This window comes from Acidovorax sp., from assembly GCF_047607405.1.
Lineage (GTDB): Bacteria > Pseudomonadota > Gammaproteobacteria > Burkholderiales > Burkholderiaceae_C > Acidovorax.
The window spans coordinates 1-40,422 of sequence record NZ_JASGDA010000090.1 but is presented as its reverse complement, the minus strand read 5'-3'; the positions used below and the strand labels follow the sequence as shown (position 1 = coordinate 40,422).

The window sequence follows — 40,422 nt, the reverse complement described above, 5'->3', positions numbered from 1 at the left end:
GCTGTGGAACCCCCCGCGCCCCGCCCGGCTGCCGCCCCGCGCCGCGCGCCCGCCGATGGCGTGACCGTGCAGGCTGGCGACACGGCAGGCCGCCTCGCCAACGCCTACCGCCCTGCGGGCGTGTCGCTCGACCAGATGCTGGTGGCCATGATGCGCGCCAACCCGGACGCCTTCATCGGCGGCAACGTCAACCGCCTCAAGGCCGGTGCCGTGCTGCAGATGCCCAGCGAGAGCGCCGCGCAGGCCACGCCCGCGCCCGAGGCCCGCCAGATCCTGGCGGCACAAGCGCGCGACTTCAACGACTTCCGCCGCAAGCTCGCGGGCGCCGCGCCCAGCACCCCCGTGGCCGCTGCCGAACGGTCGGCGTCCGGAGCGGTGCAGGCCCGCGTCGATGACAAGAGGCCCTCCACCGCAGCGCCCGACAAGCTCACCCTGTCCAAAGGCTCCGTCACCGGCCAGAAAGCGGCCGAGGACCAGGTTGCCAAGGACAAGCAGGCTGGCGAGGCCGCCACGCGCATGGCCGAGCTGTCCAAGAACATCACTGACCTGAACAAGCTCAGTGCAGCCTCGGCTGCGGCGGGCAGTTCGGCACCTGCGGCAGCAGCATCCGCCGCGAGCGCCCCGACCGGCGTTGCCGTGGAAGCACCCGCCGTCGCCGCCATGCCCACTGCGCCGCAAGCGCCTGCCTCGGCGGTCTCCGCCACCGCAGATGCGCCCGCACCCGCCGAAGCAGCTTCGGCACCCGCATCGGCGCCTGCCTCGGCACCCGTCCGCGCGCCCGCGCCGCCGCCAGCTCCCGTCAAGGAACCGGGCTTCCTGGATGGCCTGATGGACGACCCCGTGCTGCCCCTGGCCGGTGGCGGCCTGCTGGCCTTGCTGCTCGGCTACGGCGCCTACCGCGTGGTGCAGCGCCGCCGCCAGGGCGCTGGCGTGGACAGCTCCTTCCTCGAAAGCCGCATCCAGCCCGACTCGTTCTTCGGCGCCAGCGGCGGCCAGCGCATCGACACGGCCAACAGCGAGATGACCACGGGCTCGTCCATGGCCTACTCGCCCAGCCAGCTCGATGCCGGCGGCGACGTGGACCCGGTGGCCGAGGCCGACGTGTACCTGGCCTATGGCCGTGACCTGCAGGCCGAGGAAATCCTCAAGGAAGCCGTGCGCCACAACCCCGCGCGCGTATCCGTACACGTGAAGCTGGCCGAGATCTACGCCAAGCGCCAGGACCGCAAGTCCTTCGAGGCTGTGGCGGGCGACGTGTTCAGGCTCACGCAGGGTGAAGGCCCGGACTGGAACCGCATCGCCGACCTGGGCCGCGACCTGGATCCCGAAAACCGCCTGTACCAGCCCGGCGGTCGCCCCGGCATGGGCGAGGACGAATCGCCCTCGCTGCCCCCGGGCGGCTTCCCCAGCACCTTTGCAGGCGCTGCCGCAGCCGGTGCAGCTGCCGCCACGGCGGCAATGCCGCCCGATCTCGATCTGGACCTCGACCTGGATCTGCCGGACGATGCCCTGACCGAAGCGCCCGCAGCGCCTGGCGGCTTCGCGCTTGCAGCAGCGGCGGCTGCTGACAGCACGCACACGCACAGCAGCGACTTGAACGAAAACCAAGCGCTGCGCCCTTCGCTGGATTTGCCCGACCTGCCTGAGCCCGCCGTACACCGCCCTGCGCCACCCCCGCCCGCTGCCAGCCTGGAATTCCCCAGCGCGAGCGATCTCAGCATGGCCCCCTCCGGTCCCATGCCGATCAGCGCCAACACCCCGGAACCCGGCCCGCTCGAATTCGACCTGGGCGACCTTTCGCTGGACCTCAACGCGCCTTCCAAGCCCATGGCCGCTCCAGTGGCCGTGGCTGAGGTGCCCGCCCCCGCTGCCACCGGCGATGACGGCGCCTCCGCAGCCCAGGACGACCCTCTGGCCACCAAGCTGGCTCTGGCCGAGGAGTTCAACGCCATCGGCGATACGGATGGTGCGCGCACGCTGATCGAAGAAGTGGTGGCCGAGTCCAGCGGCGCGCTCAAGACCCGCGCCCAGCGCATGCTGGCCGAACTGGGCTGATGCGGCGCACCCTGCAGGCAGCCATTTCCACCCCGCCCCAGGCCACCCCATGACGCGGGTGGCGCTGGGTGTCAGCTACAGCGGCCAGGGCTACAACGGCTGGCAGAGCCAGCCCTCGGGCAATACCATTCAAGACAAGCTCGAAGCGGCCCTGAGCCGCTTTGCTGCGCAGCCCGTCCATACGCTGTGCGCGGGCCGCACCGATGCGGGCGTGCATGGGCTGATGCAGGTGGTTCACTTCGACACGCCGCTGAACCGCACGCCTTCGTCCTGGGTGCGCGGCACCAACACCTTCCTGCCGACCGACATTGCCGTGCAATGGGCGCGGCCCGTGCCGGACGGTTTTCATGCCCGCGCCAGCGCCGTGGCCCGGCGGTACGCCTACGTGCTGCTTCAGTCGCCCGTGCGGCCCAGCGTCGATGCCGGGCGCGTGGGCTGGGTGTTCCAGCCGCTGGATCATGGCGCCATGCAGCAGGCGGCAGACCACTTGCTGGGCGAGCACGACTTCACCTCGTTCCGCGCCTCGGCCTGCCAGGCGCATACACCCGTCAAGACCCTGCACCGCATCACCATCACCCGGCGCGGCGCGGATGCCGTTGCGCAGGCGCCCTGCTACTGGCGCTTCGAGTTCGAGGCCAATGCCTTTTTGCACCACATGATCCGCAACATCATGGGCTGCCTGATCGCCGTGGGCCAGGGCAGCCGCCCGCCCGCGTGGATGGCGCAGGTGCTCGCGGCCAGGTCGCGCGATGCAGCAGCGCCCACGTTCTCGCCGGACGGTCTGTACTTTCTGGGCCCGGTGTATGACGCGGCCTGGGGCCTGCCCGACCGCACGCCTGCCTATGATTGGCTTCCATGAACCATGCCGTCCGCACCCGCATCAAGATTTGCGGGCTGACCCGTGAAGAAGACGTAGATGCCGCAGTCGCCGCCGGGGCCGACGCCATCGGCTTCGTGCTCTACGCCAAAAGCCCCCGCGCCGTGACGCCCGAGCGGGCGGCGCAACTGGCCCGGCGGCTGCCGCCGTTCGTCACGCCCGTGCTGCTGTTCGTGAATCCAACCGCTACCGAAGTTATAGCTGCTTGTGCTTTACTGGCGGGCGCTACAGTGCAATTTCATGGTGAAGAATCTCCACAGGACTGCCTGGCCGCCACGGGCCATGGCGCGCGCCCCTACCTGCGGGCTGCGCGCATTCCCCTGGGCGACGGTGCCGCGCAGTTCGACCTCGTAAAATACGCCCACGATTACTCTCACGCCCAGGCCATCCTGCTCGACGCGCACGTCGAAGGCTATGGCGGCGGCGGCAAGGCATTCAATTGGTCACTCCTTCCACCAAGCGTAGCCTCTCACCTCGTTTTGTCTGGTGGACTCACGCCTGCAAACGTGACCGATGGCATTTTGCAAGTCCGCCCGCGAGGTCTTTCGCTGGCGGTTGACGTGAGTTCCGGCGTCGAGGCCGACGGCCCTGATGGAAAACCCATCAAGGGCATCAAGGACGCCGCAAAGATCCAACGCTTCGTCGCCGCCGTGCGCGCGGCCGATGCATTACTTGCAAAGAACCCCACCCATGACTTCCTATCAGCAACCTGATGCCTCGGGCCACTTCGGCCCCTATGGCGGCAGCTTCGTCAGCGAGACGCTGACCCACGCCATCAACGAACTGCGCGACGCCTATGCGCGCTACCAGCACGACCCAGAGTTCCTGGCCGAGTTCGAGTACGAACTGGCGCACTTCGTGGGTCGCCCCTCGCCCGTCTATCACGCGGCGCGCACCAGCCGCGAGTTGGGTGGCGCGCAGATCTACCTGAAGCGCGAAGACCTCAACCACACCGGCGCGCACAAGATCAACAACGTGATCGGCCAGGCCATGCTGGCGCGCCGCATGCGCAAGCCCCGCGTCATTGCCGAGACGGGCGCGGGCCAGCACGGCGTGGCAACGGCCACCATCTGCGCGCGCTACGGGCTGGAATGCGTGGTCTATATGGGCAGCGAGGACGTGAAGCGCCAGAGCCCCAACGTCTATCGCATGAAGCTGCTGGGCGCCACCGTGGTGCCCGTCGAATCCGGCAGCAAGACGCTGAAAGACGCACTCAACGAGGCCATGCGCGACTGGGTGGCGAACGTGGACAACACCTTCTACATCATCGGCACCGTGGCGGGCCCGCACCCCTACCCCATGATGGTGCGCGACTTCCAGAGCGTGATCGGCAAGGAGGCCATCGCGCAGATGCCCGCCATTCTGGCCGCGCAGAACATCGCGGCCCAGCAGCCCGATGCCGTGATCGCCTGCGTGGGCGGCGGCAGCAACGCCATGGGCATCTTCCACCCCTACATCCCCTTCGCGAAGACGCGCCTGATCGGCGTGGAAGCCGCAGGCGAGGGGCTGGACAGCGGCAAGCACTCCGCCAGCCTGCAGCGCGGCAGCAGCGGCGTGCTGCACGGCAACCGCACCTTCATCCTGCAGGACGAAAACGGCCAGATCACCGAAACGCACAGCATCAGCGCGGGGCTGGACTACCCCGGCGTCGGCCCCGAGCACGCCTGGCTGCAAGACATTGGCCGCGCCGAATACGTGGGCATCACTGACAAGGAAGCGCTGGCCGCCTTCCACCACCTCTGCCGCACCGAGGGCATCATCCCCGCGCTCGAATCCAGCCACGCCTTTGCGCACGCACTCAAGCTCGCGCCCACGATGCGGCCCGACCAGGCGATCCTGGTCAACCTGTCGGGCCGGGGCGACAAGGACATTGGCACCGTGGCCGACCTGTCAGGCGAAGACTTTTACGACCGGCCTTCCATGCGCGGCCTGACCGTGAAGGGCGCAGCAGAAGGGGCCAAGCCATGAGCCGCATCGCCACCACCTTTGAACAACTCAAGGCCCAGGGCCGCAAGGCGCTGATCCCCTACGTCACCGCAGGCTTTCCGTTCGCCGACATCACGCCCGCGCTGATGCACGGCATGGTGGACGCCGGGGCCGACGTGATCGAGCTGGGCGTGCCGTTTTCCGACCCCATGGCCGACGGCCCCGTGATCCAGAAGGCGGGCGAGAAAGCCCTGGCCCTGGGCATCGGCATGGCCGAGGTGCTGGGCCACGTGCGCGACTTCCGCCAGCGCAACACCACCACGCCCGTGGTGCTGATGGGCTACGCCAACCCCGTGGAGCGCTACGACCAGATCCACGGCGCGGATGCCTTCGTGCGCGATGCGGCAGCCGCTGGCGTCGATGGCGTGCTCATCGTGGACTACCCGCCCGAGGAATGCGAGCAGTTCGCCGCCAACCTGCGCGCCAACGGCATGGACCTGATCTTCCTGCTGGCCCCCACCAGCACGGATGAGCGCATGGCCCAGGTGGCGCGCATCGCCAGCGGCTACGTCTATTACGTGTCGCTCAAGGGCGTGACCGGCTCCGGCGCGCTCGACACCAGCGCGGTCGAGCAAATGCTCCCCCGCATCCGCCAGCACGTCCACATCCCCGTGGGCGTGGGCTTTGGCATCCGCGACGCGGCCACGGCCCAGGCCATCGGCAAGGTGGCCGACGCCGTGGTCATCGGCAGCCGCATCATCCAGTTGATCGAAGACCAGGAGCACGCCAAGGTCGTGCCCGTCACCATCGACTTCCTGCGCGGCATCCGCAAGGCGCTGGACACGCAGCCCGCCGCATAATTCGGCAATTCCGAAGGAGAAAGCACACCATGTCCTGGCTCGAAAAACTGCTGCCCGCCAAAATCCAGCAAACCGACCCCACCGAGCGCCGCCAGGTGCCCGAGGGCCTGTGGATCAAGTGCCCGAGCTGCGAAACCGTGCTCTACAAGACCGACCTGGAGCACAACCAGAACGTCTGCCCCCACTGCAGCCACCACCACCGCATCGGTGCGCGCGCGCGGCTCAACGCCTTTCTGGACGCCGAAGGCCGCTACGAGATCGGCCAGGAAGTGCTGCCGGTCGATGCCCTCAAGTTCAAGGACAGCCGCAAGTACCCCGAGCGCCTGAAAGAAGCGCTGGAAGCCACCGGCGAGACCGATGCCCTCATCGTCATGGGCGGCGCGGTCAAGAGCATCAACGTGGTGGCCGCCTGCTTCGAGTTCGACTTCATGGGCGGCAGCATGGGCAGCGTGGTGGGCGAGCGCTTCGTGCGCGGCGTCGAGACGGCGATCGAGCAAAAGGTGCCGTTCATCTGCTTCACCGCCACCGGCGGCGCGCGCATGCAAGAGGGCCTGCTGTCGCTGATGCAGATGGCCAAGACCAACGCCGCCCTCACCCGCCTGGCGAAGAAGGGCCTGCCCTACGTCAGCGTGCTGACCGACCCCACCATGGGCGGCGTGAGCGCGGGCTTCGCCTTCGTGGGCGACATCGTGATCGCCGAGCCCAAGGCCCTGATCGGCTTCGCGGGCCCGCGCGTGATCGAATCCACCGTGCGCGTCACGCTGCCCGAGGGCTTCCAGCGCGCCGAGTTCCTGCAGACCAAGGGCGCCGTGGACTTGATCTGCGACCGGCGCGAACTGCGCGACACCGTGGCCAGCAGCCTGGCGATGCTGCAGCGGCTGCCTGCCGATGCGGTGATGTAACTCACTTTTTGATAGCTGCTAGCGCTTACCCCATAAGCGCTAGCGGCCAATTTGACTGATATTTTCAGATCAGCGCATCACACCCGCCTGCAGGTGCCCCAGCACGATCATCGCCACCTGCAGCAGCACCAACACCACCAGCGGCGACAGGTCGATGCCGCCCATCAGCGGAATGACGCGGCGAAACGGCCGCAGTAACGGTTCGCACAGCCGCGCGACCACGCTCGACAACGGCGACCGCGCCTGCACCCACGACAGGACGGCATGGACGATCAGCAGCCCCATCAGCCCCGACACGGCCACCCGTGCCAGCCCGAACAGGGCCAGCCACGGCAGCCAGGCCCAGGCGGCGCCCGCGCCCAGCAGCAATAGCAGCAACACGTACTGCACCAGCTGCAGCAGCACGGCGGCGGCAAGGCTCGATGCGTCCCAGCGCCCCGTGGGCGGAATCACCCGGCGCAGCGGCATCACCAGCCAGTCCGTCAGCGCGAAGACCAGGCCGCCGACCGGGTTGGCGAACGGGATGCGCTGCCACTGCATGTACAGCCGCAAAAGGCATGCCCCCGCGAGCAGGCCACCGACGACATCGAGCAGGAAAGAGGCGATCTGGAAAAACATGGCTGGGCAAAAAGCAGGCTGCGTCGTGGGATGATAGCGAGCCAAGGGATTACCCCATTCATGACGCAGCCCCTCACCCTGTCATCGCTCCCCCTGTTTCCCCTGAACTCCGTGCTGTTCCCGGGCGGCGTGCTGGCGCTGCGCGTGTTCGAGGTGCGCTACCTCGACATGGTGCGCAAATGCCGGCAGGCGGGCGCGCCGTTCGGCGTGGTGTCCCTGATCCAAGGCAGCGAAGTGCGCCAGGCCGGCGCCCCCGAGGAGCAGTTCAGCGACGTGGGCACGCTGGCCGTCATCGAACAGATGGAGACGCCCCAGCCCGGGCTGGTCACGCTGCGGTGCTGCGGCAGCCAGCGCTTTCGCATCACACGGCACAGCCACCTGCCGCATGGCCTTTGGATTGCCGACGTGGATCACATCAGCCCCGACCTGCCCGTGCCCGTGCCCCAGGATCTCCAGCAAGCTGCCAACGCGCTCGCCCAGGTGCTGCACACGCTGCAGCAGCGCGACCCGGATGCCGCCAGCGCCATCGCGCCCACGGCCGCGCAACTGAACGACTGCGGCTGGGTTGCCAACCGCTGGTGCGAATTGCTGCCCGTGCCCCTGGGGCTCAAGCAGCAGCTGATGGAGCTGGACAACCCGCTGCTGCGCCTGGAACTGGTGGGCGACGTGCTGGAAAAAACCGGGATCGCGCCAGCACCATGAGCCGCCGCCCAGCCATTGCCCGCATTCCATGTTGAGCCGCATCCTGGGCTGGTCGCGCGCCGCCAAGCGCCTGGTCGTGGTCGCCATGGACGTGTGCCTGGGCCTGGCCGCCATGTGGCTGGCCTTCACGCTGCGGCTGGACACGCCCCACGTGCCCGAAGGCCGCCAGTGGCTGGCCTACGCGCTGGCACCCGCGCTCGCATTCCCCATTTTCGCCAAGCTGGGGCTGTACCGCGCCATCTTCCGCTACACGGGCATCACGGCGCTGATCACCACCGGCAAGGCGGTCGCCCTCTACGGGGCGCTGCTGTTGGGCTGCCTGCTGGCCGCGCAGTGGGAAGGCGTGCCGCGCAGCGTGGGCATCTTGCAGCCCCTGCTGTTCATGCTGCTGGTGGGTGCCAGCCGCGCTTTGGGCTGGCTGGCGCTGGCGGGCCTGGGCAGCAGCAATGGCCAGGCACCGCACCGCCTGCTGATCTACGGCGCAGGCACTGCGGGCGCGCAGACGGCGGCGGGCCTGGGCAACATGCGCCAGTACCTGCTCAAGGGCTTTATCGACGACGACGCGGCCAAGGTGGGGCGCAGCATCAACGGCGTGCGCGTACACGCGCCGCAGGCGCTGCCGGACGTGGTGCGGCGCCTTGCCATCACCGACGTGCTGCTGGCCCTGCCCAGCACCACGCGCCAGCGCCGCCGCGAGATCATCGAGAGCCTGCGCGGCCTGCCCGTGCGCATCCGCACGCTGCCGGGGCTGTCGGACCTCGCCAGCGGGCGCGTGACGGTGACGGACTTCCAGAACGTCGAGATCGAAGACCTGCTGGGCCGCGAGCCCGTCGCCCCCGACCCGGGCCTGCTGGGCCGCAACCTGGCGGGTACCGTGGTCATGGTGACGGGCGCGGGCGGCAGCATCGGCAGCGAGCTGTGCCGCCAGATCGTGGGCGAGCGGCCCCGGCGCCTGCTGCTGGTGGACCACAGCGAATACGCGCTCTACACCATCCACCACGAGCTGCAGGCGCTGGATACCTCGTGCGAGCTGGTGCCGCTGCTCGCCAGCGTGACGCACGAGGCGCGCATGGCCGACATCTGCCGCCAGCACCGGCCCGCGTCCATCTACCACGCCGCCGCCTACAAGCACGTGCCCATGGTCGAAGCCAACGCGGGCGAAGGCATCCTGAACAACGTCTTCGGCACGCTCGCCCTGGTGCGCGTGGCGCTGGACTGCGGCGCCCGCCATTTCGTGCTGGTCTCCACCGACAAGGCCGTGCGCCCTACCAACGTCATGGGCGCGAGCAAGCGCGTGGCAGAGATGGTGCTGCAGGCCATCGCCGCGTCGCCCACCGCCCCGTTCGGCGGCGGCGCAAGCCCCTGGCAATGCCCGCTGCGCCTGTCCATGGTGCGCTTCGGCAACGTGCTGGGCTCCAGCGGCAGCGTGATCCCGCTGTTCCGCCAGCAGATCGCGGCGGGCGGGCCGGTCACCGTCACGCACCCCGCCGTCACGCGCTACTTCATGACCATTGCCGAGGCCGCCCAGTTGGTGCTGCAGGCCGGGGCCATGGCCGAAGGCGGCGATTTGTTTTTGCTGGACATGGGCGAGCCGGTACGCATCCTGGAACTGGCCCAGCGCATGGTGGCGCTGTCGGGCCTGTCGGTGCGCGACGAACATCACCCCGAAGGCGACATCGCCATCGTCTTCACCGGCCTGCGCCCCGGCGAAAAGCTCTACGAGGAGCTGCTGATCGGCGACAACCCCTTGCCCACAGCCCACCCACGCATCCTGCGCGCGCGCGAGGAATACCGCCCCTGGGCAGAGCTGCAAGCATCGCTCCGGGCCCTTCGGCAAGCTGCCCAAGACGGCGACCATGCCGCCATGGCACACCTGCTGCGCCAACTGGTGCCCGGCTACCGGCCCGAGGCCGCCGCCGCGCCATGAAGCCCGGGCTGCTGCGCGCCACGCTGACGCTGCTGACCGGCAGCGTGGCGGCCCACGCCATTCCGCTGCTGCTGGGGCCAGCCCTCACGCGCCTGTACAGCCCGGGCGACTTCGGGCAGTTCGCGCTGCTGTGGGCGGTGTCCGCCAACATCGCCGTGGTGGGCTGCGCGCGCTATGAATTCGCCCTGCCGCTGGAAGCCGAGGAACCCCGCGCCGCGCTGCTGATGGCCCTGTGCGCGCGCGTGCTGCTCGCCGTGACCGTGGCCTCGGCGGCAGCGGCCCTGGTGCTGCACATGGGGCACGGCTGGCCGCTGGCCTTGACGCTGCCGCTGGCCGTGCTGGGCACCGCCGCCACGCAATGGCTGACGCTGTGGGCCACGCGGTCGCAGCACTTCGCGCGCCTGTCCCTGGCGCGGCTGGTGCAGCAAGGCGGCGGCGCGCTGCTGCAACTGCTGCTGGGGTTCATCAAGGCTGGGCCGCTGGGCCTGGTGCTGGGCGCTACCGCCGCCAGCCTGGGCGCGGCATGGCTGCTGGCCCGGCCCGCACCGCATGGCGGCTGGGCGGGGCTGTGGCAGCAACCGATGGCGGGGCTGCGCGGCATGGCCCGGCGGCACCGCGACTTTCCGCTGCTCAACACTCCGCACGCCTTTCTGGGCGCGCTGCAAGACACACTCACGCTCATCGTTATTGCAGCGTGGACGGGCGACACCTCCGCCGGGTTCTGGGCGCTGGGGCTGCGCTACCTGAAGGCCCCGGCCACCCTGGTCGGCGGCGCGTTGTCGCAAGCGCTGTATCCGCGCCTTCTGCAAGCCCCAACACCCACAGAAGCCCGCGCGCTGGTGCGCCGCGCCATGCTGGCGCTGGCCGCGCTCGCGGGCCCACTGGCCGCCGTGCTGCTGCTGTGGGGGCCGGGCATCTTCACGCTGGCCTTTGGCGCGCAGTGGGCCGATGCGGGGGCGCTGGCGCGCACCATCGCGCCCTACATCGCGCTGCATTTCATCGCCTCGCCCCTGGCCGTCGTCACCATGGCCTGGGGCGCGCAAGCCTGGGCGCTGCGCCTGGCGCTGGCCGGGCAATGCCTGTTCTTCGCGGGCCTGCTGGCGGGGCTTCATGGGGGCGGGCTGACGGGCGCGGGCTGGGGCGTATCGGCCAGCATGGCGGCGTACTTCGCCTACTATTTCTGGGCCTTGGCGAACTGGAAGGACATGCCCCATGAGAGCCGTGCTTAACCGTTGGCGCCGCCGCCTCTGGCACGCGCTGTTCTACCGCATGGTGTTTGGCGAATGTGACCGCCAGGGCCGCCCGCTGCCGCACACCCGCATAGCGCCCAGCACCTGCATCGAGGGCGAGGCGGGGCTGGACCTGGCCGACCACGTGTTCATCGGGCAGTTCAACTTCATCGACGCCACGGCGGGGCTGCACATTGGCGAGGGCGTGCAGATCACCAACTTTGTCAGCATCGTCACGCACAGCTCGCACCGCTCCATCCGCCTGCTGGGCCGCAGCTATGCGGGCCACGAAGGCCCCAAGCCCGGCTACGTCAGTGGCCCGGTCAGCATCGGCCCCTACAGCTTCATCGGCCCGCACAGCTTGATCGAGGCAGGCACCCGCATTGGCAAGGGCGTGGTGGTGTGCGCCCATGCACAGGTGCGCGGCGAGGTGCCGGACTTCGCCATCATGGCCGGCGTACACGCGCGCCAGATTGGCGACGTGCGCGAGAAGGATGCGCGCCTGCTCGCCCAGCACCCCGAGCTGCGCCCGCACTACGAGGCATGGGCCAACGCCGCATGACGACCGCAAAGCACCTGTGCCTGCTGGGCGACGCCACCAGCCCCCACGTGCAGCGCTGGGCGCGGGAGATGCGCCAGCGCGGCTGGCGCGTGTCGCTGGTCACCGCCCGGCCCGCGCCCGTGGACGGCGTGGACGTGCGGGCCTTGCGGCCCGTGCGCCGCTCCCTGGATTGGCTGCTGCGCGTGCGCGAGGCCCGCCGCCACGTGGCCAACCTGTCGCCCGACATCGTGCATGCCCACTACGTCACGTCCTATGGCTACCTGGCGGCGCGCTGCGGCCAGCGCCCCCTGGTGATGACCGCCTGGGGCAGCGACCTGCTGGTCACGCCACACCGAAGCCCTGCACTGCGCTGGCTGACGGGGTACACGCTGCGCCGTGCCGACCTCATCACCGGCGACTCCGCCAGCCTGGTGGATGCCGCCCAAAGCTACCGCCCCGCCTGCCCGGTCGAGGAAATCCATTGGGGCGTGGACCTGCAGCGCTTCCAGCCCACGCCCTGGAGCCAGAAACCCGGCCTGCAACTCGTCAGCCTGCGCGCCTGGGAGCCCAACTACCACATCGACACCATCGTCGAAGCCTTCGCGCTGCTGCGCGCAAGGCTGCCTGCCGATGCGCCCCTGCGCCTGCACTTGCTGGGCGGCGGCAGCCTGGAACCCGCCCTGCGCGCCCAGGTGCAGCGCAGCGGCCTGCAGGGCTGCGTGCTGCTGCATGGCCGCCTGGACGACGCAGGCATGGCCCGCGTGCTGGGCGAGAGCCGCGTCTCCATCTCGGTGCCCGGCAGCGACGCCACGTCCGTCGCCGTGCTGGAGAGCATGGCCTGCGGCCTGCCCGTGGTCGCCACGCGCCTGCAAGCCAATGCGCATTGGCTGGATGCGCAATGGCTCGTAGAACCCCGCAATGCCGGGGCGCTGGCCGACCAACTGCAAAAGCTGCTCACCAACGACGCCCTGGCGCAAGCCACAGGCGAACGCAACGCCGCCCGTATCGCCCGCGACGGCGACCGCGCCGTGCAGATGGACCGCATGCACGCGCTCTACCAAAGCCTGCTGAACCGATGACAACCCCACTCCTCAGCGTCATCGTGCCCTGCCGCAACGAGCGCGGCCACATCGACGCCTTTTGCGAATCGGTGCTGCAACAGCAACTGCCCGAAGGCTGGCGCATGGAAGTGCTGATTGCCGACGGCGAAAGCGACGACGGCACGCGCGAGCTGCTGGCGCTGCGCTGCGCTGCCGACCCGCGCTTTGTGCTGGTACACAACCCGGGGCGCATCGTCTCCACCGGGCTGAATGCTTGCATCGCACGGGCGCAGGGCAGCGTGATTGCGCGGCTGGACGTACACAGCCGCTTTGCGCCGGACTACCTGGCGCAGTGCATCGCGGCGCTGGAACGCACAGGCGCGGACAACGTGGGCGGCCCCTGGGTGGCGCAGGGCCACGGCCCCACGGGGCGGGCGATTGCGGCGGCGTTTCAGTGCCGCTGGGTGGTGGGCGGCGCGCGCTCGCGGGACACGGATTACGAAGGTGATGTGGACACCGTCTATCTGGGCTGCTGGCGGCGTGCCGTGTTCGACCAGCACGGCCTGTTCGACGAAAGCCTGGTGCGCAACCAGGACGATGAGCACAACCTGCGCCTGCGCCTGGGCGGCGGGCGCATCTGGCAGAGCCGCCTGATCCGCTCTACCTACCAGCCCCGCGATTCGCTCAGGCACCTGTTCCACCAGCAGCGGCAGTACGGCTACTGGCGGCCCTTCGTGGTGCGCAAGCATGGGCAGCCGGGTTCGGTGCGCCAATTGATTCCTATGATTTTCATAGCTGCTTGTGCTTTACTGGCGGGCGCTACACCCGTTTTTCATGCTCCATTTTTTGTACTGATGGCAGCCTATGCGCTGTACCTGCTGGGGGCCAGCGCGGCAGCCGCGAAGGCGGCGCGCGACTGGCGGCTGCTGCCACGCCTGCCTGCGGTGATCGCGGCCTTTCACCTGGGCTACGGCCTGGGCACCTGGCGCGGCCTGTGGGACATGGCCCGTGCGCGCAAGCCCTCGTCCGACGTGGTGCGGATCACCCGATGAGCGCGCACGAACCCAACGCCGTGAAGGCCCGCTACGCCCGCCGTGATGCGGCGGCGGACGCAGCCCGCTACAGCCTGTACACCAACGCCGCCGCCCTGCAGGCACAGCAGGAGCGCCTGCGCGCCATGGCCGCCCTGTGGCGCGGCCACGGATGGCAGGGCCTGGCGGGCAGGAACATGCTCGAAGTGGGCTGCGGCAGCGGCGGCAACCTGCAGGACCTGGTGCGCCTGGGGGCCACGCCGCAGTGCCTGACAGGCATCGAGCTGCTGCCCGACCGCGCCGACGCCGCGCGCGCATCAACGCCCGGCGGCGTGCGCATCCTGCAAGGCGACGCCGCCACCGCGCCCGTGCCGCCCGCCAGCCAGCAGGCGGTGCTGGCATTCACGCTGTTCAGCTCGCTGCTGGATGAAGACTTCCGCCGGCAGTTGGCGCAAACCCTGTGGCAGTGGGTGGCACCGGGCGGCGGCGTGCTCATCTACGATTTCGTGGTACACAACCCCCGCAACCCCGACGTACAGGGCCGCCCGCTGGGCGAGCTGCGCACGCTGTTCCCCGAGGCGCGCATGCACTCGCGGCGGCTGACGCTCGCGCCGCCCATTGCGCGCAGGCTGCCCGCTGCGCTGATCGGCCCGGCGTCCAACCTCTTGTATTTCTTACGCACCCACCGCCTGACCTGGGCCGTCAAACCATCATGAAGATCACCGTCATCGGCACCGGCTACGTGGGCCTCGTCACCGGGGCCTGCCTTTCGGAAATGGGCAACCACGTCGTCTGCGTGGACAAGGACGCCGCCCGCATCGCCGCGCTGCGCCAGGGGCGCATACCGATCCACGAACCGGGCCTGTCCGACATCGTGGCCCGCAACGCCCAGGCGGGGCGGCTCGCGTTCACCACCGACATGGCGCAGGCCGTGGCGCATGGGCTGGTGCAGATAATTGCTGTCGGCACCCCGGCGGGCGAGGACGGCGCCGCCGACGTGCGCCACGTGCTGGACGCCGCGCAGGCCATCGCGCAGCACATGGCGGACTACAAGCTCATCGTGACCAAGAGCACGGTGCCCGTGGGCACGGCGGACAGGGTGCGCGCGGCGGTGGACGCAGTGCTGGCCGGGCGCAACGTTCAGGTGCCCTACGCCATCGCATCCAACCCCGAGTTCCTGAAAGAAGGCTGCGCCGTGCAGGACTTCATGCGGCCCGACCGCGTGATCGTCGGCACCGACGACCCCGACGCCGCGCACCGCCTGCACACGCTGTACGCGCCCTTCATGCGCAACCGCGACCGCCTCGTCACCATGGACATCCGCAGCGCCGAATTCACCAAGTACGCCGCCAACGCCATGCTGGCAACGCGCATCAGCTTCATGAACGAGCTGGCGCTGCTGGCCGAAACCCTGGGGGCCGACATCGAACAGGTGCGCACCGGCATGGGCGGCGACCCGCGCATCGGCACGCACTTCCTGTACGCTGGCGCGGGCTACGGCGGCTCGTGCTTTCCCAAGGACGTGAGCGCCCTGGTGCGCACCGCCGCCGACTGCGGCCACGACCTGCAATTGCTCAAAAGCGTGCAGGCCGTCAACGAGCGGCAAAAGGGCGTGCTGGCGCGCAAGGTCGTGCAGCGCTTTGGCCCCGACCTGCGCGGCCTGCGGTTCGCGCTGTGGGGCCTGGCCTTCAAGCCCGGCACGGACGACATGCGCGAAGCGCCCAGCCTCAGCGTCATCGACCAACTGCTCCAGCGCGGCGCGGAGATTTGCGCCTACGACCCCGTCGCCATGCCGCAGGCGCGCATCGCTTTGGGCGAGCAGCCTGGGCTGACGTACGCGGACAGCGCCCATGGCGCGCTGGACGGCGCTGCGGCCCTGGTCATCGTGACGGAGTGGAAGGAGTTCCGCAGCCCCGATTTCAGCCGCCTGGCCGCCGCCATGCGCCCGCCCGTCATCTTTGACGGGCGCAACCTGTTCGAGCCTGCCGACATGCAGGCGTTGGGGGTGGAATACCACCCCATCGGAAGACCTGGAAGACCGGGAAGACCATGACCTTTCTGCCCTTTGCCCGCCCCGACATTGGCGAGGCCGAAATCGCCGCCGTCACCCAGGCCCTGCGCTCGGGCTGGGTCACCACCGGCCCGCAAACCCGCGCGTTCGAGCAGGCATTCAGCACCTACCTGGGCGGCGGGCTGGAGAGCATTGCCGTCAACTCCGCCACGGCGGGCCTGCACCTGGCGCTGGAGGCCCTGGGCATCGGCCCCGGCGACGAGGTGATCGCCCCCACGCTGACCTTCACCGCTACGGTGGAAGTGGTGCGCTACCTGGGCGCCGACCCGGTGCTGGTGGACGTGGACCCGGTCACGCTCAACATAGCCCCCGACAGAATCCGCGCCGCCATCACGCCCCGCACAAAAGCCATCATGCCCGTCCACTACGGCGGGCTGGCCTGCGACATAGACGCCATCCTGTCCATCGCCCGCGAGCACGGCCTGAAAGTGGTGGAAGACGCCGCCCACGCCCTGCCCACCACCTGGCGCGGCACGCTGGTGGGCCGCTTGCCGTCCGACGTGACGGTGTTCAGCTTCTACGCCAACAAGACCATCACCACCGGCGAGGGCGGCATGGCCGTCACGCGCGACCCAGCGTTGGCCCAGCGCATGCGCACCATGCGGCTGCACGGCATGAACCGCGACGCCTTCGACCGCTTCACGTCCAAGACGCCCGCGTGGTACTACGAGGTCATCGCCCCCGGCTTCAAGTACAACATGACGGACGTGGCCGCCGCCATGGGCATCGAGCAACTGGCCCGCCTGCCCGGCTTCGTGCAGCGCCGCCAGCAGCTCGCGGCGCGCTACCACGCGGAACTGGCCGCCCTGCCCCTCACACTGCCCGCCGCCGCGCCCGAGGGCGACACGCACGCCTGGCACCTGTACGTCATCCGCCTGCGCGACGAGGCCCGCGCCACGCGGGATGAGCTCATCCAGGCGCTGTCCGACCGGGGCATAGGCACCAGCGTCCACTACGTGCCGCTGCACCGCCACCCCTACTGGCGCGACCGCTACGGCCTCACCCCCGAGATGTTCCCGCACGCGGACGCGGCCTACCAGCGCATGGTGAGCATTCCGCTATTCACGGCGATGAGCGACGACGACCAGGGCCGCGTGATCGCCGCGCTGCACGAGGTGCTGGGTTGATGGCCCAACGGCTTTTTGACCTTGCTTTCTCCGCCCTGGCGCTGCTGCTGCTCGCGCCCGTGCTGCTGGCCGTGGCGCTGTGGGTGGCGTGCGACTCGCCCGGCCCGGTGCTATTCCGCCAGCAGCGCGTGGGCCGCCACGGCAAGCCGTTTTGCATCTACAAATTCCGCACCATGCGCGCTGCGCCAGGCGGCCCCGCCATCACCGTGGGCGACGACGCCCGCATCACCCGCGCGGGCCGCTGGCTGCGGCGCACCAAGGCCGACGAGCTGCCGCAGTTCTTCAACGTGCTGCGCGGCGACATGAGCGTGGTCGGCCCCCGGCCCGAGGTGCCGCGCTACGTGGCCCTGTACCCCGAAGCCCTGCGCGACGTGGTGCTGAGCGTGCGCCCCGGCATCACCGACCCGGCCTCGCTGGCCTTTCGCCATGAAAGCGCCATCCTGGGCCAAAGCCGCGACCCCGAGCAGACCTACGTGCAGGACATCCTGCCCGCCAAGCTGCGCCACTCGGCCGACTACGTGCGCACGCGCAGCCTGCGGGGCGACCTGATCATCATCGCCCGCACGATGGCCACGCTCATAAAATAGTGGGCTTGGCCGAACCGGCCCCTTCCCTGCTTTCCTGTTGCCCACGGCACCGCCCATGTCAGACCACCAATCCATCCCCGCCCCCCAAGACGACAACCAGCTCATCGCCGAGCGCCGCGACAAACTGCGCGCCCTGCGCGAAGCGCAGGCCCAGGGCGGCGGCGTTGCCTTCCCCAACAACTTCAAGCCCACGCACCACGCCGCTGCGCTGCACCAGGCGCATGCCGACACCACCCCCGAGGCGCTGGAAGCCCAGCCCGTCGAGGTCAGCGTGGCGGGCCGCATGATGCTCAAGCGCGTCATGGGCAAGGCCAGCTTCGCCACCCTTCAGGATGGCTCGCTGGGCGACGTGGGCGGTCGCATCCAGCTCTACGTCACGCGCGACGCGCTGGGCGACGATCTGTACGCCGCCTTCAAGCACTGGGACCTGGGCGACATCCTGGGCGCCACGGGCACGCTGATGAAGACCAAGACCGGCGAGCTGACCGTCAAGGTGGCCAGCCTGCGCCTGCTCACCAAGAGCCTGCGCCCCATGCCCGACAAGTTCCACGGCGTGGCCGACCAGGAAGTGAAGTACCGCCAGCGCTATGTCGATCTGATGACCGACGAGGCCGCGCGCCGCCGCTTCGTGGCGCGCAGCAAGGCCGTGAGCGGCATCCGCGCCTTCATGGTGGAGCACGGCTTTCTGGAAGTGGAGACGCCCATGCTCCACCCCATTCCCGGCGGGGCGAACGCCAAGCCCTTCGTCACCCACCACAACGCGCTGGAGCAGGAGATGTTCCTGCGCATCGCGCCCGAGCTGTACTTGAAGCGCCTGGTGGTCGGCGGCTTCGAGCGCGTGTTCGAGATCAACCGCAACTTCCGCAACGAAGGCATCTCGGTGCGCCACAACCCCGAGTTCACCATGATGGAGTTCTACGCGGCCTACTGGAACTACCGCGACCTGATGGACTTCACCGAGGCCCTGGTGCGCGACGCCGCGCAAAAGGCCGTGGGCACGCTGCAGCTCACCTACGGCGGCCGCGCGGTGGACCTGTCCCAGCCCTTCCAGCGCCTGACCATCCGCGAGGCGATCTTTGCGCACACCGAGGCGGGCGCGCATGTCGATGACGCGGCCTGGCTCATCAGCGCCCTGAAGAAGCTGGGCATGACCGAGGAGAAAGACCGCCTGTCCCAGCGCAGCCTGGCCAGCCTGCAGGTGCTGTACTTTGAAGAAACGGTGGAAGACAAGCTCTGGCAGCCCACCTTCATCATGGAGCACCCGACCGAAATCAGCCCCCTGGCGCGCGCCAACGACGCCCGCCCCGAGGTGACCGAGCGCTTCGAGCTGTACATCACGGGCCGCGAATTCGGCAACGGTTTCAGCGAGCTGAACGACGCCGAGGACCAGGCCGCCCGCTTCCAGGCCCAGGTGGCGGCCAAGGACAGCGGCGACGACGAGGCCATGTTCTTCGACCACGACTTCGTGCGCGCGCTGGAATACGGCATGCCTCCCACCGGCGGCTGCGGCATCGGCATCGACCGGCTGATGATGCTGCTGACCGACAGCCCCAGCATCCGCGACGTGATCCTGTTCCCGGCGCTGCGCCGCGAGGGCTGATGCGCGGCCTGCAAAGCCACCTGCCCGACTGGGCGCGCGACTGGCTCGACGTGATCGTGCCCCTGGCGCAGATCGCGCTCATCGTGCTGGCGGCGCTGCTGCTGCAGCGCATGGTGCTGCGCCTGATCCGCCGCGCCAGCAGCCACTACCAGTTTCCGCAGGAGCTGCTGCTGCCCATCAACGCGGTGGTGCGCTGGCTCATCGTGGGCAGTGCGGGCCTGTTGGTGCTGGAGCGCCTGGGCGTGTCCGCCACCGTGCTCTGGACGGCTTTCACCAGCTTCGCCACCGTGGGCGCGGTGGCGTTCTTCGCGGCGTGGAGCGTGCTGTCCAACCTGTTCTGCGCGTTCCTGATCTTCACCGTGGGGCCGTTCCGCGTGGGCGACCACATCGAGCTGCTGGACACGGCGGAAAAGCCCGGCGCCCTGGGCCGCGTGCTCGACATCAACCTGCTCTACACCACGCTCGAAGACACCACCGCGCCCGAGCCCGGCACGCTGCTGCAGATACCCAACGCGCTGATCTTCCAGCGCGTGGTGCGGCGCTGGCGGGCGGGGGTGCCGGTGCCGGAGGCCAAGCTGCATCCCAGGCCGGTTGCGCAGCCCGCCGCCACCGAGCCAACGCCTGCGCCCAAGGCGCCGAGCTTTCCCTGAACCTCTCTCAATCCCCCAGGCACACCCCAATGTCCCGCGCCGTCACGACGAGTTCGTGATCCACCGGCACCGTGCGCTGCGTGTTCGCCACGTCGGCGATCGCCACGCTGCCGATGGCGCCGCCTTGCAGCGTGACCATGCGGCCAAAGTCGCCGTCGATCACCATGCGCGCCGCGTGGTGGCCGAAGCGGGTGGCGAGCACGCGGTCGAAGGGCGTGGGGTCGCCGCCGCGCTGAACGTGGCCGAGCACGGTGGCGCGCACCTCGCTTTGCAGATGCGGCTGCAGACGTTCGCGCAGCACGTGGGCGACGCCCCCTAAGCGCACCGGGTCGGGGCTGTGTACCACGCGCTCGCGCACCGTCTGGCTGCCGCCGCGCTCCTTGGCGCCCTCGCCGATGCAGATGATGGTGTAGCGCTGGCGCTGCTCGCGCGCGCGGCAGCGGTCGATGACGGCCTGCAGGTCGTAGTCGATCTCGGGCAGCAGGATCACGTCCGCCGCGCTGGCGATGCCGGCCTCCAGCGCCAGCCAGCCCGCGTGGCGGCCCATGGTCTCGACGATCATCACGCGGTGGTGGCTGTAGGCCGTGCTCTCCACCCGGCGCAATGCGTCGGTGGCGGTGGCCACCGCCGTGTCGAAGCCGAAGCTGCGCTCGCAGTGCGCAATGTCGTTGTCGATGGTCTTGGGCACGCCCACGCATTGCAGGCCCACGGCGCGCAGGCCGTGGGCGATGGACATGGTGCCGTCGCCGCCGATCGCCACCACCACGTCGAGCCCCAGCGCCAGCACGTTGCGGCCCACCTGGGCCAGCGTGGCATCGTCTTTCAAGGGGTTGCCCCTGTTGCTGGTGCCGAGGATGGTGCCGCCGACGTGCAGGATGCCCGAGACCTGCTCCCAGCCCAGGGCTCGCGTGCGGGGCAATTCGCCCATCAGGCCCTCGAAGCCGTCTGCAATGCCAATGACCTCGCAGCGCCCGTGCTGGATGAGCGACTTGGTGACGGCGCGGATCACCGCGTTGAGGCCGGGGCAGTCGCCGCCGCCTGTCAAAACGCCTACGCGCATGGTCACGGCAGTTCTCCAAAGGGCTATGTGTTGCCAACGCCACCTGAAACCGGCGCGGCCCAGGCCAGCGGACGCCGTGGAGCTGGCTTTGCCAGGCCACTGGCGTCGTCCCCCTTCCCGCGCGCAGCGCGAGAGAAGGGGGAAGCGGCGCAGCCGCTCAGGGGGTTGTCCTCGCACTTCATGGCAGCAAATCGAGGGCGTGCATGTAGGCAGGCTGCACCATCAGGTCGTCCCAGGGCTGAGGCAGCGTCTCGGGCAGCAGGGCGCGGCGGCGGGCCTCGCTGTTCTGGCTGGGCTGCCAGCGGCGTTTGTCTTGGGCTTCGCTCAGGCCGTCCAGCAGTTCATCGACAGCCCTGCCCTCGCCCACGCTCTGGTTGCACAGCAGTACCAGGTCGCAACCCGCATTGAGCGCCTGCACAGCCGCGTCGGTGTAGCTGACCACCTGGCCGTCGATGCGCCGCGCGCCTTCCATGCTCAGGTCATCGCTGAAGATGGCCCCGTCGAAGCGCAGCCGCCCGCGCAGGATGTCTTGCAGCCACTTGGCCGAGAAGCCCGCCGGGCGCTTGTCCACCCGGGGGTAGATGACGTGCGCGGGCATGACGCTGGTGAGCACGGTGGAGAGCCACGGGTACGGCGCGGCGTCGTCGGCCAGGATGGCCTTGAGGCCGCGCTTGTCCACGGGCACTTCGGTGTGCGAATCGGCCCGGACGTTGCCGTGGCCGGGGAAGTGCTTGCCGCAGTTCGCCATGCCCGCCTGCAGCAGCCCCTGCATGAGCGCGCGCGCCAGCATGGCGACCACGCGCGGGTCGCGGTGGAAGGCGCGGTCGCCGATGACGCCGCTCTCGCCCCAGTCGAGGTCGAGCACGGGGGTGAAGGAGAAGTCCACGCCGCAGGCGCGCAGTTCGCTGCCCAGCACGTAGCCCACAGCCGTGGCCGCGTCCATGGCGCGCAGGACATCCTTTGCCCACAGCTCGCCCAGGGCGCGCATGGGCGGGAGGTGCGTGAACCCGTCGGTGCGAAAGCGCTGCACGCGGCCGCCTTCGTGGTCCACGCAGATCAGCAGGTCGTCACGCACGGCCTTGATGGCGGCGGTGAGTTCCAGCAGTTGCGCGCGGTTGTCCCAGTTGCGCGCGAACAGGATCATGCCGCCCACGAGCGGGTGCGCGAGGCGGCGGCGGTCGGCGGCGGTGAGCTGGGTGCCTGCCACGTCGATGATGAGGGGGGCGTGTTCCGTCATGTCCAATTGCTCATGTTTTGATAGCTTCTTGTGCTTGCTGGATAAGCACTGGAGGCCGATTTGGCTTTAAATTCTCTCCACCACGCAGAAGCTGGCCGCGTAGTCGGTTTCGTCGGTCACCGTGATGTGGCAGCGCAGGCCGCGCGCGTCGAACCAGTCCTGGAGCGCGCCATGCAGCACGATGGCGGGCTGGCCGCTGGCCAGGTTGACGACCTCGCAGGCGTGCCAGGTCATGGGCATGCGCAGTCCCAGGCCGATGGCCTTGCTGAACGATTCCTTGGCCGAAAACCGCGTGGCGAGGTAGCGCACGCCGCGTTCGGGCCAGCGGGCGCTGCGCGCGCGCCAGGTGGCCAGTTCGCCGTCGCACAGCACCTTCGCGGCAAAGCGGTCGCCGTGCCGCGCCAGGCTCTCGCGGATGCGGCGCACGTCACAGATGTCGGTGCCTATGCCGTAGATCACGCCAGGCCCTGGTCTATGCACTGCTGGTAGGCGCGCACGGTGGCGGCGTAGCCCAGCTCCAGCGCGTCGGCGACGAAGGCGTGGCCGATGGAGACTTCGAGCAGGCCCGGCACGCGCGCGACGAAAGCCGCCAGGTTGTCGCGGTTCAGGTCGTGGCCCGCGTTCACGCCCAGGCCCGCATCCAGCGCGGCCTGCGCGGCGGCGGCGTATTGCTGCAACTGGCGCTCCTGGCCGGGCGTGGCCCAGGCGGCGGCGTAGGGCTCGGTGTACAGCTCCACACGGTCGGCGCCCACGGCACGCGCGGCGGCCATTTGCCCGGGCACGGCGTCCATGAACAGGCTCACGCGCACGCCCAGCGCCTTGCACTCTGCGATCAGGGGGCGCAGGCGCTCGGCATCCTGCGGAAAGCTCCAGCCGTGGTCGCTGGTGAACTGGTCTTCGCCGTCGGGCACGAAGGTGGCCTGATCGGGCCGCACCTCGCGGATGAAGTCCATGAGGTTCTGCGTGGGGTTGCCCTCGATGTTGAATTCGCGGCCCGGCCAGGCTTTCAGGAGCGCGGCGAGGTCGTACACGTCCTGCGCGCGGATGTGGCGCGCGTCGGGCCGGGGGTGGACGGTGATGCCCTGCGCGCCCGCCTCCAGGCACAGCTGCGCGGCGCGGGTGACCGACGGGATGCCCAGGTGGCGCGTGTTGCGCACCAGGGCGACCTTGTTGACGTTGACGGACAGGGCGGTGCGGCGGGCGGCGGTCATAGGGCTTGCAGGTCGATCATGAGCTGGCGGGTGCGCAGCAGGGGGCTGCCGCAATGGTATTGCAGCAGGGCGCGCAGCTGCGGCTTGAGTTCCGCCGCCACGGGCGCCACGGCGCGCAGCAGCGCGGTGTAGGCGGTGCCTGCCTCCTGCGCCTGCTGCAGCGCGCCCCATTGCGCGCCGCTGAGGCTGGCGCGGTCGGCGTCGGTGGCCGCGCGCAGGCCGCCTTCGGCCACGAGGGTGTAGCGCGCCTGCGCGGCCAGCGCGCCGAGCGTGGCGGTCTCCAGGTCGAGCGCGGGCAGCAGGCCCACCTCGCGCAGCAGCAGCAGCTCGAAGGCGCGCAGCACGGGTTCCAGCGCGTCGCCATGCTCGCTGGCCAGCACGCGCGCCACGCCCGCGTAGGCGTCGAACAGGGCGGCGTGCGGGTCGGCGCGCGCCAGCAGGCGCAGCAGCAGTTCGTTCAAGTACAGGCCCGACAGCAGCGCGTCGCCCGTAGGCATCACGTGGCCGCCCACCCATTCCGCGCCTTTCAGGGGGTGGATGTCGGCCTCGCCGTCGCCCGCCACGGTGAAGGCCAGGCGCAGCGGCTGCAGGGGCAGCAGCACGGGGCGGAAGTTGGAGCTGGGCTTTTTCGCGCCCTTGGCGACCAGCGCCACGCGGCCCTGGTGGCGGGTGAAGGCTTCGAGGATGAGGCTGGATTCGCTCCAGTCGTAGCTGTGCAGGATGAAGGCGGGTTCGTCGGTGACGCGGCGCGCGGCCATGTTTTGCTACTGTTTCAATAGCTGCAGACGCTTTCCAGATAAGCGCTGGCGGCCAATTTCATTCATAACCGAAGCTGCGCACGCGCGCCTCGTCGTCGGCCCAGCCAGAGCGCACCTTGACCCAGATTTCGAGGAACACCTTGGCGTCCATGAGCTTCTCCAGCTCCTGCCGCGCCTCGGTGCTGATGCGCTTGAGGCGTTCGCCCTTCTCGCCGATGACCATGGCCTTGTGGCCGTCGCGCTCGACCACGATGGTCGCGGCGATGCGGAGGAAGCGCTTGTACTGCTTGCTCTTTTCCTCGTCGAACTTGTCGATGACCACCGTCGATGTGTAGGGCAGCTCGTCGCCCGTGAAGCGAAACAGCTTTTCGCGCACGGTCTCGCTGGCCAGAAACTTCTCGCTGCGGTCGGTCAGCTCGTCCTCGGCGTACCACCAGGCTTGCTCGGGCAGGTACTTTTCGCAGATGCCGTACAGGCGCTCGATGTCGCCCTTGTTCTTGGCCGACATGGGCACGAACTCGGCGAACGGGTGGCGCTGCTGCATGTCGCGCAGCCAGGGCGCGATCTCGGCGCGGCGGTGTACGGTGTCGAGCTTGTTGGCGATGAGCAGCGTGGGGATGCCGGGCTTGAACAGGCTCAGCACCTTGGCGTCCGCCAGCGTGAAGCTGCCCGCCTCGACCACGAACAGGATCAGATCCACGTCGCCGATGGCGCCCATCACCGTCTTGTTGAGCGACTTATTTAAAGCCGTGCTGTGCCGCGTCTGGAAGCCCGGGGTGTCCACGAAGACGAACTGCGTCGCGCCCAGCGTGCGGATGCCGGTGATGCGGTGGCGCGTGGTCTGCGCCTTGCGGCTGGTGATGCTGATCTTCTGCCCGACGAGCGCGTTCATCAGCGTGGACTTGCCCACGTTGGGCTTGCCAACGATGGCGATCAGGCCGCAGCGCTGTCCTTCCACGGGCGCACCGGCAGGGCGGGCTGCGGCCAGCATGGATTCAAGGTCATTTTGGCCTGTAGCGCTTGCTGCATCTGCACTATCAGCTACATTTTTAGTAGCATTTTCATTCATGGCTTCTTCGCTTTCAGTGTGGCCAGCATGGCCGCCGCCGCCGCCTGCTCGCCCGCGCGGCGCGATCCGCCGATGCCGCGCTCGGTCAGGCCCAGCTCGGGGATGTCGCACTCCACGTCGAAGGTCTGGCGGTGCGCCGCGCCCACCGTGGCCACCACGCGGTACTGCGGCAGTTTCATTCTGCGGCCCTGCAGCCACTCCTGCAACGCGGTCTTGGCGTCCTTGGACGCGGCCTGCATCTGCGGGTTGATCTCCACGCCGTCAAACAAACGGTGTACCAGGGCCTCGGCGCTGGCGTAGCCCGCGTCCAGATAGACGGCGCCGATCAGGGCTTCGAGCGCATCGGCCAGGATGGAGGGGCGCTGCTGCCCGCCGGACTTGGATTCGCCCTCGCCCAGGCGCAGCACCTCGGGCAGCTTCAGGCCCAGCGCGAGCTGGTGCAGGGTGTCCTGCTTGACGAGGTTGGCCCGCACGCGCGAGAGGTCGCCCTCGGGCAGGTCCGCCAGCCGCCGGTACAGCAGGCTGGCAACCGCCAGGTTCAGGACGGAGTCGCCCAGGAATTCCAGCCGCTCGTTGTGGTCCGCCGAGAAGCTGCGGTGCGTGGTGGCGCGCTGGAGAAGGGAGGGGTCGGAGAACTCATGCTGCAGGCGGCGCTGCAGCGCGCAAAGACCGGGAGACAGCACCTACTTGGTCCGTCCTTCAAACCGGTAAACCAGGTAGGCCGGGCCTGCCAGCGCGATCTCGCGGGAGTATTTGTACGACACGACGACCTTCTCGCCGTTCTTGGTGACTTCGAGGTCGCTGCCCTTGATGGAGTTGATGTCGTCAATGGCCGCCGCCCGGTCGAAGGCGGCGCGCACAGCCGCCACCGAGCTTTCGTTCTTGGACTTTTCCGCAGCCTTGGCGATGGCCATGTTCTCCAGAAAAATGGGGACGGACTGCCCGCCCACGGCGAACACGGCCACAGCCAGCACGCCGATGAAAACCAGGCCGAAGAAAGACAGGCCGCGCTGGCGCGAGCGGCGGGCGGTGCGATGCATCATCTTCATGGAACTTACCCCCTTGTTGTTGGCTGTTGTGGCGCGGCCCATCGTCAATTGAACGAGCCGATGCGCTTGAGATTACCGAAATTCATCCACACGAAAAAGGCTTTGCCGACGATGTTGCCGTCGGGCACGAAGCCCCAATAGCGCGAGTCCTGCGAGTTGTCGCGGTTGTCGCCCATCATGAAGTAGTGCCCCTCGGGAACCTTGCACACCACGCCTTCGACACTGTAGCGGCAGTTCTCGCGGTAGGCAAAATTGCTGGCGCCCTGCACGAAGGCGGGCACGTCCGGGTTGTTGAGCAGGCGGTGTGCCTGGGGCCCGAGCTGCTCCTCGAACTGCTTGAAGTAGCGCATGGCGTCTTCATCGAAGAAATCCGGGGCGGCCTTCGTGGCCACAGGCTGGCCGTTGATCGTCAGGCGCTTGTTCAGGTAGGCCACCTCGTCGCCCGGCACGCCCACCACGCGCTTGATGTAGTCCAGGTTGGGCTGCGGCGGGTAGCGGAACACCATCACGTCGCCGCGCTGGGGCTTGCTGCCCTCGGTGATCTTGGTGTGGATGACGGGCAGGCGGATGCCGTAGGTGAACTTGTTCACCAGGATCAGGTCGCCCACCAGCAGCGTGGGGATCATGGAGCCGGACGGGATCTTGAACGGCTCGAACAAAAACGAGCGCAGCAAAAACACCGCCGCGATCACCGGGAACAGCCCCGCCGTCCAGTCCAGCCACCACGGCTGCATGAGGATGCGGCCCTTGGCCTCTTGAACGTCGCCGTCCACCTTCTGGATGCCCATGCGGTCCAGCTCGGCGCGGCGCTGCGCGGCGGCATCCTCGATGGCCTGCGCGGCGCGGCGGCGCCGGGGCAGGAAGTAAAAGCGCTCGGCCAGCCAGTACAGGCCCGTGACCGCCGTCGCGATGAACAGCAGCAGCGCGAAGTTGCCTTCGATGGCGCCGAAGTACCAGGCGCCTATGTAGCCGACGAACGCCGCCAGCACCAGGGACGTGAGGATTTGCATGAATTGCATCAGTCTTCCACCTGCAAAATGGCCAGGAATGCCTCTTGCGGCACCTCGACCGAACCAATCTGTTTCATCCGCTTCTTGCCCGCCTTCTGCTTCTCCAGCAGCTTGCGCTTGCGGGTAATGTCGCCGCCGTAGCATTTGGCGAGCACGTTCTTGCGCAGCGCCTTGATGGTCTCGCGCGCGATGATGTTGGCGCCGATGGCCGCCTGGATGGCCACGTCGAACTGCTGGCGACTGATGATCTCGCGCATCTTGGCTGCCACGGCGCGGCCACGGTAGGTGGACTGGCTGCGGTGGACGATGATGGACAGCGCGTCCACCTTCTCGCCGTTGAGCAGGATGTCCACCTTCACCACGTCGGACGCGCGGTATTCCTTGAACTCGTAGTCCATGCTCGCATAGCCGCGCGACACGGACTTGAGCTTGTCGAAGAAGTCCAGCACGATCTCGCCCAGCGGCAATTCATAGGTCAGCATGACCTGGCGGCCGTGGTAGGCCATGTTCATCTGCACGCCGCGCTTCTGGTTGGCCAGCGTCATCACCGGGCCCACGTAGTCCTGCGGCATGTACAGGTGCACGGTGACGATGGGCTCGCGGATCTCCTGGATGCGGCCCTGCTCGGGCATCTTGGACGGGTTCTCGACCATGATGACCTCGCCGTCGCCCTTGACCACTTCATAGACCACGCTGGGCGCGGTGGTGATGAGGTCCTGGTCGAACTCGCGCTCCAGGCGCTCCTGCACGATCTCCATGTGCAAGAGGCCCAAAAAGCCGCAGCGAAAGCCAAAGCCCAGCGCCTGGCTCACTTCCGGCTCGAAGTGCAGCGACGAGTCGTTGAGTTGCAGCTTTTCGAGCGCGTCGCGCAGCTGGTCGTATTCGCTGGCCTCGGTGGGGTACAGGCCCGCGAACACCTGGGGCTTGATCTCCTTGAAGCCCGGCAGCGCCTCGCTGGCGGGGCCCGCGTTGTTGGGCAGCTTCTTTTCGAGCGTGATGGTGTCGCCCACCTTGGCGGCCTTCAGCTCCTTGATGCCCGCGATGATGTAGCCCACCTCGCCCGCGCGCAGCGCATCGCGCGGCTGGTTGGCGGGGGTGAACACGCCCAGGCTGTTGGCCTCGTAGGCGGCGCCCGTGGCCATCATCTTGAAGCGCTCGTTCTTCTTCAATTCGCCATCGACCACGCGCACCAGCATGACCACGCCCACGTAGCTGTCGAACCAGCTGTCGATGATCATGGCGCGCAGCGGGCCGTCGGGGTTGCCCTTCGGGGGCGGCACCTTGGCAACGATGGCCTCCAGGATTTCATCCACGCCCATGCCGGTCTTGGCCGAGCAGGGAATCGCGTCGCTCGCGTCGATGCCGATCACGTCCTCGATCTCGGCCTTGGCGTTGTCGGGGTCGGCCTGGGGCAGGTCCATCTTGTTGAGCACCGCCGTCACTTCCACGCCCAGGTCCAGCGCGGTGTAGCAGTTGGCCACCGTCTGCGCTTCCACACCCTGCGAGGCATCGACGACGAGCAGCGCGCCCTCGCACGCGGAGAGCGAGCGCGAGACTTCGTAGGAGAAGTCCACGTGCCCCGGCGTGTCGATCAGATTGAGGTTGTAAACCTGCCCATCGCGGGCCTTGTACTGCAGCGCGGCAGTCTGCGCCTTGATGGTTATCCCACGCTCTTTTTCGATGTCCATCGAGTCGAGCACCTGGGCTTCCATCTCGCGGTCAGCGAGGCCGCCGCAGCGCTGGATCAAGCGATCCGCCAGCGTGGACTTGCCGTGATCGATGTGCGCGATGATGGAAAAATTTCTGATGTGGTTCATCAACGAAAAACGTCAAGTGATTGAATTAAAACGGCGCACACAAGAAAAAAGGGCGCGTCGAGTGGCGACGCGCCCTGAACCAACAATCTTTGGCAACTGCGATGGTTGGAGCTTCATTGTAGGCAAAAAGCCCGCCACGAACAGCCTGCCCGACTGCATTGCAGGGGAGTTGCCAGGGTGCAACAGGAATTTTATGCACAGCTTATTCACAATCTACGCAACAACAACGCTGGACAACTTGTGGGTGAGCTGTGGATCGGCTGTGCATGGCACGGGCCGCATCCCGTATCGTGGTTCCAGCGTCCTTCAATATGCGGATAAGCATTGAACAGGGACCTCTATTCTATCGAAACTGATTGATAGGAGCCTGGATATGTAAGCGATAGCTAACATCAACACACGCCCAGCGGTCCTCAGCCCGGATAAAAAATAGTGAGCCCCATCCAAAAGCCGACCTGAAAAAAGGGGCTTGCACCGCCGCGCAGCCCCTTTTTCTCAGCCCCTTGGCGCGGTCAGCGCGCGGGCCGGATCAGCGCGTACTGCGCCCATTCACCGCGCCGGTACAGCACGTTGATGGACTTGGCCTTGTCTGCCTTGGCCAGCGCGGCTTCGAACTCCTTCACGCTCGTCACTTCGGTGTTGGCAACCGCGAGGATCACGTCGCCTTCGCGCAGGCCAGCGCGGGCCGCCGCGTCCGTGGCCGACGCCACCAGCACGCCGCCTTTGACCTTGAGCTCCTTCTTTTGCGCATCGGTGAGGTTGGTCACTGCCAGGCCCAGCTGCTGCGCGGCGGCGGACGCCTTGGGCTTTTCTTCACGCTCGGATGCCTTGGCGGCGGGCTTGTCCGGCTCGACCTCGGCGATGGTGATGGTCAGGTCGCGCGAGGCACCCCGGCGGAACACCGTCACGGTGCTCTTGCTCCCGGGCTTGGTGTTGCCCACCAGGCGCGGCAGGTCGCCCACCTTCTCGATGGTCTTGCCGTCGAAGCGCGTGATGATGTCGCCCGCTTCCACGCCCGCCTTGTCTGCAGGCGAACCTGCCTCGACGCCCGACACCAGCGCGCCCTGCGGCTTGCCCAGGCCGATGGATTCCGCTACCTCGCGCGTGACCGGGCCGATCTGCACGCCAATGCGGCCGCGCGTGACGCGGCCCGAGGCACGCAGCTGCTCGCTCACGCGCATGGCCTCGTCCATGGGAATGGCGAACGAGATGCCCATGAAGCCGCCCGAGCGCGAGTAGATCTGGCTGTTGATGCCCACCACCTCGCCGCGCATGTTGATCAGCGGCCCACCCGAGTTGCCGGGGTTGATGGCCACGTCCGTCTGGATGAAGGGCAGGTAGTCGCCCGTGTCGCGCTGCTTGGCGCTGACGATGCCTGCGGTCACCGTGTTCTCCAGGCCGAACGGCGAGCCGATGGCCATCACCCATTCGCCCACGCGCAGGCGGCCCACGTCGCCCACCTTGACCGCTGGCAGGCCCGTGGCTTCGATCTTGACCACAGCCACGTCGGTGCGCTTGTCCGCGCCGATGATCTTGGCCTTGAACTCGCGCTTGTCGGTCAGCGTCACGATGACCTCGTCCGCACCCTCGACCACGTGCGCGTTGGTCATGACGAAGCCGTCGGACGTGAGAATGAAGCCCGAGCCCACGCCCCGGGGCTGTTCCTCCTCCTGCTGCGGGCGCTGGGGACGCTGTTGCTTGGGAACGTTGGGAATGGGCATGCCGAAGCGGCGGAAGAACTCCAGCATCTCCTCGTCCATGCCATTGAGGCCGGTACGGCCCGAGACTTTCTCCACGGTGCGGATGTTCACCACGGACGGCCCCACCTGGTCCACCAGGTCCGTGAAGTCCGGCAGGCCCCGGGCCACCGCCGCAGGCTGCGCCCAGGCGGCTTGCGGTGCCACCACCGCCGCGCCGCCAGCCAGCGCGGCAATCATGCAGGTCAGCGCTGCACCGCGCAGCGCGTTTCCATCGAATTTCAGCATCATCGACCTTTCTTGAATTGTTGCGGCGAATGCCGTCATGCAACAGCGTGTCACTGTGAAGTGCGCGGAGCCAATTGGTTCCCGCCCGGCGCGTTCAGCGTGTGCGCTCCAACTGGCCCGCAAAGAGTCGCAGGGTCTGCAGCGGCACCTCGCCCACAGCCGTCAGCCACGCATCGGGCGGCACGCGCTGGGCGATCATCTGCGTTGCGCCCATGCTGGAGACCTGCGGCTGGGCCGGGTGCCGCCGCGCATCGAAGGTTTCCAGGAACAGGGACACCGAGGCCAGGCCGTCGGAGTACAGGCATTGCAGCACGCCCGTGGCCTCGTCGGCGGCCGAGACGGCGCGGCGGTGGCAGCTGACGGGCACGAACCCGGCGATGGACTGGCGCAGCGTCCAGCCCTCGTCCTGGGCCGTGGTCTTGACCACCGAGGGCGCGACCACCTTGTAGCCCGCTGTCGCATCCATCTGGCGCGAGAGCTGGTCCGCGCGCACCGGCGCGTTCAAATCCAACTCCGAGAATGCGGACTGCTCCAGCACCCGGCCTTCGGCATCGAGCGTCTGCAGCTTCACCACCAGGCCCGTGTCCTTCTCGCTCCAGAAGCGGTAGCCAAAGCGCAGGCTGTCCTGCGGCTTGAACCACACCACGTCGGCCACCCGCCCGGCCACGCGCTCCTGCCCCAGCAGGCGGGCCGCGTAGAACTGAGAGATCGCCGCCCCCGTGACCACGGGCACGCTCGGGAACAGGCCGGACACCTCGCGGCGGTCCACCCGCACCACATGGGACTGCGGCCAGAACGTGCGCACCTCATCATTGCGCCGGAAGACGGTGCGCGGCGTGCCGCTCAGGGCCTCGACACGCTCGAGCTGCCGCTGGCCGTCGCACGCCTGCCAGATGCGGGAGCTGGCCATGGCGCCGGACGCCGACAGCACCACGAAGGTGCCCGCGTAGGGGCGGGTGCAGGGGGCGCCGTGCATGCGCTCCATCCATTGCTCAACGCCCCGCTCCATGGGGCCTTCGGCGATCGCCAGCGGCATGCCCGCCACGAACAACGCGGCCACCAGCCCCGTTTTGCAAAGGATTGCGCGGCGGCAGGGAAACTTCATCACGCGATCTCGACGCCCACGAACCATCCAGGAAGAATCCAGCTTCAGCGGCCAGGCGCCTCGAAAGTCGCATTGCGCAGAAAGCCCGCAGGCATCTGCAAGGCCGAGGTGCTGCCGAACTGCTTGTGGGCCGCCAGCAACTCGTCCAGGCGGGGGTCGCGGATCATGACCTGCTGCGCATCCGCGTCCACGACAGCCACCGTGGGGGCGGGGCTCGCGGGCGGGTTCGCGGCCAACTGGCCGCCAGCCGCCGTCCCGCTGCCCTGCAGCACGGAAAGGGAGTTCCAGCCGATGGCCGCCACCGCCGCCATGGATGCAAGGCCCGCCACCATCTTCCAGCGGAAGACCGAGGCGTTTGCCGCCGCCGCCCTGCCGGGGGCGACCACCGCTGCGGGCGGCACCGGTGCTTCGGGGCGGAGTGGCAATTGCTCCTTTGCCAGCTCTGTCCGCAGCCGTGCCATGAAGTCAGGGTGCGCGGGCCGGGCCAGGTCGGGCGAGCGCAGCACGTCACCGACCAGGTGGTACAGATCCCAGGTGGCACGGCCTTCGTCCTGCCCGGCGTGGGTGAGCGCTTCGCCCAGTTCGCGGCCCTGCAACTGGCCGTCCGCCAATGCGGACAACAGCTCACGCCGGTCCTGTTCGTCGTTTGCCACTGCCTCGTTGTTCATGTCATCACCTCACCACCGTTTGCCCGACTGGTTCTCCAGCAGCGGGCGCACTTTGGCCGAAATGGCTTCGCGCGCCCGGAAAATCCGCGACCGCACCGTACCGATGGGGCATTCCATCGCAGACGCGATCTCCTCGTAACTCAACCCCTCGATCTCACGCAGCGTAACGGCCTGGCGCAGGTCGTCGGGCAGGGCTTCCATGGCCGCATTGACGGCCTGTGCGATTTCCTGGGCCGCGAGCACGGTTTCGGGGGTTTCGTCGCTGGTTAGTTCGTGTCCGAGGCGGGAAGTTTCATCCTCGTCCTCGCCGCCGCGCAGGGCGTTTTCGGAGATGACCGGGTTGCGCTTCATGTCCATCAGCGCCTTCTTGGCGGTGTTGACGGCGATCCGGTAGAGCCAGGTGTAGAACTGCGCCTCGCCCCGGAACTGGTGCAAGGCCCGATAGGCGCGGATGAAGGTTTCCTGCGCGATGTCCTGGATGATGTCGGTGTCGCGCACCATGCGGCCAATCAGCCGCTCGATGCGGCGCTGGTACTTGATGACCAGCAGCTCATAGGCGCGTTGGTCGCCCGCCACCGTGCGCTCCACCAGTTGGAGATCGCTGACTTCGGAGGGGGAAGGCGTAGGAACAGTCATGGATACCCGGGAATTCACGCCCCACGGCTGCTGGCCGGGGCGCTGGCCTGTGCGTGGTCTGCGTGGTCAACGGCGCCCGGCTTGGCGCGCGAATATACCGCACGGCGCAAGTCCATCCAGCGCTCGGACTGGCTGGAGCGCTCCAGCCACAGCCAGCGGCTGCGCCAACCTTCGGGCGCTACCTGCATCCATAGATACGATTGCAGATCCAGAAAGACTTGCGGCGGGTCGGACAGGGCCGTGGCACGGCCATCAGAACCGACCAGCGCCCAGAATTGCCCGTCCCAGCGGATGGCGCCGGTCGGCTGCCGCAACCAGAAATGCAGCGCACCGCCCGCCGACACCAACCACATGCAGAGGGCGGCGGCTGCGGGCCACCCACGATCCGGCCCGGCGCCACAGACCACCCAGCCCGCGAGCACGCCCGCACCTGCCAGAACGATCATCACCAGCAAGGCCCCCAAGAAGCGGCTGCGCCGCAGGGGGTACAGCACCGGCGGCGCATTGCGCGACGTGCGGGCCACCGGGAGGTCAGACGCGCTTGAAAACCAGCGTGCCGTTGGTGCCGCCGAACCCGAAGTTGTTCTTGACGGCCACGTCGATCTTCATGTCCCGCGCCGTGTTGGCGCAGTAGTCCAGATCGCACTCGGGGTCCTGGTTGAACAGGTTGATGGTGGGCGGCACCTTCTGCTCGTGCAGCGCCAGCACCGTGAAGATGCTCTCGATGCCGCCAGCGCCGCCCAGCAGGTGGCCGGTCATGGACTTGGTGGAGCTGACCACGGTCTTGTAGGCATGGTCGCCCAGCGCCGCCTTGATGGCATTCGTTTCGTTGAGGTCGCCCAGCGGCGTGGACGTGCCGTGCGCGTTCAGGTAGTCCACCTGGTCGGCGTTCACACCCGCGTTGCGCAGGGCGTTGAGCATGGCACGGCGCGGGCCGTCCATGTTGGGGGCCGTCATGTGGCCCGCATCGGCGCTCATGCCGTAGCCCGCCACCTCGGCATAGATGCGAGCGCCGCGCGCCTTGGCATGCTCGTACTCTTCGAGCACCACCACCCCGGCGCCCTCGCCCAGCACGAAGCCGTCGCGGTCCTTGTCCCAGGGGCGCGATGCCGTCTTGGGATCGTCGTTGCGCGTGGAAAGCGCACGCATGGCCGCGAAGCCGCCCACGCCCAGGGGCGAGACGGTGGCTTCGGAGCCGCCCGCCACGATCACGTCTGCATCGCCGTATTCGATCTTGCGCGCCGCCTCGCCGATGCAGTGCAGGCCCGTCGTGCAGGCCGTCACCACCGACAGGTTCGGCCCCTTGAAGCCGAAGCGCATGGACACGTGGCCCGCCACCATGTTGATGATGGACGCGGGCACGAAGAACGGCGTGATGCGCCGGGGCCCGCGGTTGGTCAGTTCCGTGTGGGTGTCCTCGATCAGCGGCAGGCCGCCGATGCCCGAGCCGATGACGCAGCCGATGCGCGTGGCGAGTTCCTCATCCAGCGCATCGCCGGTGGGCAGGCCTGCGTCGCGCACAGCTTCTTGCGCCGCTGCGATGCCGTAATGGATGAAGGTGTCCATCGTGCGCGCGTCCTTGGCGCTCATGTAGGACTCCAGGTCGAACCCCTTGACCTCTCCCGCGATCTTGCAGGCGAAATTCGACGCGTCGAACTTGGTGATGAGGTCGATGCCGGATTGCCCGGCAAGGAGATTGGCCCAAGATTGCGCCACCGTGTTGCCCACGGGGCTGACGCAACCCAGGCCGGTCACGACAACGCGACGACGGCTCATGCGTGAAAACCTTCTTCTAGCTGATCGCTGCTTGAGGCAGGCGCTGCGCGCGCCGCTCAAGCCTTCTGGTGGGTGTTGGCGTAGTCGATGGCGTTCTGCACCGTGGTGATCTTCTCGGCGTCCTCGTCCGGGATCTCGATGCCGAACTCGTCTTCCAGAGCCATCACCAGTTCCACCGTGTCGAGCGAGTCGGCGCCGAGGTCGGCCACGAAAGCCTTTTCGTTGGTGACCTGGGACTCTTCCACACCGAGTTGTTCGGCAATGATCTTCTTGACGCGTGTTTCGATATCGCTCATGGTTTCCCTCTGGGGGTTGTGAATGAATCCGCGATTCTAGCCGCTTAAGGAGAGGCCCCTAAACAGCCCGCCGCACGGACGAACCGGCGTGATCTCTCAGCAATTACATATACATGCCGCCATTGACGTGCAACTCCTGCCCCGTCACATAGCCCGCCTCGCGCGAGGCCAGGTAGGCAACGGCGTGCGCGATGTCCTGCGGCTTGCCCATGTGGCCCAGCGGGATCTGCGCGTTCAGCGCTTTTTGCTGGTCCTCGGGCAAGGCGGCGGTCATGTCGGTCTCGATGAAGCCGGGCGCCACGCAGTTCACGGTAATGCCCCGGCTGCCCAGCTCGCGGGCCAGGGCGCGGGTCATGCCCGCCACGCCAGCCTTGGCCGCCGCGTAGTTGGCCTGGCCCGGGTTGCCCGAGGCGCCCACCACGCTGGTGATGCTGATGATGCGGCCAAAGCGCTGCTTCATCATCGGGCGGATGGCGGCGCGGCTGGCGCGGAAGACGGCCTTGAGGTTGGTGTCCAGCACGGCGTCCCAGTCGCCGTCCTTCATGCGCATGGCGAGGGTGTCGCGGGTGATGCCCGCGTTGTTCACCAACACGTGCAGGCCGCCCTGCTCCTTGACGATGGCATCGACCAGCGCCTCGACCGCCGCACCGTCGGTCACGTCGAGCCTGACGCCCTTGCCGCCCTGGGGCGACAGCGCTTCGGTGATGCGCGCGGCGCCGTCGTCGGTGGTGGCGGTGCCGATCACGCGCAGGCCGCGTGCCGCCAGCTCGGCGGCGATGGCCGCGCCGATGCCGCGCGTGGCGCCGGTGACCAGCGCAATCTGTGTGGTGGATTCGCTCATGCCAGCAGTTCCTTGGTTTCGGCCAGGCTGGCCGGGTCGAACACCGCGCCGCCGACCAGTTCGGCGTCGATACGTTTGGTCATGCCCGCCAGCACCTTGCCGGGGCCGCATTCAATGACGTGGGTGACGCCACGGGCCTTGAGCGCCTGCACGCACTCCACCCAGCGCACGGGGCCGAAAGCCTGGCGGTAGAGGGCGTCGCGGATGGCGTCGGCGTCCTGCTGCACGGCCACATCGACATTGTTGACCACAGGGATCTGCGGCGCGGCCAGCGTCAAGCCCGCAAGGGCGGCGCGCAGCTTTTCTGCCGCAGGCTTCATCAGGCTGGAGTGGAAAGGTGCCGACACGGGCAGCGGCAGCGCGCGCTTGGCGCCCGCCGCCTTCAAGACTTCACAGCCCTTTTCCACACCCGCCTTGGTGCCCGCGATCACAGTCTGCGCGGGGTCGTTGAAGTTCACGGCCTCGACCACCTCGGCCCCGCCCAGCGCGGCAGCGGCCTCGGCGCAGCCCGCGATGACCTTGGATGCTTCCAAACCCAGAATCGCCGCCATGGCGCCCGTGCCCACCGGCACAGCCTCTTGCATGGCGGCGGCGCGCAGGCGCACCAGGGGCGCGGCCTGCGCCAGCGTCAGCACGCCAGCGGCCACCAGGGCCGAATACTCGCCCAGCGAATGGCCCGCCACCGCGACAGGGGTTGCGCCGCCTTCCGCCTGCCACACGCGCCACGCGACCACGCCTGCCACCAGCATCACGGGCTGGGTGTTGGTGGTCAGCGCCAGGGCTTCCTTGGGGCCTTCCTTGATCAGTTGGCCGATGTTTTCGCCCAGGGCGTCCGACGCCTCCTGCAGGGTCTGCGCCACCACGGGGTGGTCGCCCCAGCCGTCGAGCATGCCCACCGACTGCGAGCCCTGCCCCGGAAAGACGAATGCGAAAGTCTTCATGAAGTCCCTCGAAAATATGAATGAAATCGGCCTCTAGCGCTTACCCAGCAAGCGCCAGCAGCTATAACTTCAGGAGTACCGCACCCCAGGTGAAGCCGCCGCCCACGCCTTCGAGCAGCACGGTCTGGCCCTTTTGCACCTGGCCTGTGCGCACGCCGTGGTCCAGCGCCAGCGGGATGGACGCCGCCGAGGTGTTGCCGTGCTGGTCCACGGTGACGATCACCTTGCCCATGGGCAGCTTCAGCTTGCGGGCAGTACCTTGCATGATGCGGATGTTGGCCTGGTGCGGAATCAGCCAGTCCACGTCGGCCTCGGCCAGCCCCGCCTTGGCGAGCACGGCGTGGGCCGCCTTTTCCAGCACGCCCACGGCCAGCTTGAACACGGCCTGGCCGTCCATCTTGAGCAGCGGGTCGCCCAGCACCTGCCCGCCCGAGACGTGGCCCGGCACGCAGAGGATGCCGACGTGCCTGCCGTCGGCGTGCAGGTCGCTCGACAGGATGCCCGGCGCGTCGGACGCTTCGAGCACCACGGCGCCCGCGCCGTCGCCGAACAGCACGCAGGTGGTGCGGTCGTTGAAGTCCAGGATGCGGCTGAACACCTCGGCGCCCACCACGAGGGCGCGGCGGGCGGCGCCCGACTGGATCATGGCGTCCGCCACCGACAGCGCGTAGATGAAGCCGCTGCACACCGCCTGCACGTCGAACGCCGGGCAGCCGTTGGCGCCCAGCTTGTTCTGCAGGATGCAGGCCGTGGAAGGGAACACCATGTCCGGCGTGGACGTGGCGACGATGATCAGGTCGATGTCCGCAGGCTGCAGGCCCGCCGCCTGCAGGGCGTTGCGTGCGGCCTCCAGGCCCAGGTCGCTGGCGCAGACCTCGGGCTCGGCGAAGTGGCGCGCGCGGATGCCGGTGCGCTCCACGATCCATTCGTCCGAGGTTTCGATGCCCCGCTGGCCGAGTTGGGCCACCAGATCGGCGTTGGTCAGCCGACGGGGCGGCAGGTAGCTGCCGGTGCCGGTAATGCGGGAATAGCGTCTCATCAATGTGTGCCGGTCGTGGCCACCGCATCGGCGGGCGCCAGCAGGGGCGCCGCATGCGCAATCCGGGCCCGGACACGGTCGAGCAGGTTGTTGCGGGCTGCATCATACGCCCGGTTCAGCGCCTGCTCGAACGCCAGGGTGTCGGCCGACCCGTGGCTCTTGAACACCAGCCCGCGCAGCCCCAGCAGCGCCGCGCCGTTGTAGCGGCGGTAATCCATGCGCTTCATCAGCGCCTTCAGGATCGGATAGGCGACGATAGCCGCTACTTTGGTGAAGATGCTGCGCGAAAACTCCGTTTTGAGCGCACCAATGATCATCGATGCCACGCCTTCGCTGGCCTTGAGCGCCACGTTGCCCACGAAGCCGTCACAGACGACGATGTCCACCGTGCCCTTGAAGATGTCGTTGCCCTCGACGTTGCCATAAAAGTTCAAATCGCCGGAGTTGCCCGCAGATCGCAGCAGTTCGCCCGCTCTTTTGATGACTTCGCTGCCCTTGATGGCTTCTTCGCCAATATTCAGCAGCCCCACCGTGGGCTCGCCGCCCTCCCTCAAAGCCGACACCAGGGCCGAGCCCATGACGGCAAATTGCAGCAGGTGCTCGGCCGAGCAATCGACGTTGGCACCCAGGTCGAGCACCGTGGTGGCGCCGCCCGCGGCGTTGGGCATCTGGGTGGCGATGGCCGGGCGGTCGATGCCGTCCAGCGTCTTGAGCAGGTAGCGCGCGATCGCCATCAGCGCGCCGGTGTTGCCAGCGGACACGGCGACGGCGGCGTTGCCGTCCTTGACCTGCTGGATGGCAACGCGCATGGACGAGTCCTTCTTCTTGCGCAGGGCCACTTCCACCGGGTCGTCCATGGACACGACCTCGGATGCGGCGACGATGCTGGCGCGCTCGTGCGAGAGCGATTGCAGGCTGTCCGGCAGGCCAACCAGCAGCAAACGGGCATCCGCATGGGAATCGAGAAACTGGCGGCACGCCGCCAGCGTGACGCGGGGGCCATGGTCGCCCCCCATGCAGTCAACAGCCAGAGTAATCATGAACACGTTCCAAAAACAAAGGCCCGCGCTACGCTTTCAGTAGCACGGGCCTTGCGAGATGCGAAGAAGATCAGGCTTCGGACTTGTTCTTCAGCACCTGGCGGCCACGGTAGAAGCCGTTGGGGCTGATGTGGTGGCGCAGATGGGTTTCGCCGGTGGTGGGCTCCACGGCGATGCCGGGCACCGTCAGGGCGTTGTGCGAACGGTGCATGCCGCGCTTGGAGGGGGACTTCTTGTTTTGCTGAACGGCCATGATCGGCTCCTGGGTCTGAGAGGTAGGTTGGTAAGAAACGCGATCAGCCCATTCAAGACACAAGTGGGGTTCGCGCGAAACCCAGGATTATATAACAAGCACTATTTTGACTTGCTGCCCACGTTGAGACCGGCCAGCGCGGCAAAGGGATTGGGCTTGGCGGCGCTGGCCTCCTCGAAATCCTCGTCCGACGAAGCCATGGGTACGGCGGTGGGGCATTCGCCGTGGCGGGGCACCACAGGCAGGGCCATCAGCAGTTCGTCTTCGATGAGTTCGTGCAGGTCGAACTCGCGGCTCAGGGCCAGCAGGTCTTCCTCGCAGTCTTCGTCCAGCGCCTCGGCCGTGGCCTCGTCGGCCACGAAGCGGAAGGCGCGCTCCACCTCCAGCGGCACGTCCACGGGCGTCATGCAGCGCTGGCATTCCATGGGGAAGGCGGCGCGCGCCTTCAAGAGCAGCCATACCTGGGGAATGCCGCCGGGGGCCGTGCGCACTTCGCCCACGGCCTGCCAGTCCACCAGCAGGTCGGGGTGCAGGCCCTTGGCCTCTTGCGCCAGGCGCGCGTAGGCCAGCAGCGATTCGTGGCCCGACAGCCGCCCGCCCGCTTGCGCGAAGGCTTTGACATCAAGCCGACGGGGGTTGAGTTCCTTGGTCATGGCGGCAGTGTAAGAGAATCGGCGCATGCATCAATCCCCCCCCACCCAGCGCCCTCTGGTGCTGGGTTCCACCTCGCGCTACCGGCGCGAATTGCTGGAGCGGCTGCGCCTGCCGTTCAGCGTTTGCGCCCCCGAAGTCGATGAGACGCCCGCCCCCGGCGAGGCCCCGCGCGCGCTGGCGCTGCGCCTGGCGCTGGCCAAGGCGCGTGCGGTGGCGCGGCAGCATCCGGACGCG

General features: G+C 68.2%; 44 protein-coding genes. 20 read left to right on the top strand and 24 right to left on the bottom strand.

Annotated features, from left to right (window positions below; genetic code table 11):
* The 6 genes from QM569_RS10790 to accD form a co-directional block, all read left to right on the top strand.
* The coding region (locus QM569_RS10790; protein WP_414987232.1) for a FimV/HubP family polar landmark protein at nt 1-2,055 on the top strand (2,055 nt) is incomplete at its 5' end.
* Nucleotides 2,056-2,104: 49 nt separating this feature from the next.
* Nucleotides 2,105-2,914, top strand: coding sequence for a tRNA pseudouridine(38-40) synthase TruA (gene truA / locus QM569_RS10785; protein WP_414987231.1), 810 nt, complete (start codon nt 2,105-2,107; stop codon nt 2,912-2,914).
* Nucleotides 2,911-3,645, top strand: a complete 735-nt coding sequence (locus QM569_RS10780) for a phosphoribosylanthranilate isomerase (protein ID WP_414987230.1) — start codon at nt 2,911-2,913, stop codon at nt 3,643-3,645. Before truA ends, QM569_RS10780 begins: the two co-directional genes overlap by 4 nt.
* Nucleotides 3,623-4,900: a tryptophan synthase subunit beta gene (gene trpB / locus QM569_RS10775; protein ID WP_414987229.1), complete on the top strand. Its 1,278-nt coding sequence runs from the start codon at nt 3,623-3,625 to the stop codon at nt 4,898-4,900. The genes QM569_RS10780 and trpB overlap by 23 nt, the downstream gene beginning before the upstream one ends.
* Nucleotides 4,897-5,718, top strand: a complete 822-nt coding sequence (gene trpA, locus QM569_RS10770) for a tryptophan synthase subunit alpha (RefSeq protein WP_414987228.1) — start codon at nt 4,897-4,899, stop codon at nt 5,716-5,718. Before trpB ends, trpA begins: the two co-directional genes overlap by 4 nt.
* Nucleotides 5,719-5,747: 29 nt before the next feature.
* Nucleotides 5,748-6,620, top strand: coding sequence for an acetyl-CoA carboxylase, carboxyltransferase subunit beta (gene accD / locus QM569_RS10765; protein ID WP_414987227.1), 873 nt, complete (start codon nt 5,748-5,750; stop codon nt 6,618-6,620).
* Between the two features lie 69 nt (nt 6,621-6,689).
* Here the strand turns inward: accD and QM569_RS10760 are convergent, their stop codons facing one another.
* Nucleotides 6,690-7,238 carry a YggT family protein gene (locus tag QM569_RS10760; protein WP_414987226.1) on the bottom strand — a complete coding sequence of 183 codons (549 nt, stop codon included), beginning with the start codon at nt 7,236-7,238 and terminating at the stop codon, nt 6,690-6,692.
* A gap of 60 nt (nt 7,239-7,298) precedes the next feature.
* Between QM569_RS10760 and QM569_RS10755 the strand changes: the two genes are divergently transcribed.
* Genes QM569_RS10755 through QM569_RS10700 form a run of 12 tightly spaced genes read left to right on the top strand, consistent with a single transcriptional unit; the run spans nt 7,299 to nt 19,743 of the window.
* Nucleotides 7,299-7,940, top strand: a complete 642-nt coding sequence (locus tag QM569_RS10755) for an LON peptidase substrate-binding domain-containing protein (protein WP_414987225.1) — start codon at nt 7,299-7,301, stop codon at nt 7,938-7,940.
* A gap of 28 nt (nt 7,941-7,968) precedes the next feature.
* The gene (locus QM569_RS10750) at nt 7,969-9,867 is read left to right on the top strand and encodes a polysaccharide biosynthesis protein (protein ID WP_414987224.1); all 1,899 of its coding nucleotides are present in this window, start codon (nt 7,969-7,971) and stop codon (nt 9,865-9,867) included.
* Nucleotides 9,864-11,096, top strand: coding sequence for a lipopolysaccharide biosynthesis protein (locus QM569_RS10745; RefSeq protein WP_414987223.1), 1,233 nt, complete (start codon nt 9,864-9,866; stop codon nt 11,094-11,096). Before QM569_RS10750 ends, QM569_RS10745 begins: the two co-directional genes overlap by 4 nt.
* Nucleotides 11,080-11,658 (top strand): acyltransferase, encoded by a 579-nt coding sequence (locus tag QM569_RS10740; protein ID WP_414987222.1) that lies wholly within the window; start codon nt 11,080-11,082, stop codon nt 11,656-11,658. Before QM569_RS10745 ends, QM569_RS10740 begins: the two co-directional genes overlap by 17 nt.
* Nucleotides 11,655-12,716: a glycosyltransferase gene (locus QM569_RS10735; RefSeq protein ID WP_414987221.1), complete on the top strand. Its 1,062-nt coding sequence runs from the start codon at nt 11,655-11,657 to the stop codon at nt 12,714-12,716. Before QM569_RS10740 ends, QM569_RS10735 begins: the two co-directional genes overlap by 4 nt.
* Nucleotides 12,713-13,729: a glycosyltransferase family 2 protein gene (locus tag QM569_RS10730; RefSeq protein ID WP_414987220.1), complete on the top strand. Its 1,017-nt coding sequence runs from the start codon at nt 12,713-12,715 to the stop codon at nt 13,727-13,729. Before QM569_RS10735 ends, QM569_RS10730 begins: the two co-directional genes overlap by 4 nt.
* On the top strand, nt 13,726-14,424 hold the full coding sequence (locus QM569_RS10725; protein ID WP_414987219.1) for a class I SAM-dependent methyltransferase: 699 nt from the start codon (nt 13,726-13,728) through the stop codon (nt 14,422-14,424). The genes QM569_RS10730 and QM569_RS10725 overlap by 4 nt, the downstream gene beginning before the upstream one ends.
* The gene (locus tag QM569_RS10720; protein WP_414987218.1) at nt 14,421-15,761 is read left to right on the top strand and encodes a UDP-glucose dehydrogenase family protein; all 1,341 of its coding nucleotides are present in this window, start codon (nt 14,421-14,423) and stop codon (nt 15,759-15,761) included. Before QM569_RS10725 ends, QM569_RS10720 begins: the two co-directional genes overlap by 4 nt.
* Nucleotides 15,758-16,906, top strand: coding sequence for a DegT/DnrJ/EryC1/StrS family aminotransferase (locus QM569_RS10715; RefSeq protein ID WP_414987217.1), 1,149 nt, complete (start codon nt 15,758-15,760; stop codon nt 16,904-16,906). Before QM569_RS10720 ends, QM569_RS10715 begins: the two co-directional genes overlap by 4 nt.
* The gene (locus QM569_RS10710) at nt 16,906-17,493 is read left to right on the top strand and encodes a sugar transferase (protein WP_414987216.1); all 588 of its coding nucleotides are present in this window, start codon (nt 16,906-16,908) and stop codon (nt 17,491-17,493) included. Before QM569_RS10715 ends, QM569_RS10710 begins: the two co-directional genes overlap by 1 nt.
* Before the next feature lie 55 nt (nt 17,494-17,548).
* Nucleotides 17,549-19,093 (top strand): lysine--tRNA ligase, encoded by a 1,545-nt coding sequence (gene lysS / locus QM569_RS10705; protein ID WP_414987215.1) that lies wholly within the window; start codon nt 17,549-17,551, stop codon nt 19,091-19,093.
* A complete protein-coding gene (locus tag QM569_RS10700; protein ID WP_414987214.1) occupies nt 19,093-19,743 on the top strand; it encodes a mechanosensitive ion channel family protein in 651 nt (216 codons plus the stop codon). Before lysS ends, QM569_RS10700 begins: the two co-directional genes overlap by 1 nt.
* Nucleotides 19,744-19,750: 7 nt before the next feature.
* Here the strand turns inward: QM569_RS10700 and QM569_RS10695 are convergent, their stop codons facing one another.
* From QM569_RS10695 to lepA, 10 genes are all read right to left on the bottom strand, one after another.
* Entirely contained in the window at nt 19,751-20,803 is a 1,053-nt protein-coding gene (locus QM569_RS10695; RefSeq protein WP_414987235.1) for a 6-phosphofructokinase, read from the bottom strand.
* 178 nt (nt 20,804-20,981) lie between these two features.
* Entirely contained in the window at nt 20,982-22,046 is a 1,065-nt protein-coding gene (nagZ, locus tag QM569_RS10690; protein ID WP_414987213.1) for a beta-N-acetylhexosaminidase, read from the bottom strand.
* Nucleotides 22,047-22,106: 60 nt separating this feature from the next.
* A complete protein-coding gene (gene acpS / locus QM569_RS10685) occupies nt 22,107-22,499 on the bottom strand; it encodes a holo-ACP synthase (RefSeq protein WP_414987212.1) in 393 nt (130 codons plus the stop codon).
* Nucleotides 22,496-23,251 (bottom strand): pyridoxine 5'-phosphate synthase, encoded by a 756-nt coding sequence (locus QM569_RS10680; RefSeq protein ID WP_414987211.1) that lies wholly within the window; start codon nt 23,249-23,251, stop codon nt 22,496-22,498. The genes acpS and QM569_RS10680 overlap by 4 nt, the downstream gene beginning before the upstream one ends.
* Nucleotides 23,248-24,009 carry a DNA repair protein RecO gene (recO, locus tag QM569_RS10675; protein WP_414987210.1) on the bottom strand — a complete coding sequence of 254 codons (762 nt, stop codon included), beginning with the start codon at nt 24,007-24,009 and terminating at the stop codon, nt 23,248-23,250. Before recO ends, QM569_RS10680 begins: the two co-directional genes overlap by 4 nt.
* A 58-nt stretch (nt 24,010-24,067) precedes the next feature.
* Complete coding sequence (gene era / locus QM569_RS10670; protein ID WP_414987209.1) at nt 24,068-25,078, bottom strand: GTPase Era; 1,011 nt, start codon at nt 25,076-25,078, stop codon at nt 24,068-24,070.
* A complete protein-coding gene (rnc, locus tag QM569_RS10665) occupies nt 25,075-25,758 on the bottom strand; it encodes a ribonuclease III (RefSeq protein ID WP_414987234.1) in 684 nt (227 codons plus the stop codon). The genes era and rnc overlap by 4 nt, the downstream gene beginning before the upstream one ends.
* Nucleotides 25,759-25,761: 3 nt before the next feature.
* A complete protein-coding gene (locus QM569_RS10660; protein WP_414987208.1) occupies nt 25,762-26,127 on the bottom strand; it encodes a DUF4845 domain-containing protein in 366 nt (121 codons plus the stop codon).
* A gap of 44 nt (nt 26,128-26,171) precedes the next feature.
* Nucleotides 26,172-27,146, bottom strand: a complete 975-nt coding sequence (gene lepB, locus QM569_RS10655) for a signal peptidase I (protein WP_414987207.1) — start codon at nt 27,144-27,146, stop codon at nt 26,172-26,174.
* Nucleotides 27,146-28,954 carry a translation elongation factor 4 gene (gene lepA / locus QM569_RS10650; RefSeq protein WP_414987206.1) on the bottom strand — a complete coding sequence of 603 codons (1,809 nt, stop codon included), beginning with the start codon at nt 28,952-28,954 and terminating at the stop codon, nt 27,146-27,148. Before lepA ends, lepB begins: the two co-directional genes overlap by 1 nt.
* Here lepA and QM569_RS10645 point away from each other — a divergent pair.
* Nucleotides 28,944-29,282 (top strand): hypothetical protein, encoded by a 339-nt coding sequence (locus QM569_RS10645; RefSeq protein ID WP_414987205.1) that lies wholly within the window; start codon nt 28,944-28,946, stop codon nt 29,280-29,282. The genes lepA and QM569_RS10645 overlap by 11 nt on opposite strands.
* A gap of 184 nt (nt 29,283-29,466) precedes the next feature.
* On the opposite strand, the gene QM569_RS10640 is transcribed toward QM569_RS10645, so the two are convergent.
* The 13 genes from QM569_RS10640 to QM569_RS10580 all read right to left on the bottom strand — a co-directional run bounded on the left by QM569_RS10640 (nt 29,467) and on the right by QM569_RS10580 (nt 40,187).
* Nucleotides 29,467-30,939: a Do family serine endopeptidase gene (locus QM569_RS10640; protein ID WP_414987233.1), complete on the bottom strand. Its 1,473-nt coding sequence runs from the start codon at nt 30,937-30,939 to the stop codon at nt 29,467-29,469.
* A gap of 94 nt (nt 30,940-31,033) precedes the next feature.
* Nucleotides 31,034-31,999 carry a MucB/RseB C-terminal domain-containing protein gene (locus tag QM569_RS10635; RefSeq protein ID WP_414987204.1) on the bottom strand — a complete coding sequence of 322 codons (966 nt, stop codon included), beginning with the start codon at nt 31,997-31,999 and terminating at the stop codon, nt 31,034-31,036.
* Between the two features lie 89 nt (nt 32,000-32,088).
* Complete coding sequence (locus QM569_RS10630) at nt 32,089-32,712, bottom strand: sigma-E factor negative regulatory protein (protein ID WP_414987203.1); 624 nt, start codon at nt 32,710-32,712, stop codon at nt 32,089-32,091.
* A 9-nt stretch (nt 32,713-32,721) separates the two neighbouring features.
* Complete coding sequence (gene rpoE / locus QM569_RS10625; protein ID WP_414987202.1) at nt 32,722-33,348, bottom strand: RNA polymerase sigma factor RpoE; 627 nt, start codon at nt 33,346-33,348, stop codon at nt 32,722-32,724.
* A gap of 14 nt (nt 33,349-33,362) precedes the next feature.
* The gene (locus tag QM569_RS10620) at nt 33,363-33,872 is read right to left on the bottom strand and encodes a hypothetical protein (RefSeq protein ID WP_414987201.1); all 510 of its coding nucleotides are present in this window, start codon (nt 33,870-33,872) and stop codon (nt 33,363-33,365) included.
* Between the two features lie 7 nt (nt 33,873-33,879).
* Nucleotides 33,880-35,124, bottom strand: a complete 1,245-nt coding sequence (fabF, locus tag QM569_RS10615) for a beta-ketoacyl-ACP synthase II (RefSeq protein WP_414987200.1) — start codon at nt 35,122-35,124, stop codon at nt 33,880-33,882.
* A gap of 56 nt (nt 35,125-35,180) precedes the next feature.
* Nucleotides 35,181-35,420 carry an acyl carrier protein gene (gene acpP / locus QM569_RS10610; protein WP_414987199.1) on the bottom strand — a complete coding sequence of 80 codons (240 nt, stop codon included), beginning with the start codon at nt 35,418-35,420 and terminating at the stop codon, nt 35,181-35,183.
* A gap of 103 nt (nt 35,421-35,523) precedes the next feature.
* Nucleotides 35,524-36,261: a 3-oxoacyl-ACP reductase FabG gene (fabG, locus tag QM569_RS10605; protein ID WP_414987198.1), complete on the bottom strand. Its 738-nt coding sequence runs from the start codon at nt 36,259-36,261 to the stop codon at nt 35,524-35,526.
* Nucleotides 36,258-37,202, bottom strand: a complete 945-nt coding sequence (gene fabD / locus QM569_RS10600) for an ACP S-malonyltransferase (RefSeq protein ID WP_414987197.1) — start codon at nt 37,200-37,202, stop codon at nt 36,258-36,260. Before fabD ends, fabG begins: the two co-directional genes overlap by 4 nt.
* 61 nt (nt 37,203-37,263) lie before the next feature.
* Nucleotides 37,264-38,241 carry a beta-ketoacyl-ACP synthase III gene (locus QM569_RS10595; protein ID WP_414987196.1) on the bottom strand — a complete coding sequence of 326 codons (978 nt, stop codon included), beginning with the start codon at nt 38,239-38,241 and terminating at the stop codon, nt 37,264-37,266.
* Nucleotides 38,241-39,281 (bottom strand): phosphate acyltransferase PlsX, encoded by a 1,041-nt coding sequence (plsX, locus tag QM569_RS10590; RefSeq protein WP_414987195.1) that lies wholly within the window; start codon nt 39,279-39,281, stop codon nt 38,241-38,243. The genes QM569_RS10595 and plsX overlap by 1 nt, the downstream gene beginning before the upstream one ends.
* A 70-nt stretch (nt 39,282-39,351) precedes the next feature.
* The gene (gene rpmF, locus QM569_RS10585; protein WP_011794326.1) at nt 39,352-39,534 is read right to left on the bottom strand and encodes a 50S ribosomal protein L32; all 183 of its coding nucleotides are present in this window, start codon (nt 39,532-39,534) and stop codon (nt 39,352-39,354) included.
* A gap of 101 nt (nt 39,535-39,635) precedes the next feature.
* Nucleotides 39,636-40,187: a YceD family protein gene (locus QM569_RS10580; RefSeq protein WP_414987194.1), complete on the bottom strand. Its 552-nt coding sequence runs from the start codon at nt 40,185-40,187 to the stop codon at nt 39,636-39,638.
* Nucleotides 40,188-40,212: 25 nt separating this feature from the next.
* Here QM569_RS10580 and QM569_RS10575 point away from each other — a divergent pair.
* A partial coding sequence (locus QM569_RS10575) for a Maf family protein (protein WP_414987193.1) occupies nt 40,213-40,422 on the top strand: 210 nt, incomplete at its 3' end.

Excerpts from the sequence above, each read along its gene's own strand:
- QM569_RS10710 (WP_414987216.1), top strand. The coding sequence starts at position 16,906 with ATGGCCCAACGGCTTTTTGACCTTGCTTTCTCCGCCCTGGCGCTGCTG.
- QM569_RS10720 (WP_414987218.1), top strand. The coding sequence starts at position 14,421 with ATGAAGATCACCGTCATCGGCACCGGCTACGTGGGCCTCGTCACCGGG.
- QM569_RS10595 (WP_414987196.1), bottom strand. The coding sequence starts at position 38,241 with ATGAGACGCTATTCCCGCATTACCGGCACCGGCAGCTACCTGCCGCCC.
- recO (WP_414987210.1), bottom strand. The coding sequence starts at position 24,009 with ATGGCCGCGCGCCGCGTCACCGACGAACCCGCCTTCATCCTGCACAGC.
- accD (WP_414987227.1), top strand. The coding sequence starts at position 5,748 with ATGTCCTGGCTCGAAAAACTGCTGCCCGCCAAAATCCAGCAAACCGAC.
- trpA (WP_414987228.1), top strand. The coding sequence starts at position 4,897 with ATGAGCCGCATCGCCACCACCTTTGAACAACTCAAGGCCCAGGGCCGC.
- QM569_RS10715 (WP_414987217.1), top strand. The coding sequence starts at position 15,758 with ATGACCTTTCTGCCCTTTGCCCGCCCCGACATTGGCGAGGCCGAAATC.
- fabF (WP_414987200.1), bottom strand. The coding sequence starts at position 35,124 with ATGAGCCGTCGTCGCGTTGTCGTGACCGGCCTGGGTTGCGTCAGCCCC.
- QM569_RS10735 (WP_414987221.1), top strand. The coding sequence starts at position 11,655 with ATGACGACCGCAAAGCACCTGTGCCTGCTGGGCGACGCCACCAGCCCC.
- QM569_RS10755 (WP_414987225.1), top strand. The coding sequence starts at position 7,299 with ATGACGCAGCCCCTCACCCTGTCATCGCTCCCCCTGTTTCCCCTGAAC.
- lysS (WP_414987215.1), top strand. The coding sequence starts at position 17,549 with ATGTCAGACCACCAATCCATCCCCGCCCCCCAAGACGACAACCAGCTC.
- QM569_RS10695 (WP_414987235.1), bottom strand. The coding sequence starts at position 20,803 with ATGCGCGTAGGCGTTTTGACAGGCGGCGGCGACTGCCCCGGCCTCAAC.
- QM569_RS10680 (WP_414987211.1), bottom strand. The coding sequence starts at position 23,251 with ATGACCGCCGCCCGCCGCACCGCCCTGTCCGTCAACGTCAACAAGGTC.
- QM569_RS10580 (WP_414987194.1), bottom strand. The coding sequence starts at position 40,187 with ATGACCAAGGAACTCAACCCCCGTCGGCTTGATGTCAAAGCCTTCGCG.
- plsX (WP_414987195.1), bottom strand. The coding sequence starts at position 39,281 with ATGATTACTCTGGCTGTTGACTGCATGGGGGGCGACCATGGCCCCCGC.
- fabG (WP_414987198.1), bottom strand. The coding sequence starts at position 36,261 with ATGAGCGAATCCACCACACAGATTGCGCTGGTCACCGGCGCCACGCGC.
- QM569_RS10780 (WP_414987230.1), top strand. The coding sequence starts at position 2,911 with ATGAACCATGCCGTCCGCACCCGCATCAAGATTTGCGGGCTGACCCGT.
- QM569_RS10750 (WP_414987224.1), top strand. The coding sequence starts at position 7,969 with ATGTTGAGCCGCATCCTGGGCTGGTCGCGCGCCGCCAAGCGCCTGGTC.
- truA (WP_414987231.1), top strand. The coding sequence starts at position 2,105 with ATGACGCGGGTGGCGCTGGGTGTCAGCTACAGCGGCCAGGGCTACAAC.
- trpB (WP_414987229.1), top strand. The coding sequence starts at position 3,623 with ATGACTTCCTATCAGCAACCTGATGCCTCGGGCCACTTCGGCCCCTAT.
- lepB (WP_414987207.1), bottom strand. The coding sequence starts at position 27,146 with ATGCAATTCATGCAAATCCTCACGTCCCTGGTGCTGGCGGCGTTCGTC.
- QM569_RS10700 (WP_414987214.1), top strand. The coding sequence starts at position 19,093 with ATGCGCGGCCTGCAAAGCCACCTGCCCGACTGGGCGCGCGACTGGCTC.
- QM569_RS10725 (WP_414987219.1), top strand. The coding sequence starts at position 13,726 with ATGAGCGCGCACGAACCCAACGCCGTGAAGGCCCGCTACGCCCGCCGT.
- rpmF (WP_011794326.1), bottom strand. The coding sequence starts at position 39,534 with ATGGCCGTTCAGCAAAACAAGAAGTCCCCCTCCAAGCGCGGCATGCAC.
- QM569_RS10730 (WP_414987220.1), top strand. The coding sequence starts at position 12,713 with ATGACAACCCCACTCCTCAGCGTCATCGTGCCCTGCCGCAACGAGCGC.
- QM569_RS10740 (WP_414987222.1), top strand. The coding sequence starts at position 11,080 with ATGAGAGCCGTGCTTAACCGTTGGCGCCGCCGCCTCTGGCACGCGCTG.
- QM569_RS10760 (WP_414987226.1), bottom strand. The coding sequence starts at position 7,238 with ATGTTTTTCCAGATCGCCTCTTTCCTGCTCGATGTCGTCGGTGGCCTG.
- QM569_RS10745 (WP_414987223.1), top strand. The coding sequence starts at position 9,864 with ATGAAGCCCGGGCTGCTGCGCGCCACGCTGACGCTGCTGACCGGCAGC.
- QM569_RS10645 (WP_414987205.1), top strand. The coding sequence starts at position 28,944 with ATGTGGTTCATCAACGAAAAACGTCAAGTGATTGAATTAAAACGGCGC.
- lepA (WP_414987206.1), bottom strand. The coding sequence starts at position 28,954 with ATGAACCACATCAGAAATTTTTCCATCATCGCGCACATCGATCACGGC.
- QM569_RS10660 (WP_414987208.1), bottom strand. The coding sequence starts at position 26,127 with ATGAAGATGATGCATCGCACCGCCCGCCGCTCGCGCCAGCGCGGCCTG.
- QM569_RS10640 (WP_414987233.1), bottom strand. The coding sequence starts at position 30,939 with ATGCTGAAATTCGATGGAAACGCGCTGCGCGGTGCAGCGCTGACCTGC.
- fabD (WP_414987197.1), bottom strand. The coding sequence starts at position 37,202 with ATGAAGACTTTCGCATTCGTCTTTCCGGGGCAGGGCTCGCAGTCGGTG.
- rpoE (WP_414987202.1), bottom strand. The coding sequence starts at position 33,348 with ATGACTGTTCCTACGCCTTCCCCCTCCGAAGTCAGCGATCTCCAACTG.
- QM569_RS10630 (WP_414987203.1), bottom strand. The coding sequence starts at position 32,712 with ATGAACAACGAGGCAGTGGCAAACGACGAACAGGACCGGCGTGAGCTG.
- acpP (WP_414987199.1), bottom strand. The coding sequence starts at position 35,420 with ATGAGCGATATCGAAACACGCGTCAAGAAGATCATTGCCGAACAACTC.
- era (WP_414987209.1), bottom strand. The coding sequence starts at position 25,078 with ATGAATGAAAATGCTACTAAAAATGTAGCTGATAGTGCAGATGCAGCA.